49 protein-coding genes and 1 pseudogene (1 of these 50 running past the window's edge) are annotated in these 54932 nt (G+C 64.9%); 31 read left to right on the top strand and 19 right to left on the bottom strand.

Going from position 1 to position 54932, the window contains the following annotated elements; all coding sequences use genetic code 11:
• Both GGD67_RS31915 and GGD67_RS31920 read left to right on the top strand, forming a co-directional pair.
• On the top strand, positions 1-511 hold the end of the coding sequence (locus GGD67_RS31915; RefSeq protein WP_179738381.1) for a long-chain fatty acid--CoA ligase. 1316 nt of this gene lie to the left of the window's left edge; the window shows 511 of its 1827 coding nt (coding positions 1317-1827); its start codon lies beyond the left edge, outside the window; its stop codon occupies positions 509-511.
• Positions 512-575: 64 nt separating this feature from the next.
• Positions 576-2165: pseudogene (locus GGD67_RS31920) on the top strand (oleate hydratase); the annotation flags it as partial.
• Positions 2166-2200: 35 nt separating this feature from the next.
• Here the strand turns inward: GGD67_RS31920 and GGD67_RS31925 are convergent.
• The 5 genes from GGD67_RS31925 to GGD67_RS31945 form a co-directional block, all read right to left on the bottom strand.
• Entirely contained in the window at positions 2201-4057 is a 1857-nt protein-coding gene (locus GGD67_RS31925; protein WP_018321289.1) for an ATP-binding protein, read from the bottom strand.
• 142 nt (positions 4058-4199) lie between these two features.
• Entirely contained in the window at positions 4200-4796 is a 597-nt protein-coding gene (locus tag GGD67_RS31930) for a hypothetical protein (protein WP_179738386.1), read from the bottom strand.
• A 196-nt stretch (positions 4797-4992) separates the two neighbouring features.
• Positions 4993-6306 (bottom strand): tetratricopeptide repeat protein, encoded by a 1314-nt coding sequence (locus GGD67_RS31935; RefSeq protein ID WP_179738387.1) that lies wholly within the window; start codon positions 6304-6306, stop codon positions 4993-4995.
• Between the two features lie 16 nt (positions 6307-6322).
• Entirely contained in the window at positions 6323-7333 is a 1011-nt protein-coding gene (locus tag GGD67_RS31940) for an aldo/keto reductase (protein ID WP_179738390.1), read from the bottom strand.
• Between the two features lie 313 nt (positions 7334-7646).
• The gene (locus tag GGD67_RS31945; RefSeq protein ID WP_179738392.1) at positions 7647-8072 is read right to left on the bottom strand and encodes a PaaI family thioesterase; all 426 of its coding nucleotides are present in this window, start codon (positions 8070-8072) and stop codon (positions 7647-7649) included.
• Positions 8073-8140: 68 nt separating this feature from the next.
• Here GGD67_RS31945 and GGD67_RS31950 point away from each other — a divergent pair, with 68 nt between their 5' ends.
• Both GGD67_RS31950 and GGD67_RS31955 read left to right on the top strand, forming a co-directional pair.
• Positions 8141-8767 carry an NUDIX hydrolase gene (locus GGD67_RS31950; RefSeq protein ID WP_409333965.1) on the top strand — a complete coding sequence of 209 codons (627 nt, stop codon included), beginning with the start codon at positions 8141-8143 and terminating at the stop codon, positions 8765-8767.
• 56 nt (positions 8768-8823) lie between these two features.
• A complete protein-coding gene (locus GGD67_RS31955) occupies positions 8824-10053 on the top strand; it encodes a hypothetical protein (protein ID WP_179738396.1) in 1230 nt (409 codons plus the stop codon).
• A gap of 171 nt (positions 10054-10224) precedes the next feature.
• On the opposite strand, the gene GGD67_RS31960 is transcribed toward GGD67_RS31955, so the two are convergent.
• A complete protein-coding gene (locus tag GGD67_RS31960) occupies positions 10225-10542 on the bottom strand; it encodes a hypothetical protein (RefSeq protein ID WP_026202526.1) in 318 nt (105 codons plus the stop codon).
• Between the two features lie 194 nt (positions 10543-10736).
• Here GGD67_RS31960 and GGD67_RS31965 point away from each other — a divergent pair, with 194 nt between their 5' ends.
• From GGD67_RS31965 to GGD67_RS31985, 5 genes are all read left to right on the top strand, one after another.
• The gene (locus tag GGD67_RS31965; RefSeq protein WP_177237020.1) at positions 10737-11216 is read left to right on the top strand and encodes a hypothetical protein; all 480 of its coding nucleotides are present in this window, start codon (positions 10737-10739) and stop codon (positions 11214-11216) included.
• 178 nt (positions 11217-11394) lie between these two features.
• Positions 11395-12342: a TAXI family TRAP transporter solute-binding subunit gene (locus GGD67_RS31970; protein WP_179738398.1), complete on the top strand. Its 948-nt coding sequence runs from the start codon at positions 11395-11397 to the stop codon at positions 12340-12342.
• 195 nt (positions 12343-12537) lie between these two features.
• On the top strand, positions 12538-14658 hold the full coding sequence (locus GGD67_RS31975; protein WP_179738399.1) for a TRAP transporter permease: 2121 nt from the start codon (positions 12538-12540) through the stop codon (positions 14656-14658).
• Positions 14619-15032, top strand: coding sequence for a DUF1850 domain-containing protein (locus tag GGD67_RS31980; protein ID WP_179738401.1), 414 nt, complete (start codon positions 14619-14621; stop codon positions 15030-15032). The genes GGD67_RS31975 and GGD67_RS31980 overlap by 40 nt, the downstream gene beginning before the upstream one ends.
• Positions 15033-15127: 95 nt before the next feature.
• Positions 15128-15934, top strand: a complete 807-nt coding sequence (locus GGD67_RS31985) for an SDR family NAD(P)-dependent oxidoreductase (RefSeq protein ID WP_179738403.1) — start codon at positions 15128-15130, stop codon at positions 15932-15934.
• A 61-nt stretch (positions 15935-15995) separates the two neighbouring features.
• Here GGD67_RS31985 and GGD67_RS31990 read toward each other — a convergent pair whose 3' ends face one another.
• Both GGD67_RS31990 and GGD67_RS31995 read right to left on the bottom strand, forming a co-directional pair.
• On the bottom strand, positions 15996-16766 hold the full coding sequence (locus GGD67_RS31990) for a hypothetical protein (RefSeq protein WP_179738405.1): 771 nt from the start codon (positions 16764-16766) through the stop codon (positions 15996-15998).
• A 112-nt stretch (positions 16767-16878) separates the two neighbouring features.
• Positions 16879-18423, bottom strand: a complete 1545-nt coding sequence (locus tag GGD67_RS31995) for a sodium:proton antiporter (RefSeq protein ID WP_312009984.1) — start codon at positions 18421-18423, stop codon at positions 16879-16881.
• A 149-nt stretch (positions 18424-18572) separates the two neighbouring features.
• On the opposite strand from GGD67_RS31995, the gene GGD67_RS32000 reads away from it, so the two are divergent.
• The 5 genes from GGD67_RS32000 (at position 18573) to GGD67_RS32020 (ending at position 24739) form a co-directional block, all read left to right on the top strand.
• Complete coding sequence (locus GGD67_RS32000) at positions 18573-19337, top strand: tetratricopeptide repeat protein (RefSeq protein ID WP_026202530.1); 765 nt, start codon at positions 18573-18575, stop codon at positions 19335-19337.
• A gap of 270 nt (positions 19338-19607) precedes the next feature.
• Positions 19608-20993, top strand: coding sequence for a tetratricopeptide repeat protein (locus GGD67_RS32005; protein WP_179738409.1), 1386 nt, complete (start codon positions 19608-19610; stop codon positions 20991-20993).
• 373 nt (positions 20994-21366) lie between these two features.
• A complete protein-coding gene (locus tag GGD67_RS32010) occupies positions 21367-23277 on the top strand; it encodes a propionyl-CoA synthetase (RefSeq protein ID WP_179738411.1) in 1911 nt (636 codons plus the stop codon).
• A gap of 254 nt (positions 23278-23531) precedes the next feature.
• Positions 23532-23801 carry a hypothetical protein gene (locus GGD67_RS32015; protein WP_179738413.1) on the top strand — a complete coding sequence of 90 codons (270 nt, stop codon included), beginning with the start codon at positions 23532-23534 and terminating at the stop codon, positions 23799-23801.
• A 191-nt stretch (positions 23802-23992) separates the two neighbouring features.
• A complete protein-coding gene (locus GGD67_RS32020; RefSeq protein ID WP_179738415.1) occupies positions 23993-24739 on the top strand; it encodes an OmpW family protein in 747 nt (248 codons plus the stop codon).
• 304 nt (positions 24740-25043) lie between these two features.
• On the opposite strand, the gene GGD67_RS32025 is transcribed toward GGD67_RS32020, so the two are convergent.
• A complete protein-coding gene (locus GGD67_RS32025; RefSeq protein WP_026202531.1) occupies positions 25044-25739 on the bottom strand; it encodes a DUF1013 domain-containing protein in 696 nt (231 codons plus the stop codon).
• A gap of 243 nt (positions 25740-25982) precedes the next feature.
• On the opposite strand from GGD67_RS32025, the gene ispH reads away from it, so the two are divergent.
• The 3 genes from ispH to rnhA are packed head-to-tail and all read left to right on the top strand — an operon-like array spanning position 25983 to position 28402.
• The gene (ispH, locus tag GGD67_RS32030) at positions 25983-26951 is read left to right on the top strand and encodes a 4-hydroxy-3-methylbut-2-enyl diphosphate reductase (protein ID WP_092254145.1); all 969 of its coding nucleotides are present in this window, start codon (positions 25983-25985) and stop codon (positions 26949-26951) included.
• Positions 26952-26957: 6 nt separating this feature from the next.
• Entirely contained in the window at positions 26958-27941 is a 984-nt protein-coding gene (locus tag GGD67_RS32035; RefSeq protein ID WP_179738417.1) for a homoserine kinase, read from the top strand.
• Positions 27938-28402 carry a ribonuclease HI gene (gene rnhA, locus GGD67_RS32040; RefSeq protein ID WP_018321313.1) on the top strand — a complete coding sequence of 155 codons (465 nt, stop codon included), beginning with the start codon at positions 27938-27940 and terminating at the stop codon, positions 28400-28402. Before GGD67_RS32035 ends, rnhA begins: the two co-directional genes overlap by 4 nt.
• A gap of 146 nt (positions 28403-28548) precedes the next feature.
• On the opposite strand, the gene GGD67_RS32045 is transcribed toward rnhA, so the two are convergent.
• From GGD67_RS32045 to GGD67_RS32070, 6 genes are all read right to left on the bottom strand, one after another.
• On the bottom strand, positions 28549-29034 hold the full coding sequence (locus tag GGD67_RS32045) for a peroxiredoxin (protein ID WP_018321314.1): 486 nt from the start codon (positions 29032-29034) through the stop codon (positions 28549-28551).
• Positions 29035-29142: 108 nt separating this feature from the next.
• Positions 29143-29697: a DUF924 family protein gene (locus GGD67_RS32050; RefSeq protein WP_179738419.1), complete on the bottom strand. Its 555-nt coding sequence runs from the start codon at positions 29695-29697 to the stop codon at positions 29143-29145.
• A 15-nt stretch (positions 29698-29712) separates the two neighbouring features.
• On the bottom strand, positions 29713-31398 hold the full coding sequence (locus GGD67_RS32055; protein WP_179738421.1) for a long-chain fatty acid--CoA ligase: 1686 nt from the start codon (positions 31396-31398) through the stop codon (positions 29713-29715).
• Between the two features lie 187 nt (positions 31399-31585).
• Positions 31586-33085: a D-alanyl-D-alanine carboxypeptidase family protein gene (locus GGD67_RS32060; RefSeq protein ID WP_179738423.1), complete on the bottom strand. Its 1500-nt coding sequence runs from the start codon at positions 33083-33085 to the stop codon at positions 31586-31588.
• Between the two features lie 189 nt (positions 33086-33274).
• Positions 33275-35071, bottom strand: a complete 1797-nt coding sequence (locus tag GGD67_RS32065) for a glucan ABC transporter ATP-binding protein/ permease (RefSeq protein WP_018321318.1) — start codon at positions 35069-35071, stop codon at positions 33275-33277.
• Positions 35072-35156: 85 nt separating this feature from the next.
• Positions 35157-36206 carry an ABC transporter substrate-binding protein gene (locus GGD67_RS32070; RefSeq protein ID WP_179738425.1) on the bottom strand — a complete coding sequence of 350 codons (1050 nt, stop codon included), beginning with the start codon at positions 36204-36206 and terminating at the stop codon, positions 35157-35159.
• A gap of 229 nt (positions 36207-36435) precedes the next feature.
• On the opposite strand from GGD67_RS32070, the gene GGD67_RS32075 reads away from it, so the two are divergent.
• The 7 genes from GGD67_RS32075 (at position 36436) to GGD67_RS32105 (ending at position 42365) form a co-directional block, all read left to right on the top strand.
• Positions 36436-36804, top strand: a complete 369-nt coding sequence (locus tag GGD67_RS32075; protein WP_018321320.1) for a hypothetical protein — start codon at positions 36436-36438, stop codon at positions 36802-36804.
• Between the two features lie 117 nt (positions 36805-36921).
• Complete coding sequence (gene hisE, locus GGD67_RS32080; protein WP_018321321.1) at positions 36922-37326, top strand: phosphoribosyl-ATP diphosphatase; 405 nt, start codon at positions 36922-36924, stop codon at positions 37324-37326.
• Between the two features lie 145 nt (positions 37327-37471).
• Positions 37472-38074, top strand: coding sequence for a YqaA family protein (locus tag GGD67_RS32085; RefSeq protein ID WP_018321322.1), 603 nt, complete (start codon positions 37472-37474; stop codon positions 38072-38074).
• A 100-nt stretch (positions 38075-38174) separates the two neighbouring features.
• The gene (locus tag GGD67_RS32090; protein WP_179738427.1) at positions 38175-38714 is read left to right on the top strand and encodes a hypothetical protein; all 540 of its coding nucleotides are present in this window, start codon (positions 38175-38177) and stop codon (positions 38712-38714) included.
• A 30-nt stretch (positions 38715-38744) separates the two neighbouring features.
• Positions 38745-40145, top strand: coding sequence for an aspartate ammonia-lyase (locus tag GGD67_RS32095; protein WP_018321324.1), 1401 nt, complete (start codon positions 38745-38747; stop codon positions 40143-40145).
• Between the two features lie 260 nt (positions 40146-40405).
• A complete protein-coding gene (locus tag GGD67_RS32100; protein ID WP_018321325.1) occupies positions 40406-41374 on the top strand; it encodes a nitronate monooxygenase family protein in 969 nt (322 codons plus the stop codon).
• A 211-nt stretch (positions 41375-41585) separates the two neighbouring features.
• Positions 41586-42365, top strand: coding sequence for a thioesterase family protein (locus GGD67_RS32105; protein ID WP_179738429.1), 780 nt, complete (start codon positions 41586-41588; stop codon positions 42363-42365).
• 332 nt (positions 42366-42697) lie between these two features.
• Here the strand turns inward: GGD67_RS32105 and GGD67_RS32110 are convergent, their stop codons facing one another.
• Complete coding sequence (locus tag GGD67_RS32110) at positions 42698-44260, bottom strand: AMP-binding protein (RefSeq protein WP_179738431.1); 1563 nt, start codon at positions 44258-44260, stop codon at positions 42698-42700.
• A gap of 123 nt (positions 44261-44383) precedes the next feature.
• Between GGD67_RS32110 and GGD67_RS32115 the strand changes: the two genes are divergently transcribed.
• The 4 genes from GGD67_RS32115 to GGD67_RS32130 all read left to right on the top strand — a co-directional run bounded on the left by GGD67_RS32115 (position 44384) and on the right by GGD67_RS32130 (position 47385).
• Positions 44384-45349, top strand: a complete 966-nt coding sequence (locus tag GGD67_RS32115; RefSeq protein ID WP_179738432.1) for a nitronate monooxygenase family protein — start codon at positions 44384-44386, stop codon at positions 45347-45349.
• Between the two features lie 141 nt (positions 45350-45490).
• A complete protein-coding gene (locus tag GGD67_RS32120) occupies positions 45491-45739 on the top strand; it encodes a hypothetical protein (protein WP_028140683.1) in 249 nt (82 codons plus the stop codon).
• Between the two features lie 132 nt (positions 45740-45871).
• A complete protein-coding gene (locus tag GGD67_RS32125) occupies positions 45872-46588 on the top strand; it encodes a hypothetical protein (protein ID WP_179738434.1) in 717 nt (238 codons plus the stop codon).
• A gap of 86 nt (positions 46589-46674) precedes the next feature.
• Positions 46675-47385 carry a hypothetical protein gene (locus GGD67_RS32130; RefSeq protein ID WP_179738436.1) on the top strand — a complete coding sequence of 237 codons (711 nt, stop codon included), beginning with the start codon at positions 46675-46677 and terminating at the stop codon, positions 47383-47385.
• A gap of 50 nt (positions 47386-47435) precedes the next feature.
• On the opposite strand, the gene GGD67_RS32135 is transcribed toward GGD67_RS32130, so the two are convergent.
• Positions 47436-49007, bottom strand: coding sequence for a winged helix-turn-helix domain-containing protein (locus GGD67_RS32135; protein ID WP_179738438.1), 1572 nt, complete (start codon positions 49005-49007; stop codon positions 47436-47438).
• A gap of 365 nt (positions 49008-49372) precedes the next feature.
• Between GGD67_RS32135 and pcaB the strand changes: the two genes are divergently transcribed.
• A complete protein-coding gene (gene pcaB / locus GGD67_RS32140) occupies positions 49373-50734 on the top strand; it encodes a 3-carboxy-cis,cis-muconate cycloisomerase (protein ID WP_179738440.1) in 1362 nt (453 codons plus the stop codon).
• Positions 50735-50846: 112 nt separating this feature from the next.
• On the top strand, positions 50847-52103 hold the full coding sequence (locus GGD67_RS32145) for an aminopeptidase (RefSeq protein ID WP_092254174.1): 1257 nt from the start codon (positions 50847-50849) through the stop codon (positions 52101-52103).
• Positions 52104-52279: 176 nt separating this feature from the next.
• On the opposite strand, the gene GGD67_RS32150 is transcribed toward GGD67_RS32145, so the two are convergent.
• The gene (locus tag GGD67_RS32150) at positions 52280-52834 is read right to left on the bottom strand and encodes a hypothetical protein (RefSeq protein ID WP_179738442.1); all 555 of its coding nucleotides are present in this window, start codon (positions 52832-52834) and stop codon (positions 52280-52282) included.
• Positions 52835-53071: 237 nt separating this feature from the next.
• On the opposite strand from GGD67_RS32150, the gene GGD67_RS32155 reads away from it, so the two are divergent.
• Positions 53072-53527, top strand: a complete 456-nt coding sequence (locus GGD67_RS32155) for a cupin domain-containing protein (RefSeq protein WP_018321336.1) — start codon at positions 53072-53074, stop codon at positions 53525-53527.
• 131 nt (positions 53528-53658) lie between these two features.
• Here GGD67_RS32155 and GGD67_RS32160 read toward each other — a convergent pair whose 3' ends face one another.
• A complete protein-coding gene (locus tag GGD67_RS32160; protein WP_179738444.1) occupies positions 53659-54711 on the bottom strand; it encodes an amidohydrolase in 1053 nt (350 codons plus the stop codon).
• Positions 54712-54932: the final 221 nt, after the last annotated feature.

Consider the following 54932-nt stretch of genomic DNA (forward strand, 5'->3'; position numbering starts at 1 on the left):
GCGCCGCGTCAAGGACGCCGACGGCTGGCTGCACACCGGCGATCAGGCCCGCATCGAGAACGGGCGTATCACCATCACCGGCCGCATCAAGGACATCCTGGTCACGTCGACCGGCGAGAAGATCGCGCCGGTGGATCTGGAGACCGCGATCCTCGCCGATCCCCTGTTCGAGCAGGCGCTGGTGGTCGGCGAGCAGCGGCCGTTCCTTACCGCGCTGGTCGTGCTGAATGCCAAGGCCTGGGTGCAGGAGAAGGAACGGTTAGCTGCCAGCGGCAAGCAAGGCGGCGCGGCGGAACGGGCCGCCCTGCTGGCCAGGATCGCCGCGGCCGTGAAGGCCTATCCGTCCTACGCGACGCCGCGCGCGGTGTGGTGGACGCTGGATCCGTGGACCATCGCGAGCGGCCTGCTTACGCCGACGCTGAAGAACAAGCGGCCCGCGCTCGAACGCCGCTTCGCAGACGAGATCGAGCACGTCTATGCGAAGAAGCCCGCGGCGATAACGCCGACGTGATTTCGTCTCCTCCCCCGCTTGATCCAGCGCAACTTCGGCCGCTGCCTCGCGATGCAATGTCGCTCGTGAATTCGAACGGCAGTCGAGGCAAGTCATGAAGGCGTATTTCATCGGCGGTGGCATTGGTTCGCTCGCGGGCGCGGCGTTCCTGATTCGCGACGCGCGGCAGCCGGGGCGTGACATCGTGATCTACGAGGCGCAGCCGCTGGTCGGCGGCAGCCTCGACGGCGCGCTGCTCGCGAACGGCGCCTATTCACTGCGCGGCGGACGCATGCTGACCACCGACCATTACGAATGCACTTGGGATCTGCTCTCCAGCATCCCTTCGCTCGAGCATCCCGGCCGCAGCGTGCGCGACGAGACCATCGCGTTCAACCTGGAGAACCCGGCGCACTCGCAGGCGCGGCTGGTCGATCGCAACCGTTTCAAGGTCGACGTCTCGCATATGGGCTTTTCCGCGCGCGACCGGCTCGAGCTGTTGCGGCTCACCGAGGCTTCGGAGGAGACGCTCGGCAACAGCCGCATCACCGACTGGCTCTCGCCAAAATTCTTCGATTCCAATTTCTGGTACATGTGGCAGACCACCTTCGCGTTCCAGCCCTGGCACAGCGCGGTCGAGCTGAAGCGCTATCTGCACCGCTTCATGAACGAGTTTCCGCGCATCGAGACGCTCGCCGGCGTCAAGCGCACCGTCTACAATCAATATGATGCGATCGTGCGGCCGCTTGCCGACTGGCTGAAGCGGCAGGGCGTGCAATTCGTGCGCGGGACCCGCGTCACCGACATGGCGATCGAGAGCGAGGACGGACGGTTGCGGGTGCGCCAGCTCGTGCTCGATCGCGACGGCCGCATCGCCAATGTCCGGCTCGAGGACGGCGATCTCGTGTTTTTCCAGAACGGCTCGATGACGGACGCCTCGAGCCTCGGCACCATGACCGAGCCGCCGCCGCATCTGACCAAGAAAGACAGCCAGGGCTGGGCGCTGTGGGAGACGATCGCGAAGGAGCGTCCCGAATTCGGCAATCCCGCCGCGTTCAACACCTCGATCCCTGAATCCTATTGGCTGTCCTTCACCGTCACCTGCCGCGATCCACTCTTCTTCGAGAAGATGGAGGCGTTCTCCGGCAACCGGGCCGGCACCGGCGGCCTCGTCACGTTCAGGGATTCCAACTGGTTGATGTCGGTCGTGCTCTATCACCAGCCGCATTTCTCAGGGCAACCGAACAATTTGCAGGTGTTCTGGGGCTATGCGCTACATCCCGACCGCGTCGGCAATTTCGTTGCCAAGCCAATGTCCGATTGCGGCGGCGCGGAGATCCTGAAGGAGCTGTGCGGCCATTTGAATTTCGATTCGAGCGTGTTCGCGGATGCGATCTGCGTTCCCTGCCGCATGCCTTACATCACCAGCATGTTCATGCCGCGCAATCTGGCCGACCGGCCGCTGCCGGTGCCGAAGAATTCGGTCAACCTCGCTTTCGTCAGCCAGTTCGTCGAAATCCCCGACGACGTCGTGTTCACGGTCGAGTATTCGGTGCGCGCGGCGCAGATGGCGGTCTATCAGCTCATGAAGATCGATCGCCCGGTACCGCCGGTCACGCGTCACGACAAATCGCTCGCGGTGATCTTCGCAACGCTGGAAAAGGCGTTCGCGTGACGGCTGGCCAGCGTCGCTGGCGCCTGCGATAGGAGCTATCGCAACGCTGCCAGCGGCAGGCTAACGTGAAAGACGGCGCCCCCTGACGGCGCGTTCTCTGCCCAGATGCGCCCGCCATGCGCCTCGACGATGGTATGGGCGATCGAGAGGCCGATTCCCATGCCTTGGGTCTTGGTCGTGAAGAACGGCTCGAAGATCTCCGTCATCTTCTCCGCCAGGATCCCGTCGCCGGCATCGGCGACCGAGACGAGGGCCACATTACCGTCGGCAAGACTGGTTCGGCCGATGACGCGGCGCCGCTTGTCCGGGAGATGCGCCACGGCATCGATGCCGTTCACGACGAGATTCAGGATGGCCTGCTGGAGCTGAACCTTATCGCCCTTAACGCGGATATCCGCGGATGAGGGTTCGGTCATGAGTGCGACGTCGTGGGTCAGGGCCTGCACGGAGAGGAATCGAAACACCTCGCCAACCATCGCATTGAGATCGAGCTCGCGCCGTTCGGTCGGGTCTCGCTTCAGAAACGAGCGCAGCCGGCTGATGACGTCGGCGGCCCGCTGATCGTCCCGGCGAATGTGGTCCAATAAGTCCCCGATCTCGCCGAGGTCGGGCGCCGGATTCCGCAAGATCTGCTGGGCCGTCTCGGCATTGATCAGGATGGCGGCGAGCGGCTGGTTCAGCTCGTGGGCGAGCGAGGCGGACATCTCACCCGCGGTGGCGCGGCGATTCATGTGGGCGAGCTCCGACATGCGTTGCCGCGCCTCGACCTCGGCCACGAAGCGCAAGCGGCGCTCGCGCAGCAGAATGGCGATCATCAGCGCCTGCACCAGAACGACACTGGCGACGATGGTGGCGTGCCAGTGATACCTCTCCCAGAAGGTTGGTTCACGGAAACGCACCTCGCTGCCGGGAGGCAGATGGGCCTCGTCCACGTTCCAGCGTTTCAGCTCCCGCCAGTCGAAGATCGGCTTCACGTTATTCCCGCCGAAGGGGACGATGCTCGACGGGGCCTCGCCGCCGAGAATCCGCATGGCGACTTCGCCGGCTTCCCGTCCGATCATTTCGGGCAGCAGCAGGAAGCCGCCCACGCCCGAGCGCCCGAGGAACGTATCGGACGTGATGATGATCGGGCGGTTGGCGCTCTCGGCGATGCGTGCGAGCGCGGCGGCCGGGGAATAATAGGTGCCTTCGCCGTCGGAATACATCGCCGAGGTCAAGATCGCGGAGCGGGCGGGCAGGGACGCGACGTGAGCGCGGACCTCGCGCAGCACCGCGCCCGACAGATCGGTGACTTCGAGGTCGGGCATTGCCGCCGCGAAGTCCTGCTTCCAGTGTCCGTATGTCAGCGGATTCTTCCAGGCCTCGCCGACGAGAACGACCCGGTTGAGGTCGGGAACGACAGCGCGGGCTGCGGTCAGCAGCTGCGCCGGTCTCACCCGTGTGAAGACGGTCGTCGTGTTGGGCAGGAACAGCGCGCGCGTCTCGGGCAGATCGGGCACGAAGCCGTAGACGACCGGTGCATCTGGCCAGATCTCCTGCTTGCGCTTCCGAAGGAATTTCGCCGATGAAACTCCGATCGAAACGATGACGTCGATCGGCTGCTGCGCATATTTGGTCTTGAAGTGACCGACCAGGCTCTCTTCGTAGTCCGGTCCCGGGAAGCGGGCGAGATCGAGGCTCTCGCCGTAGGTCACCGTGTGACTCGTCCCGTTCGGCTTCGCGACGGCGCGGATGCCGGCAAATATCTCGGAATAGAAGGGCGAGCGAAAATCAGCCTCTTCCAGAACCAGGATCGAACGCTGCCGCTTGCCGTCGGCCGCGATGCATTCACGCGACAGGCTTGCGAGGAGGAAGATGAACAGGATGCGCATGAGCCCGGTGATCATACGCATTGCCGGGCTCTCGGCCCCGCCTCCAGTTGCAATCGGGCCTCCTCGGTGAGGACGCGCGCGAGAGCATACAAGCCGGACCTGGAGTTTCAAACGGAAGGATGCGCTTTCACTTCGCCGACACAGCAGGCGAGACGAAGTGCCGCTACTTGAACGGATCCTGGATCGAGGGCAGCGATTGCCGGATGCGGCGCACGCTCACCGGCGTACCGTCGGAGACGAACAGCAGTTCATATTGCCGGCCCTCACTGTCGGTGGCGGAGCAAGTGATGTCGGTCACCTTCCTGGCGGCGAAATTGCCGGTCTGGCGGCAGAGGCCGGTGGAGGTCTGCTCGGCCGGCACCGGCAGGCCGTCGACCCTGGGCCGGTCCTTGGAGTTGAGCAGCATGCGGTCGATCGGCAGCTCGTAGGAATTGTCGTCGGCGCGCTTGCCGTTCTCGCCGGAGAACGACACGACGTGGCTGTCGTCGGAGGGATCGTCGACCGCGACCGCGAAATTGACCCGGCCCTTGTCGCCGTGGGCGTAGGCCACCGTCTTGCAGGCGAAGGTGCGCCCGGCAACCTTGAAGGTCTTGCAGTGGCCGGACATCAGCGCCAGCAGGTCGATGAAGGCATTCTGCGGCGCCGGCGGGTTGTTGACCGGGATCGGCTTGGAAGTTTCGGCAAAACAAGGACTTGCCAACGCGGCAAGGGTCGCGGCGAAGACTAGCGTGGCGGCCAGAAGCGGTCGGCAGAGGCGCATTGGAAGGCTCACGTGCCAGGGAACCACGGTCGGGTTCCGCACCATAACGATCGAACCGCAAATTGGTTGCGATCGCGTTTGTCCTGCAAGTCCCGCCTGGAATACCACCGCGCCACCCCGACGACGATTCGCCTACATCGCCCAAACCGTCCCGCCGGCACTTGCCGTCAGGCCGGTGTTTTTTTCGTGGCGAAGTCTAGCCCATTGCCGCCTGCCAGCGCGCATCGCGAAGTGAGGGTCGGCGGTGCAGGCGGGCGTCCAGCACGGCGCGGGCGCGGGCCAGCTCGCCGCTGCGCATCAGGGCGACGATGTAGGTGTCCTCGACCAGCTCGCGCTGGGCATGGCTGCCGCCGATCCGTACGACCTCGCCGAGGACCGGCGCCAGCGTTTGCACGCATGAGGCGTAATCCTCATCCGCAAAGGCCGCCAGCGCGCGGAAGATCGCCGGCACCACGAGGCCGGCCGGCAGCTTGCCCTCGGCGAGGCGCTGCTCGATGGCCGCAAGGCGTGTGGTGAGCGCCGCGTGATTCTGCGTCGCTGCCGCGAACAGCGCCATGTGGACATCGGCAAAGGACAGGCTCGATTTCGGAAACAGTTTTTTCGCGGTGGCGTCGGCGTCGAGCCACAGCTCCCTCGGCACGGAATGGCCGTAAGCCGACAGGCGCCACAGCAGCGAGGCGGCATCGGTGATGACGTTGAGCGGCGGCGCCTGCGTGACTGATGGCTGAAGCACGTCGGCATAGATCGCGAGCGCGCGAGCCGCATCGCCATGCTCGAGCGCGCCGAGCGCCTGGTGCCATTTGATATGGCCGTGCAGAATTCCGGCGCGGTCGTAAGAGGGGATCCAGTCGTCGACGAGGCGGTCGGCCGCCTCGATCGAGCCGTCCTCAAACATTGCATGCAGCACCGCGTGTGCGGCGTGGGCATTCTGACGGCGTAAATTGAAGCCGCGCTCGGTCATGGCGCGACCGCGTGCGACGTCGCCGTTCTCGGTCATCGCCCAGCCCGCCATGGTCAGGAACCACCAATCCTCGCCATAATGCTGCGCAAGCGGCTCGCACAGCTCATGCCGCGCCCGGTCGTGGTCGGCCATGCCGGAGAAGGCGAACAGGCCGAACGCGCCGAGCGGCAGCGACAGCACCAATGCGTCGCGCGGCCAGCTCTCGATATGCCTCAGCGTCGATGCGATCGCCTCCGGCAGCCGGCCCTCGATCGCCAGCGCCAGCGTCTCGACATGCGAGCGCTCGCGCTCTGTGCCGCGCTTGGCGACCAGCTCGCGCGCGAGCGCCGCCTTTTGCCGTGCCAGATCGCCCTGCTGGTAGAAAGCGTGCACGCGGGCGCGGGCGATATGGGGAAGCGCGAACTCCGGATCAGTCGCCATCGCGCGCTCCAGCATCTCCGCCATGCCGGTCCAGCCCGCGAGCATGAGGTCGACACCTTCGCGATAGGCGCCAGCGGCCGCATCGGATGCGGTAGAGAGCGGCAGGCCGTAGCGGTCTTCAAGCGCCATCATTGATCTCCCGGTCTCACGCCGTCCGCGCGCGGCGGCCTTCGATCGGGTAGGCGGGATCGTTGTAGCCCGGCGTCGAGGGGTGGCCCGGCACGACCAGCCGATCGATCAGCGCCTCGTCATCCCCAGTGAAGCGGTAGTCGAGCGCGCTGATGTAGCCATCCCATTGCTCCTCGGTGCGGGGACCTGCGACGATCGAGGAGACGAAGGCGGAGTTGAGCACCCAGGCAACCGCGAACTGGCCGGCGGTGATGCCCTTTTTCTCGGCGTGAGTCTTGATCTCCTGCGCAAGCTGGAGCGATTCCGGCCGCCATTCGGTCTGCATCATGCGGGTGTCGTTGCGGCCGGCGCGCGTCTCCTTGTCGGGCGCGGCATCCGGCTTGTACTTGCCGGTGAGCACGCCGCGCGCCAGCGGGCTGTAGGGCACGATGCCGAGACCGTAATAGGAGCAGGCCGGAAAGTGCTCGACCTCGGGCATGCGGTTCATCGCGTTGTAATAGGGCTGGCTCACCACGGGACGGTCGATGCCGAGCCGGTCGCAGATGTTGCAGATCTCGGCGACCCGCCAGGCGCGGTAGTTCGAGACGCCGAAATAGCGCACCTTGCCGACGCGGATCAAATCGCCCATCGCGCGCACCGTCTCTTCCAGCGGTGTCGAATGGTCTTCCTTGTGCAGATAGTAGATGTCGATGTGGTCGGTGCCGAGCCGCGCTAAGCTTTCGTCGGCGGCCTGCAGCACCCAGCGCCGTGACAGGCCGCCGCGATTGGGATCGTCGCCCATGGGGTTGGCGAGTTTGGTGGCGAGCACCCAGGCGTGACGGTTGCCCGCGATCGCACGGCCGACGACCTCCTCGGAGCCGCCCTTTGAGTAAGCGTCGGCGGTGTCGATGAAGTTGATGCCGGCGCCATGCGCTTTGTCGACGATCCGCTTTGACGTGGCTTCATCGGTGGGGCCACCGAACATCATGGTGCCCAGACAGATCGGCGACACTTTCAGGCCGCTGCGGCCGAGCTGACGGTATTGCATGGGCGGGTCCTCGATATCTTTATGGAGATCAGCATAGCCAGCTACAGTCGTCATTGCGAGCGCAGCGAAGCAATCCAGAGATGCGTCCGCGGATAGATGCTGGATTGCTTCGTCGCAAGAGCTCGTCGCAATGACGCGTGGCGGAAACTGCCCGCCATCCTCACAACTGTCATCGCCCGACCTGATCGGGCGATCCAGTATTCCAGAGACGGCTATGGTTGAGCCGAGAGGCTGCGGCGTACTGGGGCGCCCGGTCAAGCCGGGCGACGACGGCGGCGTGTGTGGAGGGCTGCGGGGGCAGCCCGACGGCGCGCTAACCCGGCCCCTTCAAAATCTTGAACACGCCATTCGCCATCACGATGCAGCGACCATCCACCGTCACTTCCGTGCTCATGAAGATCAGGCTGCGGGTCGAGCGCACGACGCGCGGGCGGGAGATCAGGATGTCGCCGATCTGGCCGGCCTCGACGAAGTGGGTGTCGAGCTGCACCGTCGCCATGAACTCCTTGCCGGAGACATAGCGGGCGGTCATGCCGCAGGTGCGGTCGGCAAAGGTCATCATCACGCCGCCCTGGACCATGCCGCGACGATTGTGGTGCTTGTCCTCGGTCGCGAGTGCGAATTCGTGATGACCGTCGACCTTGCGCTCCCACAAGGGGCCGATCAGGTGCAGGAAGCCCGTGGTCTCCAGGATGCTCCAGCCGTCTGATTTGAGCCTTGCGGCGGCCTTGTTGGTCATGTCGTCGTCCATTCAGGTGCGGGCCTTGCGATCTCGTTTCATCGGGGCCGGACGTGGTGTAGTCAAGCATCATGAGACCGTTCGATGATGCCACACGGCGGAATATCGCGAATGCCTGCGCGGCCTTCATGCGGCTGCCGGCGGGTGAAGTGCCGACGACGCTGAAGCGTGCCGCGGTGTCAGTTGTGCTGACCGCGAGCGAGGGCGATGACACCGCATTCCTGCTCACGCTGCGCGCATCGCACCTGCGCGCCCATCGCGGCCAATGGGCGCTGCCGGGCGGCCGCTGCGATGCCGGCGAGACGCCGGTCGAGGCGGCGCTGCGCGAGCTCGACGAGGAGCTTGGCCTCCGCCTCACCGGCGCGCAGGTGCTCGGTACGCTCGACGATTACCCGACCCGCTCCGGCTATCTGATCACGCCCGTCGTGGTCTGGGCCGCCGACAGTGCCGCAATCAGGCCGAACCCCGACGAGGTGGCTTCGGTCCATCGCATTGCGCTCGACACCATCGAGCGCGACGACGCCTTCGATTTCGTCGCCATCCCCGAAAGCGCGCGCCGCGTGATCCGTTTCCATCATCAGGAAAGCCTGATCCACGCGCCGACCGCGGCCCTGATCTACCAGTTCCGCGAGGTGCTTGCGGGCCGGCATACCCGCGTGGCGGAGCTGGAACAACCGGTGTTCGCCTGGAAGTGACGATGGTAAACGGCGCGTTAACGTGACGGTTACCGGATGCCTGCTAAGAGGGCAGCATGCATCATTCGATTCGAAACAGCCTCTCTCGAAATCGCCTTGCGCTGGTTCCACTCGCACTCGTCCTGCTCGCGCCCGCCGCGCGTGGCGGCGAGATCGACGCGCTGCCGCCTGCCGTCCGCGATGCCAACGCCCAGTTGCTGTCGCAATTCTTCGCGCAAGGCGGCGCGTCCCCGGCGGTGCTCGAATATCGCCGCAAGCTCGCAGAATATCAGGCGGCGCGCGCGGCCTTCGACGCCGAGGCCGGCGCCTATTGGAGCCAGATCTCCGAGAAGCGGAAAGGCCGCAATGCCAAGCGGCGCAGCGGGCAGCAGGTGACGCTCGACGACTACGTGCTGGAGCATCCGCCGCTCTATAACGGGCCGAAGAAGCCGGTGAATCCGGAGCCGGAGGAAACGCCGGACCGCCCCCCCAGAAAACCGATTCCCGTGGTTGCCGATTTCCTGCGCGCGGCGCAGGAGCTCTACCAGTTCACGCCGCAGCGCCCGGCGAGCGAGATCGAATTCAAGCGCGCCTATGCGCGCTATGCGCTCGCCTCCGGGCTGACGCGCGAGCAGGCCGTGCGGGTCTATTCGTTCGAGACCGGCGGCACCGGCAGCCACGACGTGCAGGCGGGAATCGAGCATGGCGGCAAGCGCGCGATCTCGACCGCGATGGGCTACAACCAGCTCCTGACCACCAACAGCGTCGAGCTGCTCGCCGAGCAGGGCCACGAACTCATTCGCGCGCTCTCCGAGAAGGTGGCGCGGACATCAGGACCGGCGCGCCAGTCGCTCGAGCACAAGCTCGTCGTGCTGAAGAAAATGGTGGCGCATGCGAAGTCGGTGCCCGATACCTGGTCGGAGCACGAGAAGATCGGCAACACCGCGCAGGGCTGGGCCATGCACGCGATGGTGCTCGACATCGACGTCGGTCCGATGCTGCAGACCCACAAGCTCCTGACTTCGGTGCTGTTCGCCCGCGCCAAGGGCTACACCCGTCCGCTGACCGCGGCCGAGCTCGAGATGATGAACCTCACCGGCGACGGCACCGGCCTCGACATGGTGACGATGCCGCAGGCGATGCGCGAGCAGGTGCCGACCTCGAACTTCTTCCAGCGCGGCGGCTACGAGCGCAACCCGGTCGCGATCCGCCACAACACGGTGGCCAAGCTGCTGGCGGTGACGGACGATCGGATGGATTCGAACAGCAGCAAACCCGGCGCAAGGGAATTGGCGGGCGCGTTTTAGGGAGCTGGCGAGCTGCCGTAGGGTGGGCAAAGCGACTTGTCCGCCATAGCTCGAAGAGCGGCGGCGCAAGCGTGCCCACGCACCTTTCGCGATAGGGAGAGATGGTGGGCACGGCGCTACGCGCCTTTGCCCACCCTACGGCAGCTTCGTTCGTGGTGAGAGCCGCCGCTCCTACTGATCCGGGCCGAACTTGAACTTGCCGTCGCCTTCCAGATAGGGGCCGCTGCGCATGTAGAGCTGGCCGTTATGGCCGATGAAGAACAGCGTGCCCTTCGGGACTTTCTTGGCGCCCTTCAAGAGCTCGCCGGCGTTGCTGGTGCCCATCTTGTAGGAAAAGGTCTTGCCTTCCCTGTCATAGGCGTAGCCGGTGTCGGGCTTGAGCTCCCACGGCGTTGCCGGGGTTTGTGCGCATGCGGGCGCGGCGAATGCGCCGAGCACCGTCACGAGTGCAGCCGAAACAAGTGCAAATGTCTTGGTTGAAAATGCCATCATCCATCCTCCCCGTCGCTGGGGTACCCGGCTTGAACAAATCACGAACGGCGTATCCGGGTCAATTTGCGAAAGCGCCGCAGCGCATCACGTCTTGCCCAGCAGTTTGTGATTTTCCCTTCGTCCCCTCGCGACTATGTTCCGCTTTCCGTCTAGAACGCAACTCGACAAAATTATTGGTGGGGATGATTCGGATGCGCCATGTGATTAAACTTTGCTGGGCTGCTGTATTGTCGTTGACGGCGTTGGCGCCGGCCGCCCGGGCCGATGATTACCAGCTCAGCCACAACCAGCGCATTTCGTGCAGCCGCGGCCTTGCCCCGGGCAAGCTGAACACGGCGACCTGCAAGTCCTACACCTATCTGTTCAACACCAAGACCTCGGAATATTTCCGCTGCCAGGTCTCGCTGGCGCTGACCCGCGACAACAAGGAAGTCATCAACGTCCAGACCGACGGCGGCTGCATCAAGAAGCCGCGCATCTTCGAGACCGACGGCAAGTATGATTTCGACGCGACCGAGACCGAGCCGCCGAACACCAACTCGTTCTTCGGCCCCGGCGGCTATTCGGTGTGGGCGGCCGATGTCAGCGCGCAGAAGGTGCGCGGCTGCATCATCATCTCCTCCGGCCTCGGTTCCGACATCTCCAAGTGCCTGGACATGACGTTCCAGTGAAACGTCGATGGCGATGGCGCCGCTCCGGACTACGGCTGCGCCACCTCGCCGCACCCACAGGTTCCCAAAAACCCAGCCGGATCGGCCGTTTACCGCAGTCCTGTTTTGTCTTTTGGATGGGTTGACCCGCATCCCTCATCCGGCCAATTTCGCCGCCGGTTTGGGGAGAACAACAACCATGAAACGGACCATTTTCGGCGCGGCCGCGGCTCTTGCTCTGGCGGCGTCGGCACCTTGCGCGCAGGCGCAATCCTTCATCAACGTGCTGACCGGCGGCACCTCCGGCGTCTATTATCCGCTCGGGGTCGCGATCGGGAAGATCTACGGCGACAAGATTCCGAACGTGAAGACGCAGGTGCAGGCCACCAAGGCGTCGGTCGAGAATTTGATCCTGCTGCAGCAGGGCCGCGGCGAGTTGGCGTTCACGCTCGGCGATTCGCTCAAGGCCGCCTGGGACGGCGAGGAAGAGGCGGGCTTCAAGACCAAGCTCGACAAGCTCAGGACCATCGGCGCGATCTATCCGAACTACATCCAGATCGTCGCGACCACCGAGTCCGGCATCAAGACGCTGGCCGACCTCAAGGGCAAGAGCCTCTCTGTCGGTGCGCCTAAGTCGGGCACCGAGCTGAATTCGCGTGCGATCCTGGCCGCCGCCGGCATGAGCTACAAGGATCTCGGCAAGGTCGAATATCTGCCGTTCGCCGAATCCGTCGACCTCATGAAGAACCGCCAACTTGCAGCGACGCTGCAATCGGCTGGCCTCGGCGTCGCCTCGCTGAAGGACCTTTCGACCTCGAGCCCCATCACGGTGGTGTCGGTGCCGAAGGAAACCGTCGACAAGATCGGCCCGCCCTTCGTCTCCGCGATCATTCCGGCCAACACTTATACCGGCCAGGACAAGGACGTGCCGACGGCGGCCGTGATCAACTATCTCGTCACGAGCTCCGCGGTGTCGGACGATCTCGCCTATCAGATGACCAAGCTGGTCTTCGAATCGCTGCCGGAACTGCAGAACGCGCATGCGGCCGGCAAGGAGATCAAGCTCGAGACCGCGGCCAGCGGCAGCCCGGTTCCGCTGCACCCCGGCGCGATTCGCTATTACAAGGAAAAAGGGCTGATCAAGTAAGACGCGCTCTACCCGCGAACGTGATGCCCGGGCTTGTCCCGCCTGCGCGGCCGAAGCCGCTTCGGCGAGGCGAAGGCCCGGGCATCCACGTTCTTGGAGACACCGTAAGACGTGGATGGCCGGGACAAGCCCGGCCATGACGGTGTGGTGAGCAATGCCTCGATGTTATAAGCCACAGGGCTGAGGACGAATAAGATGCTGGAAAAGGCAGAGGGCACGGCGACGGCGCCCGACAAGGTCAAGGTCGAGTTCGACAATTTCGAGCACGGTTTCCCGGAAGGTTTCGGCCCTCGCTGGTGGGGACAACTCGCCTACTGGATCGGCATCGCTTTCGCCACCTTCCAGCTCTATGTCGCCGCTTTCAACTATCTGCCGAGCCAGGTAGTGCGCGGCGTTCATGTCGGCTTCCTCGTCCTGCTCACCTTCGGCCTGATCGCCAATTTCACCGCGAAGAGCAATGCCGGCCGCGCGCTCGGCTGGGTGATCGGCGGCGCCGGCTTCCTGTGCGGGCTCTACCAGTGGATCTTCTATGCGGACCTGATCGCGCGCGACGGTGACCCGACGCGGTTTGATCTCGTGGTCGGCACGGTGCTGGCGGTGCTGATCTTCGAAGGCACGCGGCGCCTGATGGGCGCGGCGCTGCCGCTGATGTGCGGCGCGTGCCTCGTCTACTGGTTCTTCGGCCAGTATCTGCCGTCGCCGCTCAACCATCGCGGCTACGACTTCGACCAGATCATCACGCATCTGTCGTTCGGCACCGAAGGTTTTTACGGCGTGCCGATCTACGTGTCGGCGACCTACATCTTCCTGTTCATATTGTTCGGCTCGTTCCTGGAGCGCGCCGGCATGATCCAGCTGTTCACCGACGTTTCGCTCGGCCTGTTCGGCCGCACCCGCGGGGGACCTGCGAAAGTCGCGGTGTTCGCCTCGGGCATGATGGGCACGATCTCCGGCTCGGGCGTCGCCAATGTCGTGACCGTCGGCCAGTTCACGATTCCCTTGATGATCCGGTTCGGCTATCGCCGCGCCTTCGCCGCCGGCGTCGAGGCCACGGCCTCGATGGGCGGGCAGATCATGCCGCCGGTGATGGGCGCGGTCGCCTTCATCATGGCTGAGACGCTCGGCGTGCAATATTCCGAGATCGTCAAGGCGGCAGCGATTCCCGCGATCCTCTATTTCGCGTCCGCGTTCTGGATGGTGCATCTGGAGGCCGGCAAGCACGGCCTCGTCGGCATGAAGCGCTCGGAGATCCCGAGCGCCTGGAAGGCGCTGGTGACGCGCTGGTACCTCGTGCTGCCGCTTGCCGCCCTCGTCTACATGCTGTTCGAGGGTTTTACGCCGCTCTATGCCGGCAGCATGGGCCTCGCGCTGACGGTGGCGTTGATCCTCGGCACCGCCATCACCACCGGCGCCTCCTCGAATGTGATCCGCACCATCTTCTGGATCGGCCTTGCGCTCGTCGTCGCCGCGCTCTCGCGTGACGGCCTCAAGATCGTGCCGGTCGCCAGCGTCGTGGTCGGATTGATCGTGATCACCGCCTTCGTGCGCGGCGGCTTTGCGGCGTTGCGCGCCTGCCGCGATGCGCTGGCCGAGAGCGCCAAATCCGCGATCACCGTCGGCATGGCCTGCGCCATCGTCGGCGTCATCATCGGCATGATGTCGCAGACCGGCGTCGGCACCATCTTCGGCGGCTGGGTGATCGGGCTCGGCGAGAAGAGCCTGTTCCTCGCGCTGATCATGACCATGCTGCTGTCGATCCTGCTCGGTACCGGCATCCCGACGATCCCGACCTACATCATCACCGCCGCGCTTGCCGCGCCCGCGCTGGCCAAGCTGGGGGTGCCCTTGATCGCGAGCCACATGTTCGCGTTCTACTACGGCATCATGGCCGACCTTTCGCCGCCGGTGGCATTGGCGGCGCTCGCTGCGGCGCCGATCGCGAAGGAGAACCCGGACAAGATCGGCTGGGAGGCGATGCGCATCGCGCTCGCCGGCTATGTCATTCCGTTCATCTTCGTCTACTCACCAGCCCTGATGCTCCAGGCCGGCGACCCCATGGCGGCGAAGCTCGGCTTCTACGGTGCGGTGGCGCTGGCGAGCCTGAAGGCATTGGTGGCGATCGGCCTGTTCGGCATGGTGGCGATCGGCTTCCTGTTCACGCGGCTGACGTTGATCGAGCGCCTGGTCGCACTCGGCGCTGCATTCTGCCTGCTCGGCGAATTCGCGTTCAGCGACACCGCCGGCTTCGTGCTCGCCGCGGCGATCGTGCTGTGGCAATGGCGGCAGCGCCCGCCTGTAACGGTCGAGGCGGCGTGAGCCTCTGCTTCGCAACGGCTTTCGGCGTGAAGGCGCTGGCGCTGTCCGCGTTCACGCTTGCATGGACGCATTCGATCGCGAAAGTCGACTGGCAGGAGGATTGGCGCGTCACCCCCGCCGGTCTCGAACTGGTGCAGGCCCGCGTCAAGGGCACCGGCCCCGGCATGGAGCCACCGCCCGAGGCGCGGCTGGTCGACGGCTGGTTTCAGTGGCAGCCGAAGCGGGCGCCGATGCAGGAAGTCATGCTCGGCAATTCGGGCGCGGCCGGCGAATGGCGGCTGTGCCATGATGGGCAATGCCAGACGCTGTCGGAGATTGTCGGGCATCCCATTGGTGCTAACGTCACCACGATGAAGATTTGCAACGATCCGTAGCCCGGATGGAGCGCAGCGCAATCCGGGACGGTGGCCCCGGATTACGCTTACGCTCCATCCGGGCTACAACAAGAACAACAACAAGGAGACACACGATGGATCGGCTCAAGGGCAAGGTTGCGATGGTGGTGGGCGCCGGCTCGATCGGACCCGGCTGGGGCAACGGCAAGGCGACCGCGGTGACCTTTGCGCGCGAGGGTGCGCAGGTGTTCTGCGTCGACCGCAACGGTGCTGCCGCGGAGGAGACCGCGAAGATCATCACCGGCGAAGGCGGCAATGCGACGGCGTTCACGGCCGACGTGTCCCGGTCTGCCGAGATCGAGGCGATGGTGGCGGCGTGCCTGAAGGCCTATGGCCGCATCGACGTGCTCGACAACAATGTCGGCATCGCCGAGATGGGCAGCGTGGTCGAGGTGACCGAGGAGAGCTGGGACCGCGTCTTCAGCGTCAACCTCAAGAGCGCCTATTTCGCCATGAAGCATGTCATCCCTGTCATGGTGAAACAGGGCGGCGGCTCCATCATCAACATCTCCTCGATCGCCTCGATCCGCCACATGGGCATCTCCTACGTCACCTATGGCACCTCGAAGGCGGCGATGAACCAGATGACACGCACCACCGCGATCGAGTTCGCGCGCCACCATGTCCGCGTCAACGCGATCCTGCCCGGCCTGATGAAGACGCCGATGGTCGAACACTCTGCCGGCCTTGCCGCCAGCTACGCCAAGGGCGATGTCGAGGCGATGTGGCGCGCGCGCGATGCGCAGGTGCCGATGGGTCACATGGGCGATGCCTTCGACGTCGCCAACGCCGCGCTGTTCCTGGCGTCCGACGAGTCGAAATATGTGACGGGGATCGAGCTCGTGGTCGATGGCGGGATCACGTGCAAGGCGGGGGCGTGATAGCCGCCCCACACTCTGCTGTCGTCCGGATCGGCGCTTCGCTTGTCCGGGACAGCGGTGATTACTGCGCCAGTGCCAGAATTCCGCCGGCGAACGAATGCCACGCGGCGCTCTCGCTGATCGGCCAGTTCAGGACCTTCACCGCCAGCAGCGCGAGCGTGCCATAGATGTAGACCGGATGCACGCGGCCTTCGCTGCGCCAGTCGCGCACCATGGCGACGACGAGCAGAAGCGATGCGACGACGGCCGGCGCGATCGTCACCGGCACCGGCGGCGGGCCGGGCGGTCCCGGAGGCGCCAGGAACGTCAGGAACCAGCGCGCGATCGCGGCATCGAGGATCGAGACCGCGGCGAGCAGCATCAGGCGCTTGTGAATCTCGGGTCTGCGCGTGTTCACGATCGCCAGGACGAATACCACGGCGAAGAATGCAATCCCGCTCATCGGCACGATCGAGAAGCCGATGCCGGCCTCTTTCTGCCCGAGCGCGGCGGAGTGCTGCATCACGTGCACGGAAGCGAGGAAGCCGAAGATCGTCATCGCGGTGGCGAGCGACACGCCGGCGATGCCGAGCGAACGGTGATTGACCACGCGCCCCGAGGCTGCGAGCCAGGTCTGAAGCACGAAATAGACAGACCAGGTGAAGAACAACAGTCCGTGAAAGTGAATGACGGGGCTTGCGGACAGCGTCCGGTTGGCGAGCGGAACCCAATAGGTCGGTGCGAAGCCGAGGAATGCAGTGGCCGCGCAGGCCAGGGCCATATGCAGATAAAAGTATCGCGCAGGCGACGCATCTCGCGCGCGTACACGACGGTCGTCGGTCAGAGTCGTCATCAGGAATGAGTCTGGGAAGGTGGAGTTTGGTTCAAACCGTCGTCGTCCCGGACAAGCTCGATCTAAGCGCGCTTGTCCGGGACGACACTGGAGTTTGTAGCTTCCGCTAGCCTCATCCCCCCGCGCTCAATTCTGCGCGATCGAGCTCCTCTTCGAGCCGGTGGAAGGCATCGTCGCCGATCACTTCGGTGGCGCGAAGGTCGAAGATCGATTTGCGCGCGGCCGCGATGGCGCGGCGGCGCAGGGGGTCGGCGGGCAGCTCGCCATTGGCGATGCCGCCGTTGGGATCGCTCCCGGCCTGCATCAGGATGGCGCGATATTCGAGCCGCAGGATCTCCGCCTCCTCCGAGGGATCGCTCTCGATCGCATCGAGCGCGGCGCGATAGGCGACGGCGCGAGCGCGCGCGACCTCGGTGCCGACGGGATCGTCGTCCCTGAGGCCGAACGCCAGGATCAGCGGCCGCAGCGTCAGGCCCTGGATCACCAGCGATCCCAGCACCACCGCAAAGGCGATGAAGACGATGAAGTCGCGATACGGGAAGTTCTCCGGCAAGGCGAAAGCGGTGGCGAGCGTGACGAGGCCGCGCATGCCGCACCAGGAGATGATGAGGCCGCCTTTGGGCGAGGCGACGGCCCTGGGATCGTTCGGATGATAGATCCCCTGCGCGACCAGCACTCGCAGGGTCGTGCGATAGAACGTCACCCAGGCGAGGCGCACCAGGATCACCGTCAGCAGGATCCAGGCCGCGGCCACGCAATATTCCCAGCGCACGTCCGCATCCAGCCGCGTCCAGATCGGCCGCATCTGCATGCCGATCAGCATGAAGGCGAGCACGTTGAGCACGAACACCATGGTTTCCCACACCGCATAAGACGGCACCCGCAGCCGTGCCGGCATGCGCGCCCCCGCCGTACGCGCCATGGTGATGGCGTAGACGACGATGGTGAGAATGCCGGACAGGCCGAGATGCTCCGCGGCGATCCAGACCATGAAGGTGGTGGCGAATTGCACGATGATCGCGCTCGGCGCTTCCTTGACCCGCTCCAGGAGCAGCGGGATGAGGTAGCCCGCGAGCAGGCCGGCGACGACGCTGCCGACCAGTGCCAGCGCCATCGTCGGCGCGACCTGGCTCCAGGTCAGATGCTCGGTGGCGATGGCACCGACCGCGATGCGGTAGATCAGAAGCGCACTCGCGTCGTTGAGCAGGCTTTCGCCCTCCAGGACTTTCACCATGCGGTGGGGCAGCTTGACTTGGCTCAGGATGGCGACTGCAGCGGCCGCATCGGGCGGCGCCACGATGGCACCGAGCGCGACCGCGGCGGCCCAGGGCATATCGGGCATCAGGCGGTGCGCGACGAAGGCGACGCCGGCCGTGGTCAGGCCGACCGCGGCGACGACCAGGGTCGAGACCGGAACCCAATTGTTGCGCAGATCGCGCAGCGAGGTGTCGAAGGCGGCATCGAGCAGGACCGGTGCGACAAAAAGCGCCAAGGCCAGGTCCGGCTCCAGTGTCCAGGACGGGCTGGACGGCACGAAGGCGATCAGCGCGCCGCCGATGGCGAGAAAGGTCGGGTAGGGGACCTTGATCCGCCGCGCCAGCGCCGATAAGGCAACGGCGCCGAGCAGAAGCGCGATGATCCATTCGAATGTCGACACGATGATCCCCGAAGCCGGTTTGCGCGGCGCCACAAGCTAGCACCAATCCGGCCGTATGACGGATAGTACGGCCGCGAGACAAGACTTAAGGCAAGACTTAAGGCAAGGCTCAGGGCAAGACCGAAAGCAGACGTCCGACAGCAACGAGCATGCGTTTTCGAAAACTCATTCAATCGTCAGGTGCTGTATTGTTTTGCGCGCTGTCGCTCAATGCCGCCCGGGCTGCGACCGGCGGTGAGCCGGCTGCGGTGATACAGGTCGATGTCGCCTCATGCCTCGCGGCGACCGCGGCGGACGACATGGACAAGGCCGCCACGGCCTGTGCCGCCGTGATCGACAATGAGAAGACGGCGAAGGGCGATCTGATCAAGGCACTGCTCGCGCGCGCGGCGCTCTATGCGCGGCACGATCAGGTCGATCGCGCCATCGCCGACGACAGCCGCGCCCTTTTGCTCGACCCCGGGCTCGCGGACATCTGGAATGCGCGCGGCGAGCTCTGGCTGAAGAAGGGCGACAAGCCCAAGGCGGTGCAGGATTTCGGCGCGGCGCTGAAGATCGACCCGAACCACGAGAAGGCCAAGGCCAATCACAAGGCGATGGCGCGCGAGCTAGAGCGGATCGGCGCGCAGATGGCGGTCGCCGGCAAGCCCAGCTTCAATTGCAGGCGTGCGGCCCGGGCGGTGGAGAAGGCGATCTGCGGCAACCGCGAGCTCGCCGATCTCGACCGCGAGATCTTTGCCTCCAATGCCCGGGTGATCCGGGAGGCGCGCAATCCGGCGGAAGCAAAGAACCTCCAGCGCGAGCAGGACGAGTTTATCGCCCGCCGCAATGCAGGGTACGGCCGGCCAGGATACGATCTGAAGAAGGCGATGCAGGAGCGACTGCAGCGACTGAATGGCGTGGACGGGCATTGACGATTCTTCGCCTCTCCCCGCGTGCGGGAAGAGGCCGGAACTTGCTTCAGCAAATTCCGGGTGAGGGGGACTCTCCGCGAGTCCAACTCTCACCGTTCTCGCGGAGGCTCCCCCTCACCCCGACCCTCTCAGCGCGAGCGAAGCTCGTCGCGGCCCCGCAGTCGGGGCGAGGGAGTGATGCGCCTGCGCGCCCCCAACTGTTCCCAAATTGAACCCAGCCCTTCCCTGCCGCGACAACGGTGAGAACCCGACGCCACGGAGCCCTATGCCATGTGCGGCACGCATTCTTCCGCGCAAGCGCCTTCGCTTGCCAAAACCTCGCTTCGCACCTTTCTTCTCGGGGCGGCGATGAGCCTCGTCCTTGCAGCCCCTGCCTCGGCGGGCACCGATTCCGTGATGGGCAGCAAGGCTGCTCCCGCGGAGCTGATCCCGGCCTGCACCGTCATCATCGACCAGAGCGCAAGGCCCGCGTCCGACCGCGCCGCGGCGCTGCTGGTTCGTGCCGACGCCAATGCGCGGACTTCGGGCGGCCTCACCCAAGCCCTGCGGGACATCGACCGCGCCATCGCAATCGACGGCAAGAATGCAAGGGCCTGGCGCCTGCGCGGCGACCTCTTGCGCGAGGCCGGCGGCGATCTCAACCGCGCGGCGGCGGATCTGAGCAAGGCGATCGAGCTCGATCCGCACGATGCGGAGGCTTACGAGCTGCGCGGTGTCGTGTACACCACCCAGCGCAGGCTTGACCGTGCGCTCGCCGATTACGACCAGGCGATCAAGCTGAAGCCGGATGATGCACAGGCATGGTCCGACCGCGGCGTGAACTACTATCTCGGCGGCGACAACGAGAAGGCGATCAAGGATCTCAGCGAGGCGCTGCGGCTCGATCCCAACCGTCCGCGCACCTACACCAACCGCGGCGCGGCATACAAGAAGCTCGGCCAGCTCGACAAGGCAGTGGCCGACGACGGCGAGGCGATCAGGCTCGATCCGAAGGTGCCCGAATATTTTGACAATCGCGGGCTCACCTATGCCGCCATGAGAGAGTACGACAAGGCGATCGCCGATTACGACCAGGCGCTGCGCCTGGCGCCCCGGCCGAACTTCTTCACCAACCGTGGCGATTCCTATCAGTTCAAGGGTGAGTTCGGAGCGGCGCTCAGCGACTACGACGCTGCGCTGAAGCTCGATCCGAATTTCGCGCAGACCTATAACAACCGCGCCGTGCTCTACAAGAAGATGGGCGAGCGCAGGAAGGCGCTGGCCGATTACGAGACGGCGCTCAAGCTCGATCCCGGTAACGAGAATGCTGCCAACGGCCGCCGCAGCATGATCGCGGAGATCGCGAAATTCGGCGGTGAGCCGCCGCGGGCGCTGAATGCGGCGTCCGGCAATGGTCCGTCCTTCGAATGCGCGACGGCCAGGCGCGAGGTCGAGAAGGTGATCTGCGCCGATCCGCAGCTGGGCGTGCTCGACCGCCAGATCGCCGAGACCTACGAGCGCGTGCTGAAATCGGCGGGCAAGCGCTCGGCCGGCGAGCTGCGCAAGACCCAGCGCGATTTCCTTAGCCTCCGCAACGTCAGCTTCGGCCGGCCGGGCTATGATCTGAGGAAGGTCATGCAGGACCGGTTGCAGAAGCTGAACGCGATGGAGAGCTGAGGAGCGTTGGAGAAGCCGAGGTCGCGCGGCGGGCTCGCTCACCTCTCCCGCTGGCGGGAGAGGTCGCCGCGATCGAAGAGCGCGGCGGGTGAGGGCATTCTCCTCTTGGAGACTTCCTGCTAAAGCCTCGGGCAATCCCGACGCGGGGGCACCCCCACCCCAGCCCTCCCCCGCAAGCGGGAGAGGGAGCGCAGCGCCGATGCGGCAGCAATTGCGTCTCCACCAAAAGGCCCATCCTTTTCAGCTTGAACCGCGGCCCGTTCCCGGGAAAATACCTCTCAAACAAGGCCGACACTTGATCCGGGTCATGGCGGGGCGACCGTCCGGCCGCAAGGTTCAAGGTCAGGCCAATAAAGGTAACGGGAGCGCGGGAATGAACATCCAGGGCAAGAGCAATTACCACGAGGTCCATGCCCGCTCGCTGGCCGACCCCGAAGGCTTCTGGGCCGAGGCGGCGAAGGAGATCGACTGGATCGAGCCGCCCAAATCGATCTTCGACCCCTCGCAGGGAACCTATGGCCGCTGGTTCACGGGGGGCGTCGTAAATACCTGCTACAACGCGCTCGACCGCCATGTCGAAGGCGGCCGCGCCGACCAGGTCGCGCTGATCCACGATTCACCGCTGGCGGGCAGCGTCACCAAATTCACCTATGCCGAACTGCTGAACGAGGTGCAGGCGCTCGCTGCCATCATGCAGGATTTCGGCGTCGCCAAGGGCGATCGCGTCATCCTTTATATGCCGATGGTGCCGGAGGCCGTGGTCGCGATGCTCGCCTGCGCGCGGATCGGTGCGGTGCACTCGGTGGTGTTCGGCGGCTTTGCCGCGAAGGAGCTTGCCACCCGCATCGACGATGCGCAGCCGAAACTCATTCTCTCCGCAAGCTGCGGCATCGAGCCCGGCCGCATCGTGCAGTACAAGCCGCTGCTTGACGAGGCGATCAGGCTTGCCGGCAGCAAGCCGAAGGCCTGCATCGTGCTGCAACGCCCGCAGCTCACTTGCGACTTGGCCCCGGGCCGGGACTACGATTGGGCGAGCCTGCGCCGCAAGGCGATGAACGACGGCAAGAAGGCCGCATGCGCGCCTGTCGCCGCGACCGATCCGCTCTACATCCTCTACACCTCGGGCACCACGGGCATCCCGAAGGGCGTCGTGCGCGACAATGGCGGCCATCTCGTCGCGGTGAAATGGTCGATGTTCAACCTCTATGGCGTCAAGCCGGGCGAGGTGTGGTGGTGCGGCTCCGACATCGGCTGGGTGGTCGGCCACAGCTACATCGTCTACGGCCCGCTGCTGCACGGCGCGACGACCATCATGTATGAGGGCAAGCCGGTCGGCACGCCCGACGCCGGCGCGTTCTGGCGCGTGATCGCCGAGCACAAGGTGGTCGCGTTCTTCACCGCGCCGACCGCGTTCCGCGCGATCCGGAAAGATGATCCGGAAGGAAAGTTCATCCGGCAATACGACCTGTCGAAATTCCGCACCCTGTTCCTCGCCGGCGAGCGTGCCGATCCGCCGACGGTCGAATGGGCGGAGCAGCAGCTGAAGGTGCCGGTGATCGACCATTGGTGGCAGACCGAGACCGGCTGGTGCATCGCCGGCAATCCGGTCGGGCTCGGCATGCTGCCGGTGAAGCACGGCTCGCCGACGGTGCCGATGCCGGGCTACCAGGTCGACGTGGTCGACGAGGCGGCAAAGCCGGTCGGGCCCAACATCATGGGCTCGATCGTCATCAAGCTGCCGATGCCGCCGGGGTGTCTGCCGACGCTGTGGAATCAGGATGCGCGCTTCAGGGAGGCTTATCTCAGCGAATTCCCCGGCTATTACAAAACCTCGGATGCCGGTTACAAGGACGAGGACGGCTATGTCTTCGTCATGGGCCGCACTGACGACATCATCAACGTCGCCGGCCATCGGCTCTCCACCGGCGGCATGGAGGAGATCCTTGCCTCGCATCCCGATGTTGCCGAATGTGCCGTGCTTGGCGTCAAGGATGCGATCAAGGGCGAGGTGCCCTGCGGTTTCCTGGTGCTCAAGGCCGGCGTGAAGCGTGCGCCCGCCGAGATCGAGAAGGAGATCGTCGCGCTGGTGCGCGACAAGCTCGGCCCGGTCGCGGCCTTCAAGCTCGCCATCACCGTCGGCCGCCTGCCCAAGACGCGCTCCGGCAAGATTCTGCGCGGCACCATCAAGAAGATCGCCGACGGCGAGTCCTGGACCATGCCGGCGACGATCGAGGATCCCAAGACGCTCGACGAGATCGGGGAGGCGCTGAAGGGGCGGGTGTGAGGTTTGCTCTGGCGGTGATGCCGGTGAGACGCGAGGCCGTTGCACCAACTCCGCTGTCATCACCCGCCTTGTGCGCAATCGCGCACTGGAGCGGGTGATACAGTACTCCGCGGCAGCAGTGTGACCCAATGACCGCCGCGGCGTACTGGATTCCCCGCCTTCGCGGGGAATGACGGCGAGCGGGGGAACGGCAGCGAGGGACTTACAATCTCCTCATTCCGCGCTAAACAGGGCCGGCCAACAGGGGACCTCGTATGCCACTCGCCGCCGCGCCGCGCCTCCTTGCAGCTGTGCTGCTCGCCACTGCTCTCTCCGCCTGCTCCGCGCGCCACCAGAATGCGGTGGCGGTGGGCGGCGACGACGACGATGCGGTCTGCCAGAGCCGGGGCTATGCGCAGGGCTCGCCGGAATACGTGGCCTGCCGCAAGGATCGCGACGTCCAGCGCAACGCCGCCACCGCCCGTGCCGATCGCCGCCAGCGCGACCTCGGCGAATACATGCTGAACCATCCCGAGCGGCCCTGAGGGGTGGGCGCCATTATCCTGCCGCGCCGCGCACCCCGCATTCGTGACTTCCGTGACAGATCTGCAACGCCGCGGCCAAATCGGGGCGGCCTCTGGCTGAATTGATCGAAGTCAAATCCTTCAGCGCCCCCTTTCTGCTCTGACGCTCATGTCGCGCAACGACGCGCGAGTGAAGGCTGAAGGGGATTGAAATGCAGAGAACGACAAGAAACCTGGCGCGGCTTGCGACGGTTGGCGCGATGCTCGCGGGCACGTTTGCATCGGTGCAGGCTGCCGATCTGCCGGTCTACAAGAAGGCGCCGCCGCCGGTGGAGGCGTTCAATCCGTGGATGGTGCGTCTGCGCGTGCTCGGTGTGTTGCCGGATGCCGGCGGCTCGACCGTCAACGTGGCGGGCGTGCCCTCGCTGTCCTCGCCGAATTCCGGCCTTTCGATCAGCGACCAGGTCGTCCCTGAGCTCGACATCAGCTACTTCTTCACCAGGAACATCGCGGCCGAACTGATCCTCGGCGTGACCCGGCACTCGATCAGCGGCACCGGCTCGCTCGCGAACCTGCCGATCGGCAAGACCACGCTGCTGCCGCCGACGCTGACGCTGCAATATCACTTCGACCAGTTCGGCGCGTTAAAGCCGTATGTCGGCGCCGGCGTGAACTACACCGTGTTCTTCAACAATTCCGCGGCCAACACGCCTGCTGCAATCGCCGGTCCGCCCGCGATCGTCGCCACCACCACCAATTTGCATGTCAGCAACGCCTTCGGCGGCGCCGTGCAGTTCGGCTTCGACTACATGATCGACCGGCACTGGGGTCTCAACGTCGACGTCAAGAAGCTCTGGCTGCGTCCGGATTACAGCGCCATCGTCTCCGGCCTGCCGGTCACCGGCACCGCGCATATCGATCCCTGGCTGGTCGGCGCAGGCGTGACTTACAAGTTCTGAGGGGGCGTTGCTTGGAGACAAGCTGTGGCCGCAGCCGACCCTGCGCTCCCTCCCCCCTTGTGGGGGAGGGCGGGGGAGAGGGATGGTCCAGGAAAAGGTGCGAGAGACTTGCGCGCGATGCTCTTGAGCTGATCGAGGGTGTCCCCGTGGGATACCCCTCTCCCTAACCCTCCCCCACAAGGGGGGAGGGAACGCAGCTCGCGTGTGGCGACATGCGCGCATTCACTCAGCCGTTCTTACAAACAAAAACGCGGCGGGATTTCCCGCCGCGTTTGTATTCGATGGTGAATGAACGAGAGAAGAACTACTCCTCCTCGTCTTCCTGCTTCTTGCCGCCGAGCGTCTTCAGCTTGGCGAACACGGCGTCGAGGTTGAGGTCGTCGCTCGATCGCTCGGCCGGCTCGAACTCGTCCTTCTTGGTGGTCTCGGAAGCCGGCAGCAGCGTGGCGCCGCCATAGGCTGCGTCGATCGGCTTCTCCTTGGCGGCGCGCGCCACCTCGAAATCGAGCTCGATCTGCGAGCAGAGGCCGAGGGTGACGGGGTCGATCGGGGTCAGCTGGGAGGTGTTCCAGTGGGTGCGGTCCCGTACGCTCGCGATGGTGCTCTTGGTGGTGCCGACCAGGCGCATGATCTGGGCGTCCTTGAGCTCGGCATGGTTGCGCAGCAGCCAGAGGATGGCGCTCGGACGCTCATGGCGGCGCGAGACCGGGGTGTAGCGCGGGCCCTTGCGCTTGGGCTGGGGCGGCAGCACCACCTTGCTCTCCTGGAGGCGGAGCCGATAATCCGGATTCCGCTCGCCCTTCTCGATCTCCTCGCGGGTCAGCTGGCCGTTGGAGAGGGGATCCATGCCCTTGATGCCCTGGGCAGCATCGCCGTCGGCGATCGCGCGCACCTCGAGGGGATGCATCTTGGTGAAATCGGCGACCTGATCGAAGGTCAGCGCGGTGTTGTCGAGCAGCCAGACGGCGGTCGCCTTGGGCATCAGAGGTGCGTTGCTCATGGCAAATCTCCTTTGTGCTTCGCCCACCCCTCTGGAGGCGAAACCGGTGGTCATCAGCGATGACTGGGAATTCGCGCTATATAAGCCCGGAGGGGGTAGCCACGCAATGGTTCTGCTATAGATAGTGCCTTGACAGCGCCCGAAAGGGGGCCCAATTCCCTGTAAGCCCGTACCCAAGCCCTATTCCATTCATCGACCGCTTCCCGCCCATTTGGCGAGGTGATTCGGTCCCGAGATCGCTCAATGTCAGCCAAACCAGACCTCAAGATCGTGCTTTGTTCTCCCCGTGGCTTCTGCGCCGGGGTGGTCCGGGCGATCGACACCGTGGAACGGGCGCTCGATAAGTACGGCGCCCCCGTCTATGTTCGCCATGAGATTGTGCACAACAAATATGTCGTCGACGGGTTGAAGAAAAAGGGCGCCATCTTCGTCGAGGAGCTGGCCGAAATCCCGGAAAACACCACCGCGCCGGTGGTGTTCTCGGCCCACGGCGTGCCGAAATCGGTTCCGGCCGACGCCCAGTCCCGCAATTTGTTCTCACTGGATGCGACCTGCCCGCTGGTCACCAAGGTGCACCGCGAGGCCGCGATCCACTTCAAGCGTGGCCGCGAGATCTTCCTGATCGGCCACTCCCATCACCCCGAGGTGGTCGGCACGCTCGGCCAGCTTCCGACCGGCGCCGTGACCCTGATCGAGACCGCCGAGGACGCCAAGACGATCTCCCCGAAGGACCCCAACAACCTCGCCTTCGTGACCCAGACCACGCTGTCGATCGACGACACCGCGGAGATCGTGGCGCTGCTGAAGGAGCGCTTCCCGAACATCAACGGGCCGCACAAGGAAGACATCTGCTACGCCACCACCAACCGCCAGCTCGCGGTGAAGAAGGTGGCGCCGGTGGTCGACGCGCTCATCGTCGTCGGTGCTCCCAATTCGTCGAACTCGCAGCGCCTGCGCGAGGTCGCCGAGCGCGAGGGCTGCCGGATCGCGGTGCTGGCGCAGCGCGCCACCGACATCGACTGGGACAAGTTCGGCAACATTTCGAGCCTCGGCATCACCGCGGGCGCCTCCGCGCCGGAAGTGATCGTCGAAGAGATAATGGACGCCTTCGCCGAGCGCTACACGCTGCATGTGGAGACGGTCTCGGCCGCTGAGGAGAACGAGTTCTTCCCGCTGCCGCGTCAGGTGCGCCCCGAAGCCGCCGCCGAGTAGACCTTTATGGCGGTCTACACCGACGTTGCCGCCGACGAGCTTGCGGATTTCCTGAAGCAATACGAGCTCGGCGAATTGCTCTCCTACAAGGGCATCGCCGAGGGCGTCGAGAACACCAACTTCCTGCTGCATACCAGCCAGGGGTCGTTCATCCTCACGCTCTACGAGAAGCGCGTGGCGAAGAACGATTTGCCGTTCTTCCTCGCGCTGATGACGCATCTGGCCGAGCACGGCATCAACTGCCCGCTGCCGGTGAAGGGAAGAGACGGCGAGGCGTTGCGCGAGCTGTCCGGGCGTCCCGCGGCGATCATCACCTTTCTCGAAGGCATGTGGCCGCGCAAGCCGAACGTCGCCCATTGTGCCGGCGTCGGTGCGGCGCTGGCGAAGATGCATCTGGCCGGCGCGAATTTTGCGGTTCGGCGCGCCAATGCGCTGTCGGTCGCGGGCTGGCGGCCGCTGTTCGATGCGGCCTCACACCGCGCCGACGAGGTGCAGCCGGGCCTGCGCGCGTTCCTGGCGACCGAGCTCGACCATCTCTCGAGCGGGATCTGGCCGGATAATCTGCCTGAGGGCGTGATCCACGCCGACCTCTTCAACGACAACGTCTTCTTCCTCGGTGACCAGCTCTCGGGGATCATCGACTTCACCTTCGCCTGCAACGACATGCTGGCCTATGACGTCGCGATCTGCCTCAACGCCTGGTGCTTCGAGCCGGATCATTCCTTCAACGTCACCAAGGCGCGTGCCTTCCTCAACGCCTATGGCCGCGTGCGAAAGCTTTCGGAGGCGGAGGAGGCCGCGCTGCCGCTCTTGGCGCGTGGTGCTGCGATCCGCTTCCTGCTGACGCGGCTGGTGGACTGGCTCAACGTGCCGCCCGGCGCGCTGGTCAAGCCGAAGGACCCGCTGGAATATTTTCGCAAGCTGCGCTTCCACCAGAGCGTGACGAGCGTACGCGATTACGGGCTGATGCCGTCAGGATTGGTCGCGTGAGCGAAAAGCCCGTCGTCACGATCTATACCGATGGCGCCTGCTCGGGGAATCCCGGGCCGGGCGGCTGGGGCGCGATCCTGAAGTTCGGCGACAAGGAAAAAGAGCTGAACGGCGGCGAGCGCCACACCACCAACAACCAGATGGAGCTGATGGCGGCGATCTCCGCGCTCGAGGCGCTGAAGAAGCCGTGCACGGTCGATCTCTACACCGACAGCCAGTATGTCCGGCAGGGCATCACCGGCTGGATATTCGGCTGGAAGCGCAACGGCTGGCGCACCGCCGACAAGAAGCCCGTGAAGAATGTCGAGCTATGGCAGCGCCTGGATGCTGCGCTGAAGCAGCACGAGGTCCGCTGGCACTGGGTCAAGGGCCATGCCGGCCATCCCGAGAACGAGCGCGCGGATCAGCTGGCGCGCGACGGGATCGTGAAGGCGCGGTTGCAGCAGCGGCTGGCGGAGTAGCGACGCGTTGTCGGCGCTCCATTCTCAGGTTTCGTAGGGTGGGCTAAGGCGCGTCAGCGCCGTGCCCACCACCTTTCTCTCATGGGAAGTCGGTGGGCACGCTTCGCTTTGCCCACCCTACGGCACTACGGCACTTTCGCCGCGGCTCAGAGCTGCCCGAGCAGCGTATCGCCGCCGGAGACCTCGACCTTGCCGGGCATCGCCTCGAGGTTCAGCTTCTTGACCACGCCGTCCTCGACCAGCATCGAATAGCGCTTGGAGCGGATGCCGAGGCCGTTGGCGGAGGCGTCCAGCTCCATGCCGATCGCCTTGGTGAAATCGGCGTTGCCGTCAGCGAGGAAGATGGCCTCGTCGCGCTGGTCGGTGTCGCGCTTCCAGGCGTTCATGACGAAGGCGTCGTTGACGGAGACGATGGCGATGCTGTCGACGCCCTTGTCCTTCAGGGCATAGGCGTTGAGGAAGATGCTCGGCAGATGCATCTTGTGGCAGGTGCCGGTATAGGCGCCGGGCACCGCGAACAGCGCCACCTTCTTGCCCTTGAAGATATCGTCGGTGGTCTTCACTTGCGGGCCTTCCGCCGTCATCACGCGGAATTTCGCCTCGGGCAGCTTGTCGCCAGTCTGGATCGCCATTGTCGGTCTCCCTGAATATCGATCCCGCTTATTAGACCGTGCGGCGGGCCTGCACAATATTGCCGGCGGGCGAAGCGGTGAGGGTGGGTCCCTTTCACCGTGATGTCATCAGCCGGCGAAGCCCCCCTTGTCGAGAAAGGCCTGCTCTTCCTCGGTGCTGTCGCGGCCGAGCAGGCGGTTGCGGTGGGGAAACCGGCCGAACCGCTGGATGATGTCGGCGTGCTCCCGGGCGTATTTCAGGTTTTCGGCATTCGCGGTGTTCTGAAACAGCGCGACGCAACGCAGCTGGTCGGGCAGGTGCTCGGAATGCATGAAGGGCAAATAAAGGAATTCGAGCAGGACCGGATAGATCCTGCCATCGACCCCGCGATCGATCGCCCGGCGGGCGACGTCGCGCGCCTGGGCATCGCTGGCAAAGGCCTGGGGCGTGCCGCGGAACATGTTGCGGGGGAATTGGTCGAGCACGATGACCAGCGCGAGTGCGCCGTCATCGCTTGCCTCCCATGACGCGAGCTCGCCGGCGACCGCCTTCTGCCGCAAAGCAAGGAAGCGGCGCCTGACCTCGGCGTCGAAGGCCTCGTTGCGCTTGTACCAGCGCTCGCGGCCGGCCTCGCGCCAGAAGGCGAGAATGCCTGATGGCGCGATATCGTCGACGACAGTCATGAACCGCAGACGCGCTTACGCCGCCTGAGCTTTCTTCTCGTCGCGCAGTTCGCGTCGCAGGATCTTGCCGACATTGGTCTTGGGCAGGTCGCTGCGGAATTCGATGTGCTTGGGCACCTTGTAGCCGGTGAGCTGCTCGTGACAGAATTTGATCACGGCCTCGGCAGTGAGGTTTTGATCCTTCTTCACAACGAAAGCCTTCACCGCTTCGCCCGACCTGGAATCGGGGATGCCGATCACGGCGCATTCGAGCACGCCCGGATGGCTCGCGATCACTTCCTCGATCTCGTTGGGATAGACGTTGAAGCCTGAGACCAGGATCATGTCCTTCTTGCGGTCGACGATCTTGGTGTAGCCCTTCTCGTCCATGATGCCGATGTCGCCGGTGCGGAAATAGCCGTCCGCGGTCATCACCTTCGCGGTCTCCTCGGGCCTGTTCCAGTAGCCCGACATCACCTGCGGACCCTTGGCACAGATCTCGCCGGCCTGGCCGAGCGGCACTTCGTTGCCGTCGTCGTCGCGGATCGAGATGTAGGTTGACGGCACGGGAATGCCGATCGTCCCCGTGAACTCGGTTGCCGTTGCCGGATTGCAGGTCAGCGTCGGCGAAGTCTCCGACAGGCCGTAACCTTCGGCGATGAAGCAGCCGGTGATCGCCTTCCATTGATCGGCCACGGGGCGCTGCACCGCCATGCCGCCGCCGTTGGAGATCTTCAGCTTGGAGAAGTCGAGCTTCTTGAAATCAGGGTGGTGCATCAGGCCGTTGTAGAGCGTGTTCACGGCCGGGAAGCTGTTGACCTGGTATTTCGCCAGCTCCTTGACGAAGCCGGCGATGTCGCGCGGGTTGGGGATCAGGAGATTGCAGCCGCCGGCGCGCACCGCGAGCAGGTAGCAGGCCGTCAGCGCGAAGATGTGATAGAGCGGCAGCGCGCAGACGATCATGAGCTGGTCGACATGCGGCGGCGCGGCGAGCGCCGGCTGCAGCCAGGCGTCGTTCTGCAGGACGTTGGCGACGATGTTGCGGTGGAGCAGGGTGGCGCCCTTGGAGACGCCGGTGGTGCCGCCGGTATATTGCAGGAACGCGACGTCGCCCGGCGAGAGTTTTGGCTTGTTGAAGGTCATGCCGCGGCCGGCCGACACCGCATCGTTGAAAGAGACCGAGCCCGGCAGCGACCATGCCGGTACCATCTTCTTGACGCGGCGGACGACGAGATTGACGATCACGCCCTTGAAACCGAGCAGATCGCCCATGCTGCCGACGATGACGTGCTTGACCTGCGTCTTGGCGATCACCTGCTCGACGGTGTGGGCGAAATTCTCCAGCACGATGATGGCTTCGGCGCCGGAATCCTTGAGCTGGTGCTCGAGCTCACGCGGCGTGTAGAGCGGATTGACGTTGACCACCGCGAAGCCGGCGCGCAGCACCGCGGCGGTCGCGATCGGATATTGCAGCACGTTCGGCATCATGATGGCGACGCGGGCGCCGCGCTGCAGTCCGCGGCCCTGCAAATAGGCGCCGAGCGCGACCGACATCTGGTCGAGGTCGCGGTAGCTGATGGACTTGTCCATGCAGATGAACGCCTTGCGGTCGGCGAACTTGGTGAAGCTCTCCTCCAGCAGATCGACCAGCGATGCGTATTGGGTCGGCTCGATATCGGCGGGCACGCCGGGCGGATATTGCTTGAGCCAGATGCGCTCCATGGAAAACTCCCCTCATCTACCAGAGCCCGTTGTGTCTCGGGCTTGCCTCATTGCCGCCAGTATCGAGCCTGCCGGAACGGGTGGCAAGTCGTCGAGGCTTAAGACATAGGTCAGGAAGTGGCTACTGGAATCGTCGATACCGCGCTGCCGCAGGTGCGAAGCGCGGGGGGCCCGGTTCGGCGTGCCGTTAACTGTTGTTGGCCGGCTTGGCCGCGGGCTTGGTCGCGGCCTTGGGCTTGGCGGGCTTCGGTTCGCTGCTTGCCGCAGGCTTCTCGGCGGGTTTTGCCGCCGCATCGTGCTTGGCGGCGGCATGCTTGGGCGCGGCCGGCTTAGCCGCAGTCTTGGCGTCGTTCTTGGCGTCGCTCTTATCGTTTTTCTTGGCCTCAGCCGGCTTGGCGACAGGCTTCACGGCCGCCGTCTTGGTGTCCTTGGCGGCGTCCTTGCCCGCGTCCTTCGGCTTGTCGGCCGCGTCAGGCTTCTTGGCCACGCGCGACTTCTTGCCACGCGGCTTGGACGCCGTCTGCTGGTCGGCATCGGCCGCCACCGCCGCGATCAGGGCGGTGCCGGTGCGGGTCGGGCCGGTATAGACCAGCACGGGCTCGGTCGCCGCCGGAGCCGAGGCCATCAGCTCGGAGGCCTTCATCAGCGGCGGCTGGAGGCCGGCGGTGAAGAAGGTCACCTGGGCTTCGCCGCCGGTGGCCGAGGCCGATCCGGACGTCGCGCCATTGGCCGCAATCAGCGCATCGTCGTCGTCGCTGGCCGGCCGCTTGCGATGGCCGCCGCACATCTCGTCGCGCAGGTTCGGCGGCGAGGCGTCGACCGGCACGAGGTTATCGACCGTGCCGAGCGAGGGGCGCAGCCACGTCAGATTGTCCTGGCCGAAGCCGCGCTCCAGCAGCTGCGCCGCCTTCACCGCGCGCGCGGTGCCGGAATTGGCGCCGAGCACCACCGCGATCAGCCGGCGGCCATTGCGCGTGGCCGAGGCGACGAGGTTGTAGCCGGAGGCGCAGATGAAGCCGGTCTTGAAACCGTCGGCGCCAGGATAGCGGCCGATCAGCTTGTTGAAATTGCCGGTGGTGCGCTTGCCGAAGCGGATCGCCGGGATATGCACGAAGTATTCGTATTCCGGCAGGTCGCGCAGGAACGAGCGGGCGAGAATGCCGAGGTCGCGGGCCGACGTGATCTGGCCGTCTGCGGGCAGGCCGTTCGGATTGACGTAGCTGGTCTGCGTCATGCCGAGCTTCTTCGCGGTGTCGTTCATCATCGCGGAGAAGCCGTCGATCGAACCGCCGACGCCTTCGGCGAGCACCACGGCCATGTCGTTCGCCGACTTGACCATCATCATCTTCAGCGCGTTGTCGACGGTGAGCTGCGTTCCCGGACGGAACCCCATCTTCGAGGGCGACTGCGAGGCCGCCGTCGGCGAAACCGTGAGCAGCGTGTCGAGCGTCAGCCTGCCGTCCTTGACCGCCCTCAACGTCACATAGGCTGTCATGATCTTGGTGACGGAGGCCGGATACCAGGGAATGGTCGCGTTCTCGGCCTGCAACACCTTGCCAGTGTCGGCCTCGATCAGCAGCAGCGCTTCGGCGCTCGCTGCGCGCGGCGCCAGCAGCGCGGCACATGCGAGGCTCGCAGCGAACAGGTTGAACAGGGATTTGCGAAGCAGCGGGCGTAGGGCGTGCACTATCCGATTCCGGTCCTTGGAGACCCGCCAGTTCCGGGCGGTGCTCGTGATCTGAGTGTCGGTTCTGAAATCCAGCGCCGCCGCTTGCGGCGCCGCAAACCTATACCGGCTGGTGCGTCGAGAACAGGGGCATGAGCGGGGTATTCCGCAATGAAATAGGCCGAATTTCGACGATCCTGTGCGGACTTGCTAGGGGGATTTGGCAGCAGTCGCAGCAGCCTCAGCGGCTGTCACACTGGCCCGTGTGGTCTCGTGAACCATGAACTGGGCCCTGGCGAGCTCGGCGAAATGGCCGCTCTTGGCCACCAGTTCATCGAAAGTTCCGCTTTCGATCACCCGTCCGTTCTCGAACACCAGGATCCGCGTGGCGTTGCGGATGGTGGAGAGGCGGTGGGCGATCACGAAGGTGGTGCGGCCCTTCATCACTTCGTCGAGAGCGGCATTCACCTTGGCCTCGGTGACGGCGTCGAGCGCGGATGTAGCCTCGTCCAGGATCAGGATCGGCGGGTCCTTCAACAGCGCGCGGGCGATCGACAGCCGCTGCCGCTCGCCGCCGGACAGCATGCGGCCGCGCTCGCCGGCATTGGTCTCGAAGCCGCCGCTGCGCTCGATGAAATCGAGCGCCTGCGCCCGCTCGGCCGCCTTGCGCATCTCGGCCTCGGTCGCGTCCGGCTTGCCGACGCGCAGATTCTCCTCGATCGAGCGGTTGAACAGCAGCGCCTCCTGGAACACGACGCCGATATTCCGGCGCAGCGAGGTCAGCGTGACGCCGCGCACGTCCATGCCGTCGATCTTGATGAAACCCGACTGCGGGTCGAAGGCGCGATGCAACAGCGCGATCGCGGTGGATTTGCCGGCGCCGGTGGGGCCGACCAGCGCGATGGTCTGGCCGGGCAGTGCGGTGAAGGTGAGGTCCTCGATCGCCGGCCGCTTGCCGTCATAGGAAAAGGTGACGTCGTTGAACTCGACGAGACCGGACAGCCTGCCGGCGTCGATCGCGTCGGGCCGGTCGTGCACCGCGGGCACGGCGTCGAGCACATTGAAGAACTCGCGCAGGCGGGGCGCTTCCATGAACACGTTGTTGATGAAGCTCACCACCTGCTCGAGCTTCTGGATCAGCAGCGTCGCAAAGCTCACGAACATCACGATCTCGCCGACCGAGGTCAGCCCCTGGTCGTGCAGCGCGATGCCGAGCGTGAAGATTGCGAGCACGGTGATGGTGGTGGAGGCGCGCGTGATGACGGTGACGAGCGCCCACCACGACAGCACCGGCATTTGCGCGGCGAGCAGCTCGTCGGCGACGGAGCGCAGTCCCTTCACCTCGGATTCGACGCGGACGAAGCTCTGCACCAGCGCGACATTGCCGAGCGCATCGGAGGCGCGCGCGGACAGCTCGCTATATTGCTCCTCGACCGCCATCTGCATGCCGAAGGTCTTGCGCACCACGAAGGTCGTCAGTGCTGTGAAGACGATGCAGAGCACGAACAGCAGGATCGCCAATCGCCAGTTCAGGTAGAGCGACAGCGGCAGCAGCACCACGACCGAGAGGATCGCGGCAAAGTGCTCGCGGAAGAAGCCGAGCCACAGCCGCCACAAGGCGTCGGTGCCGTTGAGCATCACCTTCATCAGCCGGCCCGAATGGGTTCCGGAGTGGAAGGTCAGCGGCAATTGCAGGATGTGCTCGAAATAATCGGTCAGCACCGCCTGGCGCTGGCGGTGCGAGAGCCGGTCGGCCTGCAAGGCCACGAGCGCGCTGCAGAGAATGGTGAACAGCCCGAACGCGACCCAGGCTACCAGGAACGGCCAGGCCGAGCTCGACCCGGCCACGGTCTTGCCCGACAGCACGTCGACGATCCGCCCGAACAGCACGGGCTCGGCGAACTGCGAGCCCGCCAGCAGGAGGTTGGCGACCGCAAGCAGCCAGCCCAGCCGCGCCTCCTTGCCGAGCAGCTCAAGAACGCGGGTATAGAGACGGAGGATGGGCATGCGGGCGACGAACTCGAGCGAATAACGGAGCCCGTATTTTAAGCAGGGATCGCGCGGGAGATATAGCGGAAGCTGTCAGTTTTTCTCAGTTGATCAGCCGCCCCGCCACCGGCGGCAGGAACCGGTCGTCGAAGATGTCGCCAGCCGTGGGCCGTTTGCGGAATTTGAAGTCCTGCGCGATCTGGTCGATCGAGCGCTCCAGGCGCGCGGGCTCGACGCCGCCGAGGCCGTTGCGCTTGACCTCATCGGTCAGGATGTTGTCGACGAGGACGGTGCGCAGGCGCTCCAGCTCTAGGTCGCGGTCGCCGTCGTCGATGCGGCCAGCGGCCTCGTCCGCCGCACGTGCCGGCTCCTTGATGGTCGCATTGATGCCGGCGATCAAGGCGCGGACGAAGCCCTTCACGGCGTCCGGCTTCGCCGCGGCGAAGGCGGGATTGACCACCACGGCGAAGCCATAGGCCTCGCAGCCATAGTCGGCATAACGCAGCACGACGAGATCGGCGCCGGGAACGCCGCGGTCGCGCAGGTTCACCGCGGAGAGATAGTTGAAGCCTGCGACCGCATCGACCTGTCCCGCGGACAGGATCGGCTCGCGGACAGCAGCGCCAATCTTGTGGAATTTGACGCGCGATGCCTTGATGCCGTTCTGCTGCGCCAGCGCCGGCCACAGTCGCATCGACAGATCGCCGTCGGCAACGCCGACGGTCTTGCCGTCGAGATCGGGCAAGACATGGATGCCGCGGCTCCTGCGCGCGACGATCGCGTAGGGCGCGCGGTTGAACAGCACGAACACCGCCTTGACCGGCGCCGAGTCCTCCTTGTCGCGAAGGCGGATCAGCTCGTTGATGTCGACCAGCGCAAGCTCGCTGTCGCCCTTGGCGACGCGTGCGAGCGCCTCCGGCGATCCGGCTACGCTGTTGAAGGATACGTTGAGACGTTCGGCGCTGAACCTGCCGTCCTTCGCCGCAAGGAAGAACGGCGCCATGCTCGCGTCCAACGGGCGGTCGAAGGTGAAGTGAATCGCAACGGACGGCGCAGCGGTCTCGGCCGCACTGACATCGCCTGCAACGAGCGTTGCAAGCGAGATCGAGAGAGCCAGCAGGCAACGGAGGGCGGTCGTCTTGAATCCTGACATCGATTGCGCCGGTTCCGCATTGTTATGGTTTCGTGACGCTTCGCGGCGCCCGGCTGCGGCCAGTCTCTCCGCGCCAACATGAACGGCAGATGAGCGGCGGTTGCGGCACGATTACGCAACCCCGTTCAGCTTGTGTTGGGGTTGGGGAACCCAACTTAGGCTGTGCGGGTTTTAAAGGCATGAGCCTGTCCGCAGGCGTCCATTCCAGGTCCCAAGGAGGGCCCAAGACATGTTCGAGCGATTCTCCAAGTTTGCGGGCCGAAAGGCCGTTCTGGCCACCGCCGCGGTGCTGGCGCTGACCGCGCTTGCCCCGACCGCGTCCTATGCAGGCGGCCGTCACTGGCATGGTGGTGGAGGCGGCGCGGCCGCAGCTGCGGCTTTCGCGGCCATCGGCACCGGTCTTGCCATCGCCGCGACCCGTGACTCCTATGCCTATGACTACGGTCCGGGCTATGGCTATTACGGCGGTCCCGCCTATTACAGCGGCCCAGCCTACGGGCCCTATTATGGTCCAGGCCCGAACTTCCAATATCAGCGCTACGGCGGCACCGCTCCGTCCGAGTTCTGCGGCCAGGGTTACTACCAGAACTGCTACTAGCTCTGGCAGCTGGAGTTCACCATGACAGGCCGTCGCGCTTGCTGCGCCGGCCTGTTTTTTGCTTTTATTGCCGCGCGTTAACACGCCCGCCATTTGTTTAGAGTAGTTTTGAGTACCATGAGTGATTCGCTTGAGCGGCTATATCTGGCTGTGCTCGCGGCCAGGGATCTTGATCCGGCAACATCGCGTACGGCCCGGCTGTTTCAGCGCGGGCCCTCGAAAATGGCAAAGAAGCTCGCCGAAGAGGCCATCGAGGTCGTGATCGACGCCGTCAATGGCGACGCCGACGCCGTGATCCGGGAAAGCGCCGATCTCCTGTACAATCTCACCGTGCTCTGGGCCTCTGCGGGCGTGCGTCCCGAGGACGTCTGGCGCGAGATGGCGCGGCGGGAAGACATGCTCGGCATCGCCGAGAAGCTGCCGAAATCGTCGATGAAGCTGCCTAAAGTCGCGTCACCGCGCGTGGCCGCCAGGCGGCCAATTGTCGCGCTCGAGGGGCGTGCCGCGCGCAAGCGCCACTAAAGCGCGATGGGATCGCGGTGAATGGTTCATCGCGCTTTAGCCTCTTGTTTGAGCATGATCTTTCCGGAAAACCGCCGCACACTTTTCCGGATCATGCTCGAAACGTCATAATTCGCCTCAATCTCGGCATGGACAAATCCGCCCCATGGTGCTTCATCGCGGCGCCATGCTGAAACGTATCTACGACTGGTGCATCGACGCCGCTCACAAGCCCTACGCGCTCTGGATTATGGGAGCGGTGTCTTTCGCCGAAAGCTCCTTCTTTCCGGTGCCGCCGGATGTGATGCTGATCCCGATGTCGCTGGCGCGCCCGCAGCGCGCCTGGCTCTACGCGGCCGTCTGCACCATCACCTCGGTGCTCGGCGGCATTCTGGGCTACGCCATCGGCGCGCTGCTGTTCGACTCGGTCGGTCATTGGCTGATCCAGGTTTACGGCCTCGGCGACAAGGTCGACGCCTTCCGTGCCTCCTATGCGGAGTGGGGCGCGGTGATCATCCTGCTCAAGGGTTTGACGCCGATCCCCTACAAGCTCGTCACGATCACCTCGGGCTTTGCCGGCTACAACATTCTGTTGTTCACGATCTGCTCGATCGTCGCGCGCGGCGGACGCTTCTTCGTCGTTGCGATCCTGCTCAACCGTTATGGCGACTGGATCCGGCACAAGCTCGAAGAGCGTCTTGGATTGTGGGTGGCGATCGGTGCTGCGCTGCTGGTGCTCGGCTTCGTGGTGGCGATCAAGCTGATCTAGAGCATGATCCGGAAAAGTGTGAAGCGGTTTTCCGAAAAGGTCATGCTCACTTGGTAACCCGCGCTTTGCCGCCGGGCCGGGTTCGGCTACGGTTGCCGCCATGATGGTTCGATCCGGCAATCCGGCCTTGCGGCTCGGGACGCTGATATCAGCAATGCTGCTGGTCCTGCTCGGTGCCGCCGGGACCGGATGGCCGCAATCCGCTCCGCCGGCGCTTGGCTTGCAGGAGCAGGGGCCGCAGGCCACGCCTCAGCCGTCGACACCCGCTCCATCGGCGCCGCCGGCGGCAGCGGAAAATCCCGGGCTGATCAATGAAATGGGCAAGCTGTTCGACAAGCTGCCCTCGATCCTGCCGCCGATCAAAAGCCCGAGCGAGACCATGAACGATCTGTCGCGGCTGGCGAAGCCCTCGACCATGGTGTCGGGCCGGGTGGCCTGTCCGGCCTCGTCCAACGGCGCGCCCGATTGCAAGCAGGCCGCCGACCAGCTCTGCCAGAGCAAGGGTTACAAGGACGGCAAGAGCCTGAATGCCGACTCCGCGGAAAAATGCTCGGCCAAGGTCCTGATTCCCGGCAGGGCTCGCAAGCCGGACGACTGCCGCACCGATACTTTCGTGACCAGCGCGCTGTGCCAGAACTAAAGGACGTCGCGCGAGCAACAAGGAGCGCCCATGAGCCGTACGGAGCAGGACTTCCTCGGACAGCGTGAGATCGCCGACGACATCTATTACGGCGTCCAGACCATCCGGGGTAAGGAAAACTTCCACATCACCGGCATTCCGATGAACCAGGAGCCTTACTTCGTGAAGGCGCTCGGTTACGTCAAGAAGGCAGCCGCCATGGCCAATCGCGATCTCGGCGCGATCGATGCCAAGGTCGCGGACGCGATCATCCTCGGCTGCGATCGCGTCATCGCCGGCGACATGATGGACCAGTTCGTCACCGACTTCATCCAGGGCGGCGCCGGCACCTCCACCAACATGAACGCCAACGAGGTGATCGCGAACCTCGCGCTGGAATCGCTCGGCTTCGGCAAGGGCGACTATCAGCACGTCAGCCCGAACGATCACGTCAATTACGGTCAGTCGACCAACGACACCTATCCGACCGCCTTTCGTCTCGCGCTGATCCTGCGGCTCGAGAGCTACATGACCGCGCTGCGTCAGCTCCAGGAAGCTTTCTTCGCCAAGGGTCGCGAGTTCGACCGTGTGCTGAAAATGGGCCGCACGCATCTGCAGGATGCCGTGCCGATGTCGCTCGGGGCCGAATTCCGGGGCTGGGGCACCACGATCGGCGAGGAGGTCGATCGCATCTCGGAAGCGCGTGCGCTGCTGCGCGAGATCAATCTCGGCGCCACCGCGATCGGCACCTCCGTCACCGCTGCGGTCGGCTATCCCAAGCTCGCGGTCCGGCACCTCAGCGCGCTGACCGGCGTCGACTTCATCCTCGCCGGCGATCTCGTCGAGGCGACCTCGGACACCGGCGCCTATGTGCAGCTTTCGGGCGTGTTGAAGCGCACCGCGAGCAAGCTGACCAAGATCTGCAACGACATCCGCCTGCTCGCCTCCGGGCCGCGTGCCGGCTTCAACGAGATCAACCTGCCGCAGCTGCAGCCGGGCTCCTCGATCATGCCGGGCAAGGTCAATCCTGTGATCCCCGAGGTCGTCAATCAGACCAGCTTCCTCGTCATCGGGCTCGACACCACGGTGACGCTCGCGGCATCCGCCGGCCAGCTTCAGCTCAACGTGATGGAGCCGGTGATCTCGTTTGCGCTGTTCTTCTCGATTCGCACCATGGAGCGCGCGGTCAACAGCCTGCGCGAGAATTGCGTGGTCGGCATCACCGCCAACGAGGAGCACACCCGCAACATGGTGCTCAACTCGCTCGGCATCGTCACGGTGCTGAAGCCGCTGCTCGGCTACAAGCAATGCGCCGAGATCGCGCGCGAGGGCTACAAGAGCGGCAAGTCGCTGCATCAGATCGTGGTGGTCGAGCGCAAGCTGCTGACGCAGGAGAAGTGGGACGAGATGTTCTCGTTCGAGCGGCTGATCAATCCGGATCTGATCGGGTAGGCGGCCGTCATCCGCAAACTCTCGCCTCGTCATTGCGAGGAGCTCTTGCGACGAAGCAATCCAGAGGACCTCCGCGAAGATAGGCTGGATTGCTTCGCTGCGCTCGCGGAGGACACAGATGGGAAGGAATTCCGCTGCTTGGAAATTGCTGCCCAGGCGTCCGCCACGGCGACAAAACGCAATACTTGACAGTGGAAAGATTGCCTTGTTGGTATGGCGGTCAACCTTCCATTGACTTGCCAACAGAGGATCGTCCCGCAATGTCCATGCCTGCCTTGTTCAAAGGACGCCTGTCGATCCCCGTGATCGGCTCGCCGCTCTTCATCATCTCGGTGCCCGATCTGGTGATCGCGCAGTGCAAGGCGGGGGTGGTCGGCTCGTTTCCGTCGCTGAACGCGCGGCCGCCGGAGCTGCTCGACGAATGGCTGGCGCGGATCACCGAGGAGCTCGCGGCCTATGACCGCGCCCATCCCGACAAGCCGTCGGCGCCGTTTGCGGTCAACCAGATCGTGCACAAGTCGAACAACCGGCTCGATCACGACATGCAGCTCTGCGCCAAGTACAAGGTGCCGATGATCATCTCCTCGCTCGGCGCGCGCGAGGAGCTGAACCAGGCCGTGCACGGCTGGGGCGGCATCGTCTTCCACGACGTGATCAACCAGAAATTCGCCCACAAGGCGATCGAGAAGGGCGCCGATGGCCTGATCCTGGTCGCGGCCGGCGCCGGCGGCCATGCCGGCACCATTTCGCCGCTGGCTTTCGTCGCCGAGACGCGAAAATGGTTCGATGGCCCGATCGCGCTGTCGGGGGCGATCGGTAACGGCAAGGCGATCCGCGCCGCGCGCATCCTCGGGGCCGACTTCGCCTATATCGGCTCGGCCTTCATCGCGACCAAGGAAGCCAACGCGGTGGAGAAATACAAGGAGATGATCGCGGGATCGACCGCCGACGACATCGTCTATTCCAACCTCTTCACCGGCGTGCACGGCAATTATCTGAAACCCTCGATCCTCGCCGCCGGCATGGATCCGGAAAACCTGCCGACCTCCGATCCCTCCAAGATGAATTTCGGGACCGACGCTTCCGGCGAGCGCGCCAAGCCGAAGGCCTGGAAGGAAATCTGGGGCTCGGGCCAGGGCATCGGCAGCGTCGAGGCCATCCTGCCCGCCGCCGAATTGATCGCGCGCTTCAAGAAGGAGTACGACGAGGCGATCGATCCGCCGTTGTAAGCGGCGGTTATCGTGGCGCGCGAATCCCTCATCCGTCGTCCCGGACAAGCGAAGCGCAGATTCGGGGACCCATCACCACAGGGAGAAGTTTGGCGAAGACTCGTAGTAAGTCTCGCGTCAAAACTTCTTCCTGGGGTTATGGGTCCCTGCTTTCGCAGGGACGACACTTTTTGCTGAATTCCGCTTGTCCAAGCCAACAGAGATTTGAGTGATGCCCCCCATCTACCGCGTCGACGGCAACAGCGTCGTCACCAGCCCGGATGCCGCCGGTCCCTGGGACCGGCGCATGCAGCACGGCTCGGCGCCGGCGTCGCTGGTGACATGGGCGGCCGAGCGCATTCCGACGCCTGCTCCGATGGATATCGCGCGCGTCACCATCGATCTCATGCGCCCGGTGCCGGTGGCGCCGCTGACGATTGAGACTGAGGTCTTGCGTGAGGGCCGCAAGATTCAGCTCGGCGAAATCAAGCTGCTCGCCGACGGTGTGCAGGTCGTCGGCGCCACCGTGCTCAAGATCAGGCGCCAGGCGCTGTCGTTGCCCGACGGCGTCAAGGCGCTGCCGGTGACGCTGCCCATGCCGGAGGACTCGCTGGCCGAGGATGGCCACGCCGCCACCAGCCCGTTCGTGCGTTCGGTCTCGATGCGCGCCGCGCGCGGCCGTTTCGGCCAGGCCGGCGCCGGCGCGATCTGGTTTCGCGTCGACCATCCGCTGATTGCCGGCGAAGCAATCTCACAGGCCATGCGTGCCGTGGTCGCCGCCGATTTCTCCAACGGCACCGCCTCGACGCTCGACTTCCGCGCCTGGACCTACATCAACGCCGATCTCACCGTGAACTTTTCGCGCCAGCCCATAGGTGATTGGATTCTGCTCGACGGCGATTCCTGGATCGGCCCCGACGGCGCGGGGCTCGCGATGTCGCGGCTGGCGGACCGGCAAGGCTATTTCGGCCGCGCGGTGCAGAGCCTGGTGATCGAGAAGCGGCAAGCGTGACGGCGGGGCCGCGATGGCTCCTTCCGAATGAACGGCAGGCTTCCGCCGCCGCGGAAGGGATGTTTGGTCGTGTCGACCAGAGCATCCTGCCAGTTCACATTCCGTAGAAGATCTTGATCTCCCACAGCACCACGATGATAGCCGTGATCAACGTGACCGCGGCGACTGCACTTTCCAGGGAAGCGACTCGCATGTCCTACTCCGCTTCCCAGCCCCATCAGCGGTCTAGGTGATTCCCTGATTCGCCGGCAATCGCGCGGGGCTCGCCGGCGTGCACTCCGTCGCGCGTTGTGGTGCCGGAGCCACAACGATACCGTAAAATCCCGGGGTAATTACCCCACCATCCGGTCCCGCCCGCTCCAAAACCCGGCGCGCAGCACCTTCTTGTCGACCTTGCCGACACCGGTCATCGGCAGCTGCTTGACGAACTGAATCTGCTTGGGCGCATGCGCCGAGCCTTTTCGCGTTTTCACGAGGTTGATCAACTCGTCCGGATCGGGCCTTGCGCCCTCGCGCGGCACGACGATGGCGGTGACGGCCTCGCCCCATTTCTCGTCGGGGACGCCGACGACCGCGACCATGGCGACGTCGGCGTGCTGCGACAGCACGTCCTCGACCTCGCGCGGAAAGATGTTGAAGCCGCCGGACACGATCATGTCCTTCTTGCGGTCGAGGATGAACATGTAGCCGCGTTCGTCCTTGCGCGCGATGTCGCCGGTGTGGACCCAGCCGTTCTTCAGCGTCTCGGCGGTGATGTCGGGCCGCTTCCAATATTCCGCCATCACATGCGGGGCGCGCACGCAGATCTCGCCGGCCTCGCCGGTCTTCACCTCCTGGTCGTCGTCGTCGAGGATCCTGACCTCGCAGGCCGCGATCGGGAAGCCGCAGGACAGGAATAGTTCGGGTGCGTTGAGATCGTGATCCGCCTTGCGCAGCACCGAGACCGGATAGCATTCGGTCTGCCCGTAAAGCTGCGAGAACACCGGTCCGATGCGCTCGATGCCCTCGACCAGCCGGCTCGGCGACATCGCCGACGCCCCGTAGAGCACGAGCTCGAGCGAGGACAGGTCGGTCTTATCAAGCGCAGGATGGTCGAGCAGCACGTAAATCATGGTCGGCACGAACAGCGTGAAGTTGATGCGCTCGCGCGCGATCGTGGTCAGCACGGCCTCGGGATCGAATCCCTTCAGCATGTGCACGGTGCCTCCGCGCATCAGGGTCGGCAGCACTTTCGTGCCGGCGACATGGCTGATCGGGGCGACCGTAAGGTAGCGGGCGGCGTCGGGGATCTCGAAATCGGCGAGGATCGCGGCGGCGGCTCCGGCATTCTCGCGGTGATAGCGCAGCGCGCCCTTGGATTTGCCGGTGGTGCCGCCAGTGTAGTTCAGCGTGGAGAGATCGTCGAGGCCGGCGAGGCACTGCGCGCTGGCGTGTCCCGCGCTCTCGATGGCCGCCAGCAGATTGACACCGTAGCCGGCGGGTCCCGTCGTGAAGATCGCCTTCAGCCGGGTCGCCCTTGCGGAAAGCTCGCCGCCGCGGTCGCGGAAGGCGGCCGCATCGACCACCAGCATCTCGGCCTCGGAGTCCTCGAGCTGGAACAGCTGGTCCTCCAGCGATCCCAGCGGATGAAGCCAGGTGATGCAGAGCCGCGACAATTGCGCGGCGACGCCGGCGCACCAGGTGTCGGCGCGGTTCGCGGTGAGGAAAGCGACGCGCGCACCGGGTTGCAGGCCAAGCCGCATGAACACGCCCTGGATGCGTCCGATCAGGTCGATAGTGCCCTGATAGCTCAGCGATCCCTCGGGCCATGCGAAAGCAGTGCGGCCGGGATAGCGCGACAGCGCCCGTAGCGTCTGCGCACAAGTCGGGGACGATGCGTGGAGCGGATCGGACATATGTTTCCTCGTTGCTTTGTCACCGGCTTCTGGCGTGCCAATGTTGCCGATGACGCTAGCACAGAGACTGCGGGAGGAAACGACAAAGCCCGCACGGGAGGCAAGCGTGACGAGGAGATTTGCGTGCCATCAGATCGACTGCAACGCTTCGGCGATCGTCTCGCTCTGCCGCTGATCGCAGCGCCGATGTTCCTGGTGTCGGGCGTCGAGCTCATGGTCGCGGCCTGCCGCAACGGCGTTATCGGCAGCTTCCCCACCGCGAATTGCCGCAGCACGGAGCAGCTCGATGAATGGCTCTCCGCGATCGCGATGCGGCTGCGGCAGCACGAAGACCAAACCGGCCGCAAGGTCGCGCCGCTCTGCCCGAACCTGATCGTGCACCGCTCCAATGCAAGGCTGGCGCAGGATCTCGCCGTGCTGCTGCGGCACAGGCCGGAGATCGTCATCACCTCGGTCGGCTCGCCCGCGCCCGTGCTGAAGCCGCTGCATGACGCCGGTGCGCTGGTGCTGGCGGACGTCGCCTCCATCCGCCACGCCGAACGGGCGGCGGAGGCAGGTGCCGATGGGCTCGTGCTGCTCACGGCGGGCGCGGGCGGGCAGACCGGCTGGCTCAACCCGTTTGCCTTCGTTCGCGCGGTGCGTGCATTCTACGACGGCATCATCGTGCTCGCCGGCGGCATCAGCGATGGCCATGCGCTGCACGCGGCCGAAGTGCTCGGCTGCGATTGCGCCTATATGGGCACGAAATTCATCGCGACGCGCGAGAGCATGGCGGACGACCGCTACAAGCGGATGCTGGTCGAGAGCTGCGCCGACGACATTCTGCTCACCACTGCGTTCACGGGTCTGCAGACCAGCATGCTGAGGCCGTCGATCGTGGCCGCCGGCCTCGATCCCGACGATCTCCCGGCACGCGGGGCGATCGACATCGCTGAGGATATCGACGTTGCCGCGCGCGAGAGCCGGCCAAAGCGCTGGCGCGACATCTGGAGCGGCGGGCACTCGACCTCGGGGGTGACGGACGTGCCGGCGGTCGACGAGCTGGTTGCGCGGACGCTCGCCGAATATCGTGCGGCGGGCGGGCCGTAGGCGCAGCCCGTCGAGCCCGGCCACGACGGTGTGGGTCACGGTTAATCCCGGGCTCCTCCGCCCCCTTATTTAACGGCAGATTAACCATCGCCGGCCAAGAATCCCCTCACGGCCGCCAAACAGGGCCGAGAGGGACAGGCGATGGACTTCGATTTTCTCAACAGCAAGACAGCGGCTTCGCTGGACGAAATCCGCGTCCGCGTCGCTCATGCCCTGGCGCGACACCCGCTGTGCCGCAACGTCCGTTTCGACATCGTCAGCGTCCCCCGCACCCGTCGGGGCGGCAACTGGACGGTGACGCTGCAATCGGTCGAGCCGCGCGCGGTGTGGGAGGCCTCGGAGATCGTCGCCGATATCCAGGACGCCTACGACCTTTCGGCAGCTGCCTGATTTCCTTGAATTTTCCGGGCGATGTCGCCGCAGTCCGCGCGATTGCCGCCGCGATGGCACGGTTAAGCCTTAATTATCGCCCAGTTGTCGGGCAGTGATCACGTGGACTTGAAGTTGGGCGCGGAGAGACGTTTGTCCAAAGCCATCACCATCGTTGTGCTGACCTGTTTCCTCGTCCTGGGCGCCGCCACCACCGCCATTCTTGGCCGGGACAGCGTGCCCAGCGTCAGCGAAGAGATGATCGCGCAGACGCCTCCGGCCAAGCCGCTAGCCACCAACCGCGCCGCCAAGGCCGACCGTCTGGTTCCGACCCTGGCCCTGGCTTCGGCCGCGATCGAGCCGGTCCAGGTGCCGGCCGACAGGCTTTCGCAGGCGCCCCTGCTAGCCGAGCCGCTGCGCCAGGCCTTTGCCGCCGCCACGCCATCCGATTTCCCGATGCCCAAGGCGTCGAGCCTGTCCGAAGCGCCCGCGGCGGCTGAGGTTCCTGCCGTCGAAGTTCCGGCCAAGCCGAAGGTTGTCGCCAAGCCGCAGCCGCAGAAACATTATACCCTGCTGTCCGACGCACAGATTTCCGGCATTCGGGATCGACTGAAGCTGTCCTCATCGCAGGAATATTACTGGCCCTCGGTCGAGACTGCGCTGCGCAACGTCGTCCGCAAGATCTCGGCCAACAAGCTCTCCAATCCGAACGCGCCACCCAGCGCGCAGATCGATCCGAACTGCGACGAGGTCCAGCAATTGAAGTCGGCTGCCATGCCGCTGCTGTTCCAGCTGCGTGACGATCAGAAGGAAGAAGTGCGCAAGCTCGCCCGCCTCATCGGGCTCGAAAAAGTCGCGCAGCAGATCTGACGCGGCGTTCCTTCCCAGGAACCGCTCGCCATCAGGAACATCCGGTAATCCCACGGCGTTGCTCGCTCCAAACAGGGAGTGGGTTAATGCGCGCCACGACAGCTTATTTCGTCGGTGCCGGAACCATTGTCGCGGCCATTGCCATTGGTCTGGGCGGCGGCATCGTTGCCGGCAACATCATGAATCCGGTCGCGTCCAAACAGGGCCCGGACACCAGCAAGATGGCGCAGCGCGCGGAGTCCGCGGGCGCGCCGGCACAGACGAGCGCGCCGTCGGAACGCGTCAATTATCTCACCGGCTCGCAAGCCTTCGGCGCAATGATTGCCGCGCCGGCGCAAGCCGAAGCGAAGCCGGAAGCTGTAAAGCCCGACACGCAGACCACTCAGGCGAATGCCGGATCGCCGGCGCCGCCGCCTTCGCAAGCGGCCGCGGTTGAGCCGCCCAAGGAACAGTCCAAGGAACAGTCGAAGTCAGCAATCGCATCGCCTCCGCAAGCCGCAAAGCCCGCTGAGCAGCAGGCCTCGACCGAGCCGGCCTCTTCACCCGAGAACGCCTATGCCAAGGCGAGGGACTCCGACGCGAAGCGCGCTGCGTCCGAGCGGCGCCGGATGGAGCGCCGCGAGCGCTGGACCGAGCGCCGCCACTACGATTCCCGCGAGCAGCGCGGCTTGCGCGACCGCACTGATTGGGACGACGTCGCGCGCAACATCCGCGAAGATTCCGATGTGCGTGATTACGCCAGCCGGCCGCGCGGCGGCTTCCCGCAGATCAGGTTGTTCGGGCCCGACGACGACTAGCGCCGAGCCCGCGATCGCGGCTTGCGATGGGAGAATGTCCGCGCGCATCGTCACGTCATTCCGGCGCGCCGCAATCCTTCGAGATAATGCGCACGATCCTCATCCCGCAGCATCGGCAGCTCGCGCGTGATCCAGTCGAGCGAGACCTCGGGCTGGGCGCGGCGCAGGCCTTCCAGGGCGGACGCCGCGAGCGCCGGATTTCCTGACATTCCGGCCGCCGCCGTCAAGACACGGTGCGCGCCGACGAAATCGCCGCGCTGTCGCATCGATTCCCGCGCCATCTGCATGGCTCCGTCATAGTCGCGGCCGACGAACCGGGCATAGGCCGCAACCCCGCAATAGATCGCTGCGAGCGGATCGCGCGGGCTCAGCCGCAGTGCGCGACGTGCGGCGGCATCGCCCTCTTGCCATCGTCCGGCGTAGCACAGCGTCACACCGTAAAAGGCATGCGCCATCGCGAAGTTCGGGTTGAGCGTCAGCGCCAGCTCGAACTCCGCCAGCGCGTCGTCGAAGCGGCGGCGGAACAGATAGGTGTAGGCAAGGCCGTGATGGGCCCAGGCATCCTCGCGATCGGCCTCCACCGCCGCGAGCGCCGCGCGTTCGGCGATCGGCACTGTCGCGGCCATGTCGGCCCAGCCCATATGCGCGCCGAAGATATGGCTGGTCGCGAGTAGGCCCAGCGCCTTGCCATAGGCGGGATCGATCGCGACGGCCTTTTCAAGCAGCCCTTGCGCAGCGGCATTGTCCTCGCGCGTGCTGCGCCAGTGATGCGACAGCGCGCGCATCACGAGGTCCCAGGCATCCAGGCTGCCCGGCGGCTTCTGCTCGGCGCGAAAACTTTCGGCGGCGTAGAGCTGCGGCTCGATCGCGGCGACGATCGCCTCGGTGATCTCGTCCTGCACGGCGAAGATGTCGGCGAGCTCGCGGTCGTAGCGTTCGGCCCAGAGATGGCTGCCGGTCGAGACGTCGTTGAGTTGAGCCGAGATGCGCACCCGGTCGCCGCTCCGCCGCACGCTGCCTTCGACCACGTAGCGAACCCCGAGCTCCTGCGCGACCTCGCGGATGTGCACGGCGCGGCCCTTGTAGACGAAGGAGGAGTTGCGCGCGATGACGAAGAACCAGCGCAGCTTCGACAGCGCGGTGATGATGTCCTCGCTGATGCCGTCGGAGAAATAATCCTGCTCGGCCGCGCCGCTCATATTGGTGAAGGGCAGCACGGCGATCGCGGGCCGCTCGGGAAGCGCGAGTGCGGCGCGCTGCACCCGTGCGGCGTAGCCAGGCTCCGGCGCGATCGCGCCACCCATCGTGCTACCTTTGGCCTCGACATCGCCGACGAAGCGAAAGCCCTTGCGGGCGATGGTGCGGATCAGGGCCTGGTTCGCGCCACTGTCGCCGACGGCCTTGCGCGCCGCGTTGATCCGACTGGTCAAGGTGGATTCGGAGACGCTGCGCCCGTGCCAGATCTTGTCGATCAGCTCGTCCTTGCTGACCACCCGGTCGCGGTTCTGCATGAGGTGGACGACGAGATCGAAAACCTGTGGCTCCACGGCAATGGGAACCTGCTCGCGGCTCAGCTCGCGCCGGTCGGTATCGAGAAGGTGATCCCGGAACAGAAACTGCACGTCGAAACTCAGGCCTCATTACGAATTTGGGTAGCAAACGACAAAATGAAAATTTGGGTCGAAAACTGTGAGTCTGCCGAAGGGGACGTTTGGTTCATCGCGATCGCGTGATGGCGGCCATGCCGTACGATTGGGGTCGGATCGCTGGGGGTGACGTGTTGACCGGATATCTCCCTCCGCAATCGACCCGTCATCCTTCGAGGCCTCCGCTTCGCTCCGGCACCTGAGGATGAGGGGCGATCGTGCGAGTGCGCCGTATGTCGTCGTGCGGGACGAATGTGCGACGAGCCGCGAATGTCCTTTGCCGGACCGTGTGCCCTGCGTAAGCTGTCGCCCACACAAACACCAACCACGAAGAAACGCCGATGCCTGCTTTTCCTGCCTCCACCACCGTGCTCGATTCCATGCTGTTCCGCGACGCCTTCGGTACGCCCGAGATGCGGGAGGTGTTTTCCGACGTCGCGCTGGTGGCGCGCTATGCCGAGGTCGAGGTGGCGCTGGCAAAGGCCGAGGCGAATTGCGGCGTGATCCCGCGGGAGGCGGCCGAGCAGATCGCGGCGCGGACGGACGTCGCCGCGCTCGATTTCGATCTGCTCAGGCAGGAGACCGACATCGTCGGCTATCCGATACTCCCTTTGGTGCACCAGATGGTGAAGCAGTGCGGCGAGGCCGGCCGCTACGTGCATTGGGGCGCGACCACGCAGGACATCATGGACACGGCCGTGGCGCTGCAGCTGCGCGCCGCGCTCGGGATCGTCGAGCGCGACATCGCCGAACTTCGCCGTATCCTCGCCGACCTCTCGAAGCGTTACCGCGACACGCCGATGGCGGGCCGCACCCATCTCCAGCAGGCGCTGCCGGTGACCTTCGGCTACAAGACCGCGATCTGGCTCGCGATGTTCGACCGCCATGCCGAGCGGCTGACGCAATTGAAGCCGCGCGTGCTGGTCGGCCAGTTTGCCGGCGCCGCCGGCACGCTGGCCTCGCTCGGCGACAAGGGCTTTGAGGTCCAGGAGGCGCTCTGCGCGGAGCTGAAGCTCGGCGTTCCCGCCTCGACCTGGCACGTCGCGCGCGACGGCTTTACGGAAGCCGTGAACTTCCTCGCGCTCGTCACCGGCTCGCTCGGCAAGATCGCGCTCGACATCATGATCATGGCCTCGACCGAGTTCGCCGAGGTCTATGAGCCTTTCGTCAAGGGACGCGGCGCTTCCTCGACCATGCCGCAGAAGCGCAACCCGATCTCGTCGGAGCTGATGCTGGCGGCGTCCAAGGCGGTGCGCCAGCACGCCGGCCTGATGCTCGACGCCATGGTACAGGATTTCGAGCGCGCCACGGGCCCCTGGCACGCCGAATGGATGGCGATTCCCGAAAGCTTCGTGCTGACCGCCGGCGCGCTGCACCAGGCGAAGTTTGCACTCGCAGGTCTCATCGTCGACGAGGCGAAGATGAACGACAATCTCGCGATCAGCCGCGGCCTGATCGTGGCCGAAGCGGTCATGATGGGGCTCGCGCCGCAGCTCGGCCGGCAGGAGGCCCATGACGTGGTCTATGACGCCTGCCGTCAGGCCAACGAGAAGGGCATGAGCCTGGCCGACGCGCTGTCCGTGGACTCCCGGATATCGAGCCGCATCGATCGCGCCACAATCGAGGCGCTCACCTCACCGAAAAATTACCTCGGGCTCGCGCCCGCCATGGTTGACCGGGTGCTGAAATCGGCAACGCGTTGAAAACCAAAATGCGTGAAACTGCGTATCTTCTCCATGTCGCAAGGTGCTCGCGCACTTGCGTCCCGCGATGCTAGACTTAGATTGAACGACAGACTTCGGCAGAGGGCCCCGCATGACTGATCACCGCAATTCCGCCACTTCCATCGATCCCGTGAAGCTCGACCGGCTGGCCGAGGTGGCGGTGAAGGTGGGCCTGGGCTTGCGGCCGGGACAGGATCTGCTTCTGACGGCGCCCGCGATCGCGCTGCCGCTGGTGCGGCGGATCGCCGTGCATGCCTACAAGGCCGGTGCCGGCATCGTGACACCGATCCTGTCGGACGAGGAGATGACGCTGGCGCGCTACCGCCACGGTCACGACAGCAGTTTCGATCGTGCCGCCGGCTGGCTCTACGAGGGCATGGCCAAGGCGTTCTCCGACAACACCGCGCGGCTCGCCATCGTCGGCGACAATCCGATGCTGCTGTCGGGCGAGGATCCTTCCAAGGTGGCGCGCGCCAGCAAGGCGAACTCGATGGCCTATCAGCCCGCCTTGGAAAAGATCGTCAATTTCGACACCAACTGGAACATCATCGCCTACCCAAGCCCGTCCTGGGCCAGGCAGGTATTCCCTGATGATCCCGAGGACGTTGCGATCGGCAAGCTCGCGGATGCGATCTTCGCGGCGTCGCGCGTCGATCGCGAGGATGCGATGGGCAATTGGGCGAGCCACAATGCGGTGCTGCGCGAGCGTACCAACTGGCTCAACGGCCAGCGCTTCCGTGCGCTCCAGTACAACGGACCGGGGGTCGACCTCACCATTGGCCTTGCCGACGGCCATGAATGGGAGGGCGGCGCCTCGCTCTCCAAGAACGGCATCAGCTGCAACGCCAACATCCCGACCGAAGAGGTCTTCACCACGCCGCATTGCCGCCGCGTCTACGGCCATGTCGTGAGCTCGAAGCCGCTGTCCTATCAGGGCACGCTGATCGACAACATCGCGGTGCGCTTCGAGGACGGCAAGATCGTCGATGCAAAAGCCTCGCGCGGCGCGGAGGTGCTGAACAAGGTGCTCGACACCGACGAGGGCGCCCGCCGCCTCGGCGAAGTGGCGTTGGTGCCGCATTCCTCGCCGATCTCGCAGAGCGGGCTGTTGTTCTACAACACGCTGTTCGACGAGAACGCAGCGTCCCACATCGCGCTCGGCCAGTGCTATTCGAAATGCTTCGTCAACGGCGCGCAGCTCACCCCGCAGCAGATCGCCGCGCAAGGCGGCAACCAGAGCCTGATCCATATCGACTGGATGATCGGCTCGGCCGAGACCGATATCGACGGCATCTTGCCCGATGGCAGCAAGGTACCGGTATTCCGCAAGGGCGAGTGGGCGAAGTAGCGCGTCTTGCGGCCATCCTTCGAGACGCCCGCCGCTGGCGGGCTCCTCAGGATGAGGACGGAGTGCGCGGCCGTCGCTCTAGCGGGCACCGAAGTCGATCGGCCTCATCCTGAGGAGACCGCGAAACGGTCGTCTAGAAGGACGAGGCGCGCGCTCAGGCCCTCTGCCGAACCGCCTCACGCCGCCGCGTTGCGCAGCATCGGATTGTTGTCGATGCTGAAGCGGTTGAACAATGTCGTGAACGGGCTGCCGTCCGTGGCCCGCACGATGGCGTCGGAAGCGGCGATCGCCTCGTAGAGCGCGCCGACGGGATCGTCCGCCTCGCCCAGGGCGAGGTTCATGCGGATCTCCTCGCGGGCCTCGTTGATCTCGTCCTCGTCGTCGAGTGTCGCCTCCAGCGCCTCCGCCGCACGCCGCATCTCCGCGAGGTCGCCGCCGCCGGAAAATTTGAGGATGTCGAGCCAATAGGGGCGGGCGACGACGAGCTGGACGAACGCCTCGAACGTATCGGCGATAATTCCCGCGCGGCCTTCCGATGAGACGTAGAGCACGTTCTGCGACGGCAGCAGCACGAAGGCGCCGCCGGAGCCGTCACTGCCGACCTGCCGGGGGCTTTCGATGCCGTCGATGGTGAACCAGGGCTCCTCGTCGGGCGCGAAGGAGACATCGAGGCTGAACAGCCAGGCGACGGCCTCACGATTGGCTGTCAGAACCTCGGGCGTGAGGGGCATCGGCGTGGCTCCGTTTTATGCTTCCGCGCACTTTGTCGCACCCCAAAAAGGATCGGTTCATGTGCGCAAATTTGCAGGGAAATCGCGACGTTAACCGTTTCGCGCCTGCAACTTGCGGCTGATTTTCGAGGCCTGCGTAAGAAAGAATTAAAAACGGATGACTAGCGTTCCCGACATCTTTCGAAACAATGCGGGCCGAGACCCGGCCATACTTAATTATATCCCCTGGGGAAGAAGATGTCGCGCTCATTGATTGAAATCGGTAGTTGTAACGTGGATCTCGAGCTCCGGCCGATCGAGCCATCCTGGATCATCGAGGGCAATCCCGTGTCGCGCTCGCATATCCTGTCCACCAGCGCCGACGGCACCGCCTCGACCATTATCTGGCAGTGCACCGAAGGCCGCTTCAACTGGTACTACGATATCGACGAGACGATCATGATCATGGAAGGATCGATCGTGCTCGAAAGCGACGGCATGCCGCCCAAGCGCTACGGCCCCGGCGACGTGATCTTCTTCCGCGACGGCGCGCATGCCAAATGGCATGTCGAAGGCCACGTCAAGAAGATCGCCTTCTGCCGCAAGACCAATCCCGTGATGATCGGTTTCCTGATCCGCGTCGTCAACAAGCTGAAGAAGATCTTTACCTCCACCGGCGAGCGCCGTCCGGCCTCGCTGATGGGCGCCGGCTAGAGCATGATCCGGAAAAGTGTGCAGCGGTTTTCCGAAAAGATCATGCTCAAACAATAGTCTCAATTCAAGAACGCTTCCCAGCGGCCACGACGGAAGAGGGGTCGGGATCAACATCCCGGCCCCTTTTCTCGTCATGACGGCAGCTCGAGCCGATAAACGTCGATGGCGGTCTGCGAGAACAGCGCGGTCTTCTCGGCCTCGCTCAGGGGTGCGGCGATGCGTTTGAAGGCGTTGAAGATCACCTGGTAGCTGCACTGGCCCTTGTCCGGCGGGAAGTTGCTCTCGAACATCGCGCGGTTGGGTCCGAACGCCTCGATGCAGGTTTCGACGTAAGGTCGCCAGGCCGCGGCAAGCTCCTCGGATGACGGCGGCCTGTCGCGCAAGTGGAAGTCGTAGCCGAGCAGGCACATAGCGAGGCCGCCGAGCTTCACCACCACGTTCTCACATGTCGCGATCTCGCGGATCGAGGCGCGCCATTGCTCAAACACCTCTTCGCGCCGCCCCGCAAAGCGGCCGACGCCGGCCGGGCCGCCGCAATGGTCGAGCACGATCCTGGTGTCGGGGAAGGCGCGCGCCAATTCGGTCAGCTCGCCGATCTGTGGATGGAACAGCCAGGCATCGAAGCTGAGGTTGAGTGGTGCCAGGCAGGCAAAGCCTTTGCGGAAAGCTGGATCCTGCAACAGGCCCTTCGGCCGGTTCGCATACATGCCGGCGACGACAGGATCCTCGTCCCAGGCCGAGGAATGCCGGATGCCGCGGAAGCGGCCATTGCCGGCGGCGATCTCGGCTTCCAGCACCGGCCTTGCGGCGTCGCCGAGCAGCAGATTGGCGTGGCTGACGATGCCGGCACAGATCGCCGCCTTGCCGTAAGCGCCGCTCGCGCTCATCGCGGCGACGCCGTTGGCGAATTCGACTTCGCCGACGGGCCGGAACGCCTCCGGCCCGTGCGCGCGATACATCGAGCGGCAATCGACATAGACCGTGGCAATGACGTTGTGGCCGGATGCGATGTCGGCCGCCATCTCCTCGATCAGATAGCGGTGCCCGCGATTCCAGAGATGGTGATGGGGATCGACGATCGGCCGCAAGGGATCAATGATCTTCTCTTGATGCAGCGCGAGCCAGTCCTCGCGCGGCTCGACGAACAGCCCGCTCGTATTCGCGGGCACACTGCTTGCAGCCATCGCGTGTTCGCTCCCTCTGCATTTTTTGTGCCGGGAGCCTAGCATCTCACGCGCACGCACAGCAGCGCGTATTGCTCAGAGCACCACAGCTGCGGTGGAGCAGGTGCGCTCCCTCTCCCGCTTGCGGGCAGGGGAATCGCATATGGATTTTGTCTAGCTATTGCATTGGAAGGCAAGACGGATTCTGAAGACGACTCCCGGAAGACGGAGGGGGTCGGATG

This window comes from Bradyrhizobium sp. IAR9 (assembly GCF_013408065.1).
Taxonomy (GTDB): Bacteria; Pseudomonadota; Alphaproteobacteria; order Rhizobiales; family Xanthobacteraceae; genus Bradyrhizobium.

What these genes read in the sequence shown, in the direction of transcription:
- GGD67_RS31925 (WP_018321289.1), bottom strand. Translation starts at nt 4,057, where the DNA reads ATGCGTATGATCACCGGGCTCATGCGCATCCTGTTCATCTTCCTCCTC.
- GGD67_RS31930 (WP_179738386.1), bottom strand. Translation starts at nt 4,796, where the DNA reads ATGCGCCTCTGCCGACCGCTTCTGGCCGCCACGCTAGTCTTCGCCGCG.
- GGD67_RS31935 (WP_179738387.1), bottom strand. Translation starts at nt 6,306, where the DNA reads ATGGCGCTTGAAGACCGCTACGGCCTGCCGCTCTCTACCGCATCCGAT.
- GGD67_RS31940 (WP_179738390.1), bottom strand. Translation starts at nt 7,333, where the DNA reads ATGCAATACCGTCAGCTCGGCCGCAGCGGCCTGAAAGTGTCGCCGATC.
- GGD67_RS31945 (WP_179738392.1), bottom strand. Translation starts at nt 8,072, where the DNA reads ATGACCAACAAGGCCGCCGCAAGGCTCAAATCAGACGGCTGGAGCATC.
- GGD67_RS31955 (WP_179738396.1), top strand. Translation starts at nt 8,824, where the DNA reads ATGCATCATTCGATTCGAAACAGCCTCTCTCGAAATCGCCTTGCGCTG.
- GGD67_RS31960 (WP_026202526.1), bottom strand. Translation starts at nt 10,542, where the DNA reads ATGGCATTTTCAACCAAGACATTTGCACTTGTTTCGGCTGCACTCGTG.
- GGD67_RS31965 (WP_177237020.1), top strand. Translation starts at nt 10,737, where the DNA reads ATGCGCCATGTGATTAAACTTTGCTGGGCTGCTGTATTGTCGTTGACG.
- GGD67_RS31970 (WP_179738398.1), top strand. Translation starts at nt 11,395, where the DNA reads ATGAAACGGACCATTTTCGGCGCGGCCGCGGCTCTTGCTCTGGCGGCG.
- GGD67_RS31975 (WP_179738399.1), top strand. Translation starts at nt 12,538, where the DNA reads ATGCTGGAAAAGGCAGAGGGCACGGCGACGGCGCCCGACAAGGTCAAG.
- GGD67_RS31980 (WP_179738401.1), top strand. Translation starts at nt 14,619, where the DNA reads ATGGCGGCAGCGCCCGCCTGTAACGGTCGAGGCGGCGTGAGCCTCTGC.
- GGD67_RS31985 (WP_179738403.1), top strand. Translation starts at nt 15,128, where the DNA reads ATGGATCGGCTCAAGGGCAAGGTTGCGATGGTGGTGGGCGCCGGCTCG.
- GGD67_RS31990 (WP_179738405.1), bottom strand. Translation starts at nt 16,766, where the DNA reads ATGACGACTCTGACCGACGACCGTCGTGTACGCGCGCGAGATGCGTCG.
- GGD67_RS32000 (WP_026202530.1), top strand. Translation starts at nt 18,573, where the DNA reads ATGCGTTTTCGAAAACTCATTCAATCGTCAGGTGCTGTATTGTTTTGC.
- GGD67_RS32005 (WP_179738409.1), top strand. Translation starts at nt 19,608, where the DNA reads ATGTGCGGCACGCATTCTTCCGCGCAAGCGCCTTCGCTTGCCAAAACC.
- GGD67_RS32010 (WP_179738411.1), top strand. Translation starts at nt 21,367, where the DNA reads ATGAACATCCAGGGCAAGAGCAATTACCACGAGGTCCATGCCCGCTCG.
- GGD67_RS32015 (WP_179738413.1), top strand. Translation starts at nt 23,532, where the DNA reads ATGCCACTCGCCGCCGCGCCGCGCCTCCTTGCAGCTGTGCTGCTCGCC.
- GGD67_RS32020 (WP_179738415.1), top strand. Translation starts at nt 23,993, where the DNA reads ATGCAGAGAACGACAAGAAACCTGGCGCGGCTTGCGACGGTTGGCGCG.
- GGD67_RS32025 (WP_026202531.1), bottom strand. Translation starts at nt 25,739, where the DNA reads ATGAGCAACGCACCTCTGATGCCCAAGGCGACCGCCGTCTGGCTGCTC.
- ispH (WP_092254145.1), top strand. Translation starts at nt 25,983, where the DNA reads ATGTCAGCCAAACCAGACCTCAAGATCGTGCTTTGTTCTCCCCGTGGC.
- GGD67_RS32035 (WP_179738417.1), top strand. Translation starts at nt 26,958, where the DNA reads ATGGCGGTCTACACCGACGTTGCCGCCGACGAGCTTGCGGATTTCCTG.
- GGD67_RS32045 (WP_018321314.1), bottom strand. Translation starts at nt 29,034, where the DNA reads ATGGCGATCCAGACTGGCGACAAGCTGCCCGAGGCGAAATTCCGCGTG.
- GGD67_RS32050 (WP_179738419.1), bottom strand. Translation starts at nt 29,697, where the DNA reads ATGACTGTCGTCGACGATATCGCGCCATCAGGCATTCTCGCCTTCTGG.
- GGD67_RS32055 (WP_179738421.1), bottom strand. Translation starts at nt 31,398, where the DNA reads ATGGAGCGCATCTGGCTCAAGCAATATCCGCCCGGCGTGCCCGCCGAT.
- GGD67_RS32065 (WP_018321318.1), bottom strand. Translation starts at nt 35,071, where the DNA reads ATGCCCATCCTCCGTCTCTATACCCGCGTTCTTGAGCTGCTCGGCAAG.
- GGD67_RS32070 (WP_179738425.1), bottom strand. Translation starts at nt 36,206, where the DNA reads ATGTCAGGATTCAAGACGACCGCCCTCCGTTGCCTGCTGGCTCTCTCG.
- GGD67_RS32075 (WP_018321320.1), top strand. Translation starts at nt 36,436, where the DNA reads ATGTTCGAGCGATTCTCCAAGTTTGCGGGCCGAAAGGCCGTTCTGGCC.
- hisE (WP_018321321.1), top strand. Translation starts at nt 36,922, where the DNA reads ATGAGTGATTCGCTTGAGCGGCTATATCTGGCTGTGCTCGCGGCCAGG.
- GGD67_RS32085 (WP_018321322.1), top strand. Translation starts at nt 37,472, where the DNA reads ATGGTGCTTCATCGCGGCGCCATGCTGAAACGTATCTACGACTGGTGC.
- GGD67_RS32090 (WP_179738427.1), top strand. Translation starts at nt 38,175, where the DNA reads ATGATGGTTCGATCCGGCAATCCGGCCTTGCGGCTCGGGACGCTGATA.
- GGD67_RS32095 (WP_018321324.1), top strand. Translation starts at nt 38,745, where the DNA reads ATGAGCCGTACGGAGCAGGACTTCCTCGGACAGCGTGAGATCGCCGAC.
- GGD67_RS32100 (WP_018321325.1), top strand. Translation starts at nt 40,406, where the DNA reads ATGTCCATGCCTGCCTTGTTCAAAGGACGCCTGTCGATCCCCGTGATC.
- GGD67_RS32105 (WP_179738429.1), top strand. Translation starts at nt 41,586, where the DNA reads ATGCCCCCCATCTACCGCGTCGACGGCAACAGCGTCGTCACCAGCCCG.
- GGD67_RS32110 (WP_179738431.1), bottom strand. Translation starts at nt 44,260, where the DNA reads ATGTCCGATCCGCTCCACGCATCGTCCCCGACTTGTGCGCAGACGCTA.
- GGD67_RS32120 (WP_028140683.1), top strand. Translation starts at nt 45,491, where the DNA reads ATGGACTTCGATTTTCTCAACAGCAAGACAGCGGCTTCGCTGGACGAA.
- GGD67_RS32130 (WP_179738436.1), top strand. Translation starts at nt 46,675, where the DNA reads ATGCGCGCCACGACAGCTTATTTCGTCGGTGCCGGAACCATTGTCGCG.
- pcaB (WP_179738440.1), top strand. Translation starts at nt 49,373, where the DNA reads ATGCCTGCTTTTCCTGCCTCCACCACCGTGCTCGATTCCATGCTGTTC.
- GGD67_RS32145 (WP_092254174.1), top strand. Translation starts at nt 50,847, where the DNA reads ATGACTGATCACCGCAATTCCGCCACTTCCATCGATCCCGTGAAGCTC.
- GGD67_RS32150 (WP_179738442.1), bottom strand. Translation starts at nt 52,834, where the DNA reads ATGCCCCTCACGCCCGAGGTTCTGACAGCCAATCGTGAGGCCGTCGCC.
- GGD67_RS32155 (WP_018321336.1), top strand. Translation starts at nt 53,072, where the DNA reads ATGTCGCGCTCATTGATTGAAATCGGTAGTTGTAACGTGGATCTCGAG.
- GGD67_RS32160 (WP_179738444.1), bottom strand. Translation starts at nt 54,711, where the DNA reads ATGGCTGCAAGCAGTGTGCCCGCGAATACGAGCGGGCTGTTCGTCGAG.